Below are 55,727 nucleotides of genomic sequence, written 5' to 3' on the forward strand. Positions count from 1 at the left end.
CATCCGTTGCGGTCGACGGCAGCGGCCGGCCCGACACCAGGGCGGCGTAGATGTCGCGGACGAGCGGGTCGTGGCCGCTCGCCTCCTCCACCTCGGGGAGTGCCCAGGCCGCCGCGAGGTCGGGGTCGACGTGCGGCGCGGGCGTGATGCGCCAGTGCTCGTGGCCGTGTCCGTAGAGGTGGTCGACCGTCACGGTGGCGCGCTCGGTGTCGATGCGGATCGAGCTCGTCTCACGCGGCGAGAGGGCACTGGTGACGACGGATGCCACGGTGCCGCCGGCGAACGCGATGACCGCCGTCGAGACGTCCTCCATCTGCGTCTCGCGGGCGAGCCGCCAGAGCTGGCCCTGCACGCTCGCCCAGTCGCCGAGGAGCCAGGCGAGCAGGTCGATCTGGTGGATGCCCAGGCCGAGCGTCGGGCCGCCGCCCTCGGTCGCCCACTTGCCGCGCCACGGCACGGCGAAGTAGGCGGGGTCGCGGAACCACAGCGTCTGGCACGTCGCGACCAGGGGCCGTCCGAGCGCGCCGGAGTCGAGCAGCCCCCGCACGTGCGCGGCGGCCGACCCCGTGCGCTGCTGGAAGACGACGGCGAGTCGCCGATCGTTGCGCGCCGCGGCATCCGTCATCGCATCGAGCTCGTCGAGCGAGAGCGCGGCCGGCTTCTCGCAGACCACGTGCAGGCCGGCGTCGAGGGCGGCGATGGCCTGCTCGGCGTGCACGCCGGGTGGCGTGCAGACGTGCAGCACGTCGACGGTGCCGCTCGCGAGCAGGGCGTCGAGCGAGTCGAACGTCGCCGGGTCACCCCAGCGCTCGGCGAACGCACGGGCGAACGCGGGGTCTCGATCGACGACGGCGACCAGCTCGGCGTCGGGCGTGGCGGCGAGCGCCGCGGCGTGGGCGTTCGCGATGGCGCCCGTGCCGATGATCGCGGCGCGCAGCGGGGCGTGCTCAGGCATTGGTCTCCTTCGAGGGGGTCGTCGGGTAGCGGCGCAGGCGGCCGCACATGCCGAACGCGGCGACGGCGGGCGACCCGGCGACGCGGGCTGCGGCGAGTCCGGGGTCGCGACCGGCCTCGAGGGCGGCGAGCCGGTCCCCGGTGTCGATGGCGGCCGCCAGCGCGCCGGCCTCCCAGCGGGAGCGCCACTCGGACGCACGCGGGGCCACGAGCGCCACCGCGCGCTCGTGGAGCCGGGCGAGCCTGGCCGCATCGACGCGGCCGTCGTCGCCGAACAGGGCGAGGAAGCCCTGCACGGCGAGGTCGCGCCGGGCGAGCGCGGCCTCGAGTCGCTCGGCGTCGGGACGCTCGGCGCCGGGGAGCGTCGCGGCCGCCCGGTAGCGCTCGGCGTCGGCGAGCACGTCGTCGGGGAAGGTCATCACGGCATCGCCGGCCTCCGGCAGCCCGGCGTTCTGCATGATGACGCGCACCTCGAGGTCGCCGTCGTTGACGACGCGATGGATCACGCCGGGGTCGAACCACACGAGGGCCCCGGCGGCGAGCGGATGCTCCGCGAAGCCCGCCGCGTCGACGGTCTGCAGCCGCCCGTGGCCCGACACCACGAGGTACGCCTCGGCGGACACGATGTGCAGGTGCGGTGTGCCGCCGGCCAGGCCGTCGGGTGCGCGTCCGCCGTACACCTCGAGGGCGCTGACCGAGGTGGCGCCCGGGAAGACGGGTGGGGTCGGCGTGCTCATCGCGCGCCCAGCAGCCCGGGCAGTGCGGCACCGGCCGACGCGGCCAGGCCCGCCGCTCGATCGGGATCTCCCGCGCCGTCCGCGATCACGACGCCGTAGCGCAGCACGAGGGCGTCGCCGGGCGCGACCTCGTGCTCCTCGCTGAAGAAGGGGGCGGGGCAGAGGCACGCGAACTCCTCGCTGCGCGCGAACCACTGCGGCGGGTGCTGCAGGTTGCCGGGGTCGTCGACCATCACGATCGTCGAGGCGCCGCCGCTGCCGTCATGGCGGCCCGTGAAGCCCATCCAGGGCGCGCGCGTGCCGCGGAGCTCGTCGCCGCCCGCGACGCCCGGTGCGAGCACGTGCCCGCCGGTGAACGAGCGGGGTCCGCGCCAGAAGAGGCCGCCGTAGCCGGCGTTCCCACGGCCACGGGTCGTCGGCGAGCCGATGGGGATGTCGCGGTCGGCGGTGTTCGTCATGCGCGTCTCGAACGCGAGGAGCCAGGCGTCCTCACCGAGCGCGGATGCCGCGAGCACGCGCTCCTCGGCGAAGATCATCTCGCCGCCCTGCGTGACCCATTCGAGGCGCTCGACGGCGCGTTGGGTGCCAGACGCCGGCTCCGCGGCATCCGTCGCCTCGTCGGCCTCGAATGCGACATGCCGTTGCTCGCCGTTGTTCGCGAGCTGCACGTAGCCCTCGCCTCGGACGAAGGTGGGGCCGCCCCAGAAGTTCTCGTCGCCGACCACCGGCAGCGACCAGGCGATGCCCTTGTGCCAGACGTGGTCGTGCGGTCGATAGAGCGAGACCAGCTCGCCGCCGAGCGTGCGGACGGGGCTGACGTACGGCCGCGGCGATTCGAAGGTCGGATGGCCGGGCCGGAACACGTACTCGGCGAGGACGGCGTCGCCCAGTCGCATGAGGAGTCGATCGCCGGACTCGTCGAGGCGGATGCGGGTCATCGGTCTCCTTCGGTCGTCTTCGATCCATCGCGCTCGGTGGTTCGAGTGGGAAAGCGCTATCCCAGCGTACACGGTCACCCGCGTTCGAGTTCGATCGGACGCTCGCGCCCGTCCACCCGGATCGTCGGCCAGCGCGGGTCGACCGTCAGCACCTCGATGCCGCCGGCCCCGACGAGCATCGTGTCCTCGACCTTGGCGCCCGGCGCCGTGGGGTTCCACGCGAAGGCCTGGTCGACCTGCACGGGGTCCGTGACGGCGGGCGTGCCGCGCGGGTCGCGCCCCGCGTATCCGGCCGCGCCGCCCTGGTGATGCCGCCGCCACTCGCCGGGATCGAAGCCCGCCCGCCCGTAGGCGGCGATGCCCGCCGCGAAGGCCTCGCCGATGGTCGCGCCCACCCACGTGCCCGCGAGGAATGCGGCCTCGACATCGAGGATGCGCCGCGACGCATCCGCCTCCGACGGCGAGGCGCCCCAGCGCATCCACCGCGTCGCATTCGCGATGAGGCCGTTGCGCCGGCCGCACACCACGAGCATCGCGCGGTCGCCAATCGGCGACGCGGTGGGCAGGGGGTGCCGGTGGGCGAGTCGCGAGCGTCCGGCCACGAGCGTCACCAGGGGGTCGATGCCCCGCGCCACGAGGTCGGCCGCCAGCCGGGCGGCCACGTCGCGCTCGGCGTCGGTCGGACGAGCCGCGGCCGCGGCATCCGTGAGCGCCTCCGCGACCTCTCGACAGAGCGCGCGAAAGCGGGCGAGCTCCGCCGGCAGCAGGCTCGCCCGGGCGACGCGCAGGTCGGCCGCCGCGTCGGCCTCGTCGAGGTCGGCGGCGCCGCCGGGCACGAGCACGTCGTGCCACGGCACGCGCGTCACCGCCAGGTCGAGGGAGGGGCCGACCTCCTCGGCCGCCAGACGATCGGCCTCGTTGTCGAAGACCCGCAGCTCGTCGCCGTCGGGGCGCACGACGACCGCGACCACGGGGTCGCCGGCGAGGGACACGTGCGTGCGCGCGCCGTCGAGGTACCACGCGACGGCGGTGTGCGAGCGGAGCACGATCGACGCGGCGCCCCGCCGGTCGAGCAGGTCGAGCACGCGACGACGCTTCACGGCACGGTCGACGATCGAGGGGGCGGATGCCGCGACGGGCGCGCTCATCGCACGGGCCCCGTGCTCTCGCGCGCCTCGAGGCGCGGCCGGAACAGCACGGTGTGCTCGATGGGGCCGCCGGCGATGAGCGTGCGCAGTCGCGCCCAGACCTGCGCGCCGATCTCACCGCGCGGCACGGACATGCTCGTGAGCCGCGGCGTCGCGAAGCCCGCCATCGGCACGTCGTCGAAGCCCGCGATCGAGAGGTCGCCGGGCACGTCGACCCCGAGTTCGCGCAGGCGGGTCATCAGGCCGAGCGCGACGAGGTCGTTGAATGCGATCACCGCGGTGGCGCCGGCGTCACGAGCGGCCAGCACCGCGTCGGCAGCGGCGTAGCCGTCGTCGAGGCGGGATCCTCCCGGCACGACGTCGACGCGCACGTCGGGGTGGGCGCCGGTCGCCTCGGCGACCCCGCGCAGCCGCTCGGCGTTCGAGGCGCTCGACACCGGGCCGGTCACGTAGGCGATGGAGCGGTGCCCGAGCGCGTGCAGGTGGTCGACGAGATCACGGATGCCGCGCACGTAGTCGACCCCGACGATCGGCACGTCGGCATCGGGCAGCGGGCGGTTCACCACGACCACCGGCGCGACGCGCGACACCAGTCGTCGCAGGCGCTGCTCCGGCATGCGCGGCGCGCAGAGCACGAGCGCGTCGCACCGCTGCCGCGCCTCGACGGCGGTCGACTCCTCGTCGTCGACGCGCTCGGCCGTGTCGGCGACGAGCACCCGGTAGCCGTCGGATGCCGCGGCCAGGCTCAGCCCCTTGAGGATGCCTTGGAACAGCGGGTTCTCGAGGTCGGGCACGACCATCGCGATCGTGTCGTTGCGGCCGTGCACGAGGCTCCGGGCGGCCGGGCTCGGCGAGTACCCGAGCGCGGCGATCGACGCCTGCACGCGGTGCACGATGACCGGATCGACGGACTGCTTGCCGTTCAGCACGCGCGACACCGACGCCTGCGAGACGCCCGCGTGCGCGGCCACGTCCGCGATCGTCGACGCGCGGCTGCGCTCGCCCATGGCGCTCCCTTCGCTGGCCCGACTCGGTTCCGCCACGTCGCCGTCGTCGGGAAACCGGTTCCTCAGTGTAGCCGCAGAGTTGCCGCGCAGCCCAGTCATCGCCTAGGCTCTCGTCGAGAAAGCGGTTTCTCGATCACCTCTGGAGGCGTTGTGCACGTCGTCGTCACCGGTTCATCCGGACGCCTCGGTCGGAGCGTGTGCGCGGGGCTCGCGGCATCCGGCCACACGGTCGTCGGGGTCGACCGGGCACCGGCGCGACTCGACGGCGTCGACGAGCGCCCGATCGACCTCCGCGACGAGCCGGCGGCCCAGGAGCTGCTCGATCAGCTGCGGCCCGACGCCGTCGTGCACCTCGCCGGCATCGCGGTGCCGTTCAGCGCGCCCGAGCGCGAGATCCTCGTCACCAACACGACGCTGGCCCACACCGTGCTGGCCGCCGCGGCGCGAGCCGGCGCCGGCCGCGTGCTCGCCGCGAGCAGCCCCACGGTGATCGGCTACGGCGCGCCCGGGTGGCGCGCGGCATCCGTGCCCATCGACGAGACCCACCCCGCGCACCCGGCCAACGCCTACGCGCTGTCGAAGATCGTGATCGAGGAGACGGTGCGCATGTTCTCGCGCACCGCTGCCACCGCCTTCGGGTTCTTCCGCCCCTGCTACGTGATCTCGCCCGAGGAGTGGGCCGGCGCGCCGACGCAGCAGGGCCACACCATCGCCGAGCGACTCGCCGATCCCGCCCTCGCCGCGGTCAGCCTCTTCAACTACCTCGACGCGCGTGACGCGGCCGCCTTCGTCGACGCGTGGCTCTCCGCACCCGCCGAAGAGGTCGACGGTGAGGGGTACTTCGTGGGGGCCGGCGACGCACTCGCGACCCGGCCCGTCGCCGAGCTCTGGCGCGAGTACGCTCCCGCCCTCGGCGAGGCGGCCGACGCGCTCGAGGGCACGCGTCCCGTCTTCTCCATCGACAAGGCCGCCGAACGACTCGGCTGGCGACCCGAACGCGACTGGCGCGGCGAGCTCGCCGCGGCGTCCGCCGTGCCGACCGAATCGAGGGCATCATGACCGCACCCGCACCCGAGTTCGACGGGGTGCTGTTCTTCCCCGTCACCCCGTTCGACGCGGCCGGCCGGATCGAGCTCGACGTGCTCGCCGAACACGTCGACTCCCGGTTGCCCTTCGCTCCCGGCGGCGTGTTCCCCGCCTGCGGCACCGGCGAGTTCCATGCGCTGTCGGCCGGCGAGGCGATCGATGTGGTGCGCGCCACGGTCGGCGTGGTCGGCGGCCGCGTGCCGGTCATCGCCGGCGCGGGCGGCCCGCTCGGCCACGCGATCGAGATCGCCCGCGGGGCGGCCGACGCGGGCGCCGACGGGCTGCTCCTGCTGCCGCCGTACCTCGTCTCGGGCACCACCGACGGGCTCGTCGCGTGGGTCGAAGCCGTGGCCGCGGCATCCGACCTGCCCGTGATCGTCTACCACCGCGGCACCGCCCGATACACCGCGGAGGCGATCACCCGACTCGCCGCGAACCCCAAGGTCGTCGGCTTCAAGGACGGCACCGGCGATATCGGGCTGGCCCAGGAGATCGTGCTCGCCGCCGAGGCGACCGGCCGCGAGCTGCGGTTCTTCAACGGCCTGCTCACCGCCGAGCTCAGCCAGGGCGCCTACCGCGGCATCGGCATCCCGCTGTACTCCTCGGCCGCCTTCGCGATGATCCCCGAGCTCGCGGCGCTGCACTACCGCGCCTACACCGACGGCGACGAGTCGACCCGGATGACGCTGCTCCGGGAGTTCTACACGCCGCTCGTGCGGCTGCGCGACGAGACCCCCGGGTTCGGCGTCTCCCTCATCAAGGCGGGGCTGCGACTGCGCGGCCTCGACGTCGGCTCGGTGCGCCCCCCGCTCGTCGACCCGACGCCCGCGCAGGAGGCCCGCCTCGGCGCGATCCTCGACGACGGGCTCGCCCTCGCCGAGCGGCTCGACACGGCGGCGGTGCGGTGACCGCCTCCATCCGCCGCATCGCGACGCGCGCCATCCGCGTGCCGCTCTCGCGGCCGTGGGGACCCGACGTGCGCGACCTCTCCCTCGTCGAGGTCGTGGTCGAGGACTCGGCCGGCGACCGGGGATACGGCTTCTCGTGGACCCCGTCGATCGGCGCGGCGGCCGTGCGGGCGCACCTCGATCACGACATCACGGCGTTCGCCCTCGGGCGCGATGCCGACGCCGCCTCGCTGTGGGAGCCGCTCTGGCGGCACCTGCACGAGGGCGGCGGGGGCGGCATCACGACCATCGCCATGGCAGGCCTCGACCTCGCGCTCTGGGACCTCGCCGCACGCCGGGTCGGCCTCGGCGTCACCGACCTGGTCGGTCGGCGGCACGAGTCCGCGGAGGTCTACGGCAGCGGCGTGAACCTGCACTACCCGCTCGACGAGCTCGTGGCGCAGGCCGGCCGGTGGGTTGACGCGGGCTTCGACGCCGTGAAGGTCAAGGTCGGCAGCCCATCCCTCGCCGACGACGTCGAGCGCATCCGCGCGGTACGCGACGTGATCGGCCCCGGCCGCCGGCTCATGGTCGACGCCAACCAGCGCTGGACGCCCGACCAGGCGGAGCGCGCCATCAACGAGCTCGCCGCCTTCGACCTCGCGTGGATCGAGGAGCCGCTCCGCGCCGACGACCTGGCCGCGCACGTCGCGCTCAGCGAGCGCATCGAGGTGCCGGTCGCCCTCGGCGAGAACCTGTACACGCGCTACCGCTTCGCCGAGTTCATCGACGCGGGCGCCGTCGACGTCGTGCAGCCGAACATCGTGCGCGTCGGCGGCATCACGCCGTTCCTGGCGATCGCCGGCCTCGCCGCCGATCGCGGCGTCGAGCTCGCACCCCACCTGCTGCTCGAGCTCTCCGCCCAGCTCGCCCTCGCCCTGCCCGGCGATCACCTCGTCGAATCCGTCGAGGACGCCTCGTTCGAGACGCTCGGCGCGCTGGCCTCGCCATCGCCCGTCGCCCTCGCCGGGAACCGGGTGCGCACGACGGGGCAGACTGGACTCGGCATCCGCTTCACCGAACCCCGAGCGGATGCCGCGGCATCCGCCGACCGCACGGAGGAACCATGACGACCACTACCGCGACCACCGCCACCACCGCGGCCCGCCCGACGCTCGACGAGGTCGCCGGCGCGGCGCGCGCCGCCTTCGCGACCACCGTCGCCTCGACCGCCGCCGAACGGTCAGCCTGGCTCACCGCCGTGGCCGACGCGCTCGACGCGGCCGCCGACGAGCTCATCCCCCTGGCCCACGAGGAGTCGCACCTCGGCACCGCACGCCTCACCGGCGAGCTCGCGCGCACGACGGCGCAGTTGCGCCTGTTCGCGTCCGCGGTCGTGGAGGGGTCGTACCTCGAGGCGACGGTCGACCACCCCGACCCGTCGACCACGCCGCCGCGCCCCGACCTGCGACGGATGCTCCGACCGCTCGGCCCCGTCGCGGTGTTCAGCGCCTCGAACTTCCCGTTCGCGTTCTCGGTCGCCGGCGGCGACACCGCATCGGCCCTCGCGGCCGGATGCCCCGTGATCGTCAAGGGGCACTCGGCGCATCCGAGGCTCTCGCGGCGCACCGCCGAGATCGTGGCCGGGGCGCTCGCGACGGCCGGCGCACCCGACGGCGTCTTCGGCCATGTCGAGGGCCGCGAGACCGGTGTGGCGCTCGTGCGGCATCCCGAGGTCCGTGCCGTCGGCTTCACCGGTTCGCTGCACGGCGGCCGCGTGCTCTTCGATCTCGCGTCGTCGCGGCCCGACCCCATCCCGTTCTACGGCGAGCTCAGCGCCGTGAACCCGGTGCTCATCACGGCCGCGGCGGTCGATGCCCGCGCCGACGAGCTCGCGAGCGGCCTCGCCGGGTCGTTCACGCTCGGGGCCGGACAGTTCTGCACCAACCCAGGCGTCGTGTTCGTTCCCGCGGGCTCCGGCTTCGCCGAGCGCGTCGCGGCGGCGGTCGGGCAGTCCGCCCCGGTGCCGATGCTCACCGACGGGATCGCGGCGGCCTTCGCCGACGGGCTCGCCGGGCTCGCCGCCCACGACGGCGTCGACGTCGTCGCCGGGGCGACGGCGCAGCAGCCGGGCACCGGCTCGGCGGTGGTGCTCTCGACGACGACCGGGACCGTGCTCGCCGACCCCGGCGCACTCCTCGCGGAGTGCTTCGGCCCGTCCACCCTCGTCGTGGAGTACGACGACGTCGACGACGCCCTCGCAGCCATCCGCTCGGTGGGCGGCAGCCTCACCGCGACCGTGCACGCCGAGCCCGGCGAGGAGCTCGGCGACATCCTCGCCGTGCTCACCGAGCTCGCCGGGCGCGTGCTCTTCGCGGGTTGGCCGACCGGCGTCGCCGTGAGCTGGGCGCAGCAGCACGGCGGTCCGTGGCCGTCGACGACCTCGATCCACACCTCGGTCGGCGTGACGGCGATCCGCCGGTTCCTGCGTCCGGTGGCCTACCAGGATGCTCCGGATGCCGCGCTGCCCGCCGAGCTGCGCGAGTCGAACCCGCTCGGCATCCCGCGCCGCGTCGACGGCGTGCTCGTCGTGCCCGGGTCGCCGGCCGACTGAATGGGCGTCGCGGGCTATCTCACCGCGGCCACTCCGCCGCGCCTGGCTGTGGGCGGCATCATCGTGGCCCTGCCGGTGCTGGCGGTCGAGCAGCTCGGCGACGTGGGTGTCGGCGGCCTGCTCGTGGCCGCGGCCCTGGGGCCCAGCATCGTCGCCGCTCCGATCGTCGGCGCCGTGCTCGACCGAACCCGAAGACCGGGGGCGTTCGTGGCCGGTGCCGGCATCGTCACGGCTGCGGCGTTCACCGTCGCCGCCTTCCTCGGCGTCGTGCCCGCCGGTGTCGTCGCGCTCGCCCTCGTGGTGGCCGGCATCGCGACGCCGTTCGTGATGGGCGGACTGTCGAGCTTCGTCACCGAGGTCATCCCCGAGGAGCGCCGCGCCTACGCGATCGACGCGCTCGCCTACAACCTCGGAGCGGTCGCAGGACCCGCGGCGGTCGCCGTCGCCGCCTCATTCGGCTCGGCCCGGGTCGCCACGCTCCTCATGGCGGGCAGCGCGCTGCTCGGCGCGATCGGCACGATCCCGCTGCGGCTCCGCCCGGTCGCCGGCGAGCCGCACGCCTCGATGCTGCGCACCATCGCCGCCGGATTCCGGCACATCGCGACCCACCGCCCGCTCGCCGTGATCACCTCGAGCGGCACGCTGAGCCAGTTCGGCGCCGGCGGCCTCGCGATCGCCGCCGTCGCCCTGTCGGTCCAGCGCGGAGGCGACGCGGGCGGCGGCGCCCTCATCGTCACAGCGTTCGCGATCGGCGGCCTGCTCGGTGCGCTCTGGAACTCCGCGAGGCCGCCGCGCTTCCGGCCCGAAGTCACCATGGGCGTCGGCTTCGCCGCGACCGGCGCGTTCACCGTGCTGGCCGCCCTCGACATCGGCACGACGTGGACGATCGCCGCGATCGGCGTGTCGGGCCTGTTCACCGCGGCGAGCTCGGCCGCGATGCTGCTCATCCGCAAGCAGCAGAGCCCGCCCTCGCTGCGCTCGCAGGTGTTCACGGTCGGTGCCGGGCTCCGCGCGGCCGCGGCCGCCGCCGGCGCGGCGGTCGCGGGCCTGGCCGCAGGGTTGGGCGCCGAGGCGCTCATCGTCGCGATCGGGCTCGTGTGGATCGCCTCCGGTGCGATGCTCGTCGTGTATCCGCGACACGCGCCCGCCATCGACGGCACGGCGACCTGACCGAGGGCGACGGATGCCGCGGCAGCCGTCGCCCCGGTCGCCCGCCCGCTACCGCTCGCTCGTCCAGGTGACGTCCTCGTACGTGAACGACGGCGCGGTCTGCAACGTCAGCGACGCCGAGTCGGCGACGGACCACGCCTCCCGCCAGGTGAGCGACTCGCCGGGAAGGACCGCCGTCGTGGGCGGGATGCCGACCTGTCCGCCCTCGGCGCCGACGTCGAGGATCCGGGTGGCCTCGACGCCGTCGGACTCGAGCCGGGAGAAGACCACCGGCTGCACGTTCTCGGACGAGTCGTTCGTGATCGTCAACGTGAACACCACGTCCTCCGCCTGGTCGGCGCCCGCCGCGAGGTCCGACGGCGTGAACGGCTCCGGCCCGGACACGGTCATCGAGACGCCGTCGTCCCACGCCTGCGTGTCGCCGAAGGCGAGCGTCGCAGTCGCCGCCCCATCGGCATCCTCCGCTTCCTCGGTCGGCACCTGCGAGAACTCCTCCTCCAGCTGCTCCTCGATCTCGGGGATCACCTCGGAGTCGACGATCTGGCCGACGACGCCGACCGTCACCACGGCGAAGACGACGATGCCGGCGATCGCGCCGAGCACGGCGACGATGAGGCCGGCGATGGCGGGCCACTTCCCGCCCGGGAGGAACAGGGCGACGATCGCCAGCACGAGCGCGATCGGCAGCAGGACGAAGCCGGCGATCTGAACGAACGGGATGCAGGCGAGCACGAACCCGAGGGCGGCGAGCACCAGGGCGACCACGCCGAGCACGTTCACCTTGCCGGGTTCGGAGGTGCGGCTCGGGGCGCCCGGCATCGTCGTGGTGACTCCGGCCGGGGTCACCTCACCGGCTGCCGTGCCGGGGATGCTGCCGTAGGCAACCGTGTCGTAGGGCACGGTGGCGGCCTGATCGGCGGGCGACGCGACTGGCGCGAGCGGCGCGGTGTGCTCGGTCCACTGCGCGCCGTCCCAGTATCGCTGCCGGCCGCTGCCGTCGTCGTACCAGCCTGGGGGTGGTTTCGTCGGATCGGTCATGGTCGCGATCATCGCAGCCGTCACACGCGGCGAACGGGCCGAAGGGCCCACGGGACGACCAGCTCGTCACGCCCTTCACCCGCGGCGCGGCGCATCCGCGGACGCCGCAGCATCCGCTCGCCCGACCGGCCCCTAGACGCCGAGCTCGAGGTCGGCGATGCGCACGGGCTCGCCGGTGGCGAGCGACAGGTTGCCGGCGATGCCGACCGACACCGCCTTCACGCCGTCGGCGTAGCCGGCCACGCGGCCGAGCGGGGCGTCATCCGTCACCCGCTTGAAGAGGTGGTCGAGCAGGTACGCGTCGCCGCCCCCGTGGCTGCCGATTCCCTCGGGGATCGGCACGACGCGCGCGCCCTCCCAGTGCCGCTGCACCACGAGGCGTTCGGAGTCGGGGCGCACCGCGTCCTCGGGCGAGGCGTCGGGGTGCATGCTCGGATCGACGATCACGCGGCCGTCCTCGCCGATCAGCACGGCGCCGCGCTCGACGACCTCCAGCTCGGCGCGGCCCTCGGTGCCGTTGACCGTGACGCGGTACCCCTCCCACGGCGCGTGGGCGTTCAGCGAGTAGCTCATCGTCGCCCCGGTGTCGTAGTCGACGAGGGCCGCGAGGTTGTCCTCGATGGTGATGCCGACGTCGAACACGTCGCGGTCGCGCAGGTACCCGTCGTGATGCTCGTTGTCGAGGTAGAGCTCCTTCAGGTGCTCGTCGGCGGAGAGGTCGAGCGCGAACGGGTCGCCGGTGACCCCGGTGCCGCGCGACGGACGCTCGCCCAGGCCCCGCGCCACCGCGTTCTGGGCTCCGTAGAAGCGCAGGCCGCCGCTCGCGAACACGCGCACGGGGGTCGCGGCGATCCACCAGTTGACGAGGTCGAAGTGGTGCGAGGCCTTGTGGATGAAGAGCCCGCCCGAGTTCGCCTTCTGCCGGTGCCAGCGACGGAAGTAGTCGGCCCCGTGCACGGTGTCGAGCGCCCACTCGAAGTGCACCGAGGTCACGGCGCCGATCTCGCCGTCGGCGATGACCTGCCGCAGGGCGGAGTTGCGCGGGCTGTAACGGTAGTTGAACGTCGTGATCACCTCGCGCCCGGTGTCGGCGATCGCCTCGCCGATGCGCCGCACGCTCTCGGCGTCGATCGTCAGCGGCTTCTCGACGACGACGTCGGCGCCCGCGTGCAGTGCCCGCACCACGAAGTCGGCGTGCGTGAAGTCGGGAGTGGTGACGATCACGCGGTCGAGTCGCTCGTCGCGGACCATGCGCTCGACGTCGTCGGGCACGTACCGAGCCGGTACCGGATGCCCCGCAGCAACCACCTCGCGCTCGTAGACGTCGAGCCGACCGGGGTTGGCATCGCTCCAGGCGACGAGCCGGGCGATGCCGGGAACGTGCTCCGCGCCGAGCTGCGTGCCCGACATCGCCCGGATGTACATCCCCGCCCTGCTGCCCGTGCCGACGAGTCCGTACCGTTCCTGCTGCGCCATCGCGTGCTCCACTCGGGTCGACGTGCGAGAAAGCGCTTCCCCGGAGGCATCCGCGAATCGACGGATCGAGTGGGAATCAGGTGGGAAAGCGCTATCTCGGTTCGCTACCATTTCTATCAGCAAGTGCACGCTCGGCCAAGCCTCGGACCCGTCCGGGCGGCCGCGCGGTAGAGTCGAGGCGCCCGACCGGGGGCGGCACATCGCGGGAGGACTGATGGTCGAGGGCGGCATCCAGACGAGCCGAAGCGCACCGGCGACCCTTCACGACGTCGCGCGCGAGGCGGGCGTGTCGCTCGCCACCGCATCCCGCTCGCTCAACGGCAGCACCCGCAAGGTGAACGAGGAGTACCGCAAGCGCGTGCTCGAGGCCGCCGCGCGGCTCGACTACTCCCCCAACCTCTCCGCCCAGGCCGTGGCCCGCGGCACCACGACGACCGTCGCGCTGCTCGTCGCCGACATCGCCGACCCCTACTTCTCCTCCATCGCGGCGGGCGTGGTCGCCGAGGCCGACACCGCCCGCCTCATCGTCACGATGGCCGCGACCGAGCGCGACCCCGAGCGCGAGCTCGAGCTCGTTCGCACGCTGCGCGGGCAGCGGCCGCGGGTGATGATCCTCGCCGGTTCGCGGCCGACCACCGACCCCACCGAGGGTGCACTCGGCGAGGAGCTGCGCGCCTACGAGCGCTCGGGCGGCCTGGTCGTGCTGATCAGCCGCAACGAGCTCGACCTGCGCACCGTGCTCGTCGAGAACCTCTCCGGCGCCGAGGCCCTCGCCCGCGAGCTGGTGGGCATCGGCTACCGCCGGTTCGCGGTGATCACGGGCGGCGAGGGGCTGCGCACGGCGGCCGATCGCGTCGAGGGGTTCCGCGCGGGGCTCGCCGCGACGGGCGGCGAACTGCGCGACGGCGACGTGATCCGCGCCGCGTTCACGCGCGACGGCGGCTACGACGGCATGCGACGCCTCATCGAGCGCGGGCTCGGCGACATCGAGCTCGTGTTCGCCGCGAACGACGTGATGGCGGTCGGCGCGCTCTCCGCGGTCCGCGACGCGGGGCTCACGCCGGGCACGGATGTCGCGGTCGCCGGCTTCGACGACATCCCCACGGTGCGCGACGTCACGCCGGCGCTCACCACCGTGCGCGTGCCGCTCGAGGAGCTCGGGCGCCGTGCGCTCCGACTCGCACTCGGCGACGCGGATGCCGCCGACGAGGGCGCCGTGCGCACCGAGGTCGTGCTGCGCGAATCCACCCCGCGGCGCGACTAAGCGCGCGCCGCCGCCCGACGCGCCGCCACGCAGGCACCCGTCGTTCACGCCGCTGTTCGCGCCACCGCTGGCGGTGCACGCCCTCGCCGAGATGACGCGAACTGCCGCTTCGCACCTCGAAGAGCGACCGTTGGCGTCAACTCGCTCGGGTGAGGCATCCGCGCCAGCCGCGGCCGCCATTCCCCGCGACCCAAGCCACCGTCGCCCAGGCGCACGCCCGCCAGCCTCAGCGGCGCACGCGCGCCCGCCCGCCGGCGCACGCGCGCCCGCCTCAGCGCGCACCCGCGCCCGCCTCAGCGTCGCACGGGCGCGCGCCGAGATGACGCGAACTGCCGCTTCGCACCTCGAAGAGCGACCGATCGCGTCATCTCGCTTGGGTGAGGCATCCGCGACAGTCGCTGCGCAGACGCGACCACCCGGCCCCCGGAAGACGGGTGCCGCGCGAACCGGGTGTTGCGCGATCCGCCTGTCGTGTCCTACACTCGGGTAAACGCTTTCCCGCAGCGGCGCGGCGATCATCGCCACTCGCTCCCGGCTCGAACAGGACACACCGTGGCAGAGCAGACCACCCAGCACGACCAGCCCACCGTCGGCATCATCATGAACGGCGTCTCGGGCCGCATGGGCTATCGGCAGCACCTCGTGCGCTCGATCCTCGCGATCCGGGAGCAGGGCGGCGTACTCCTCGCCGACGGCGTGACCCGCGTGCAGGTCGAGCCGATCCTCGTCGGCCGCTCCGAGGCGAAGCTCGCCGAGCTCGCCGCGAAGCACGGCATCGAGCACTACACGACGAACCTCGACGAGGCGCTCGCCGACGACCGCTGGCAGATCTACGCCGACTTCCTCGTCACGAAGGCGCGCGCGAAGGCCATCAGGAAGGCCATCGCGGCCGGCAAGGCCATCTACACCGAGAAGCCCACCGCCGAGAGCTTCGAGGAGGCGCTCGAGCTCGCGCGGCTCGCCGAGGAAGCCGGCATCAAGAACGGCGTCGTGCACGACAAGCTCTACCTCCCGGGCCTCCAGAAGCTGAAGCGCCTCATCGACTCGGGCTTCTTCGGCCGCATCCTGAGCGTGCGCGGCGAGTTCGGATACTGGGTCTTCGAGGGCGACTGGCAGCCGGCGCAGCGCCCCAGCTGGAACTACCGCGCCGAGGACGGCGGCGGCATCATCGTCGACATGTTCCCGCACTGGAACTACGTGCTCGAGAACCTGTTCGGCCGCGTCGAGTCCGTGTACGCGAGGGCGGTCACCGAGATCCCCGAGCGCGTCGACGAGAAGGGCCACCCCTACGCCGCCACCGCCGACGACGCGGCCTACGCCATCTTCGAGCTCGAGGGCGGCGTGATCGCGCAGCTCAACTCGAGCTGGACCACCCGGGTGAACCGCGACGAGCTCGTCGAGTTCCAGGTCGACGGCACGCTCGGCTCGGCGGTCGTCGGGCTCTTCGGCTGCAAGATCCAGCCGCGCAACGCCACCCCGAAGCCGGTGTGGAACCCCGACCTCGCCGACGCGCACGACTACGACGGCGACTGGATCGAGGTGCCGACGAACGACGTGTTCGAGAACGGCTTCAAGACCCAGTGGGAGGAGTTCATCCGCCACGTCGTCGAGGACGCCCCCAACCACTACGACTTCCTCGCCGGCGCCCGCGGTGTGCTCCTCGCCGAGGAGGGCCTGCGGTCGTCTGCCGAGGGTCGCCGCATCGACCTCCCCGTCGTCACGCTCGAAGGAGGGTCGACGGATGCCGCGACCGCATCGGATGCCCCCGCGGCACCGGCCGCCGAGCTCACCGGGGCGCGCTGACCATGACCGCCATCACCCTCATCGACGGCAGCGGCGCCCTTCGCGCCGTGCCGCTCGCGGAGGCGCCCGCGTTCTCGAAGCCGCGGCATCCCCTCACGAGCCGGGTGGCCTATGCGGCCGCCCACGTGGTGCCGAAACCCTTCGCCGACAACACCCCCGGCGAGCCCGCCGAGATCGACTGGGACGCCACGCTCGCCTTCCGTCACCATGTGTGGTCGTGGGGGCTCGGCGTGGCCGACGCCATGGACACCGCGCAGCGCAACATGGGGCTCGACGCCCTCGCCACGCGCGAGCTGATCACCCGCAGTGCCGCCGAAGCGGCATCCGTGGGTGCCGACCTCGTCGTCGGCGTCAACACCGACCACGTCGGCGACGAGTCCATCTCGCTCGAGCAGGTGATCGACGCCTACAAGGAGCAGCTCCACCACGCGGAGGACGCCGGCGCCGGCGTCGTGCTGATGGCGAGCCGCCATCTCGCGCGCGCTGCGCAGACCGCCGACGACTACCGCCGCGTCTACCGCGAGGTGCTCGGCGCCGCCGCCGGCCCGGTCGTGTTGCACTGGCTCGGCACCGCCTTCGACCCGGCGCTCGCCGGCTACTTCGGCTCCGACGACACGGATGCCGCGGCGGCCACGCTGCTGCAGGTCATCGAGTACAACCGCGACAAGGTGTCGGGCGTGAAGATGAGCCTGCTCGACGCCGACGCCGAGATCGCCGTGCGCGAGCGGCTCCCCGAGTCGGCCCGCATGTTCACGGGCGACGACTTCCACTACGTCGGCCTCATCGAGGGCGACGAGCGCGGGCACTCCGACGCCCTGCTCGGCGCGTTCGCGGCGCTCGCGCCCAACGCGTCGGCGGCGATCCAGGCGCTCGATCGCGGCGACACGGCCGCGTACCGCGACATCCTCGGCCCCACCGAGGCCCTCTCGCAGCAGGTCTTCGCCGCACCGACGTACTACTACAAGACCGGCGTCGCGTTCCTCTCCTGGCTCAACGGCCACCAGGCGGCGTTCCAGATGGTCGGCGGCCTGCACGCCGCGCGCAGCCTCCCCCACCTCTCGCGCATCGTCGAGCTCGCGAACGCCTCCGGCGCCCTCGAGCGGCCCGAGCTCGCGGCGGCCCGCTGGCATTCGCTGCTCACGCTCAACGGCGTCGACGTGGCGATCGCGGCTCCGGCCGGTGACGCGGCAGCGACGGCCGACCACGAGACGACGGATGCCGCGGCGCCCGCCACCGGGAACGAGTCCGACACCGACATCGAGGTGCTCGCGTGAGCGCCCACCCGCGCCTGTCGATCAACCAGGCGACGATCAAGTACGCCACGCTCGACGAGGCCCTTGAGGCCACGGTCGCGGGCGGCGTGGAGGCGATCGGCCTCTGGCGCGAGCCCGTGCAGGCGGTCGGCCTCGACGAGGCGGCCCGCCGGCTCGCCGACTCCGGACTCCGGCTGTCGACGTACTGCCGAGGCGGATTCTTCACCATGCCCGAGGGCCCTGCCCGTCGCGCGTCGATCGACGACAACCGGCGCGGCATCGAGGAGACCGCGACCCTCGCCGGGGCCGGCGCGCCCGGCTCGACGTCGGTGTTCGTGCTCGTCGCCGGCGGCATCCCCGAGGGCTCGACCGATCTCATCGGCGCCCGCGCGCGCGTCGCCGACGCCCTCGCCGAGCTCGCGCCCGAGGCGCAGGCGGCGGGCGTGACCCTCGCGATCGAGCCGCTGCATCCGATGTACGCGTCCGACCGCGCCGTCGTCTCGACGCTGAAGCAGGCGCTCGACCTGGCCGCGCCGTTCGACCCGTCGGTCGTGGGCGTCACGGTCGACACCTTCCACGTCTGGTGGGACCCCGAGGTGCTGCCGCAGCTCGCCCGCGCCGGGAACGAGGGCCGCATCGCGACCTACCAGGTCTGCGACTGGAAGGCCCCGCTGCCGGCCGACGTGCTGCTCGGGCGCCACTATCCGGGCGACGGCGTGATCGACTTCGCCTCGCTCACCGAGGCCGTCGAGGCCACCGGCTACACGGGCGACATCGAGGTCGAGATCTTCAACAAGGAGATCTGGGACACGTCGTTCGGCGAGGCCATCGCGCGCACCGCGGCGGGGTTCGACGCCGCGGTCGTGCCGCACCTCGCGGCATCCGTCAGGGCCGCACGCTGAGACCGGCTCAGGACAGGCGGGTGATCGCCGGCATCGTGAAGGTGCCGTCGAACATCGCCGCACGCGGCTGGTAGACCCGGAGCATGGGGCGGAAGTCGCCCTCGGGCGTCGGCAGCCAGTTCGCCGCGGCCGTCTCGTCGTCGGGTCGGTCGCGCTGCATGCGGATCACGATGGATCCGTCGTCGCCGGTGACGACGCCGGGTGTCCGGTCGCCGATCGAGTACCGCCCGATCGGGTTGTCGACGAGGTAGAACTCCGGCGTCGAGTACATCGTGATCGACCAGAACGCGTCGGCCGGCGGCAGCTCCTGCAGGTGCAGCTCGTATGCGTGGGCGCCGTTCAGCTGCTCGCCCTCGGCGTCGACGAAGACCTCGGCGTAGTACGCCTCGTAGCCGTGGTTGCCCCACAGGCCGTTGCGGGCCGCCCTGGCCCGCGCGGCATAGCCCTCGTTGCGGTCGGCGATCTTCCATTCGGGCTCGTCGATCGTGCCGAGGCCGAGGAAGTCGATGTTGTAGTCGAACCCGTGCGGCCATCCGAGCCAGCCGTTCACCCCCGCCGACTGGTCGGGCCTCGACATCTCCTCCACGTCGCTCCGGCCCTCGGCGAACGCGTTCGCGAGGTGCTCCTCGAGGTCGCGCGCGACGATGCCGTACGGGTTGCGCGGGTCGGTGAGCCCGTAGTCCGAGTACCGGTGCAGGAAGTCCACGTCGGCACGAGCCGGCGGGAACGCCTGGCTCCAGACGCGCAGCAGTTCCCAGAACCGCAGGTGCTCCGGCATGTCGGCATGCGGTTGCGGGATGCCGCGGAGCGGCCCGTCGCCCTCGAGCGGCGCCAGGGTGAACTGCGGCTGCAGTGCGCGCACGCGCGGCATGTCGGCATCGCCGTCGACGGCGAGCCGCCCGACGATCACCGCAAGGTCGGTCGGCGACTCGATCACGGGCGCGCCGTCGGGCGCCGCTCCCGACCAGCCGGGCGGCGTGATGAGGAAGGTGCCCTCGGCAGTGCCCGTCGCGCGGCGGCCGACGTAGGCGAAGTTGTTCGTCCAGGCATCCACGAACTGCAGCACGTAGTAGGCGCCGTCGGTGTCGGGCACGTGCAGGAGCAGCGGGCCGCCCGAGAGGTCGAGCAGGCCGAGCGCGTAGACCGTGTCGTTGTTGACGCTCACGAACGCATCGGCGGGCGACGCCAGCCCGGTGGCGTGGGCGAACGTGTTGAACCTGGCGGGCGGCAGCGTGCCGAGGCCGTGCGCGGCGATGGCCTGCATGCTCGACACGTTGTACACCAGCGGATACCCGAAGACGTACGCGTCCAGCAGGTGACGCTCGGTCCAGTCCATCGATCCCCCGTTCCCGTCCGGCCGGGCGCCGGACGCACTCCTCACACGCTACGCGGGCGGCGGCGCTCGAGCGAGACGTAGAACACGACGTAGACGATCGCCGAGACGACGATGCCCACGACGAACATCCACGCGCTGGGCCGCGTCCATTCGAGGTCTCCGGACCGCACGGCGATCGCGAGCAGGATGCACGCGAGGCTCACGAGCTGCGCCTGGAACACGCGACGGAACGCCGACCACCGGTCGTCCCAGAGCATCCAGACGTTGACCATCCCGGGCAGCGTGAGCACGGCGCCGACGACGCGGGCGGTGAGCGGGGTGACCTCCCAGGCCCACGCATCGATGAGCAGCGACGGCACGAGGAAGAGCACGAACCCGGTGACGGATGCCGCGGCGCCGACGAGCGCGAGCACGTACCGCCACGGCGTGGGGATCGCGACGTCGTCGCCCTCGGGCATGCCGTCGTCCTCCCGCAGGTTCAGGAAGATCGCGATGAGCACGAGCACGGGCGTGGCCACGTAGAGCACCACCCACGTGATGAACGAGATATGCCCGAAGTGGAATCGATCCCAGTGCAGGAACGTGGAGATGGACAGGAGCGTGGCGAACACGAGCACGGCCGGGAAGCCGTGACGTACGCGGTGCCACTGCCGCTGCACCGCCACCTGCACGAAGAACCAGATGCCGCCCGCGTAGGCGGAGCCGAGCAGCATCGCCGTGATCGGCGGGTTGATGGTCCACGCGAAGTGCTGCTCCGTGGCGCCCGGGAGCACGAGGAGCAGGAACGCGGCGGCGACGAGGAAGGGGATGATCACGTAGGCCAGCACGCGCGTGTACGGCAGCACTCGGTCGGCCGGTCCGGCGCGGTGCCGCTCGGGCACCTGCGTCGCGGCGAGGTCGGGCGCGGCCGCTGCCGCGTCGCGGTCGGGTTCGACGTCGCTCATGCTCGGCTCCCTCGGTCTCGGATGTCGCCCGGCGCTGTCGCCGGGTCAGGATGGGGCCGCCGCGGCATCCGCGCCGTTCCGCTGCATGGCGAAGGCGACGGCGTCTTCGACGTGGAGGTGGCGTCCGCGTGCCCGCGCCGCCTCGAACGTGCCGGCTGCGGGGCTCGCGAGGATCCCGTCGACGTACTGCTGGTGGAACGAGAACGACGGTGCGTTGTAGAGCCCGGTGCGCTCGCGCACCACCTGGGCCGCACCGAGCAGGGTGCCCGCTCGCGCCACGTCGCCGGAGCCGGCGGCGACGGCGGTGAGCCCCTCCAGTGCGTAGGCGACGCCCTCGTCGTGGTGCAATCGGTCCGAGTTGGCGAGGCTCTCCTCGAAGCACTCCCGCGCGACGTCGAATCCGCCGAGGAGCACCTCGACCCATCCGCGATGGTGCAGGGCGATCGCCTCGCCGAGGTCGTCGTGCTGGCGCTTCGCGACGGCGAGGCTCTCGTCGAAGCGGGCGAGGGCCGCGTGCACGTCCTGCCTGAAGAGCGCGACGCGGCCGAGCGTGACGAGCGCCATCGCCTCGCCCCAGGTGTCGCCCGCCTCGCGGAAGAGGGACAGGCTCGCCTCGAGCGCCTCGTCGGCGCGTGCGGCGTCGGGTTCGCGTGAGCCCAGGAGGGCGAGGCCGAGCGAGATCAGCGCGAGGGCCTCGCCCGATCGCTCACCCTCGCGACGGAAGAGGGCGGCGCTCTCGCCGAGGCCGGGCACGAGCCACTCGTCGGGGTCGCGCCAGAACGCGATCGCCCGTGTGAAGTAGAGCGCCGTGGCCCGGGTGAGGTCGTCGAGCTCGTCGCCCGAGTCGACCACTTCGCGCATCCAGGCCTGCACTTCGCCGAGGTGCCCGTGGACCCACCAGTACACGTAGAGCGTCCACGCGAAGTGCGCAGCGGTCTTCCACTGGCGCGTGTCGAGCAGGTGCCGGGCCGTGGCGCGCAGGTTGTCGCCCTCCTCCGCCAGCCGGTTGATCCACTCGAGCTGGGTGGGGCCCTCGAGCTCGAATTCCGCCAGCTCGCCGAGTCGCACGAAGTAGTCCGCGTGCCGATCGCGGAGGGCGCGCGAATCGGGCCGCGGCTCGAGCTGGTCGAGGGCGTACTCGCGCACGGTCGAGAGCATCGAGAACACCGCCCGGTCGCCCCGGTCCTGCTGTCGCACGAGGCTCCCGTCGACCAGGGCGCCGAGGTCGTCGAGGATGTCGCCCTCGGGGATGCCCTCGCCGATCCACTCCGCGGCATCGAGCGTGAAGCCGCCGGCGAACAGCCCGAGCCGGGCGAGCAGCTCCTGCTCCGACGGGGTGAGCAGTTGCGTGCTCCACTCGATCGTGGAACGGATCGTGCGCTGCCGTTCGGGAAGGTCGCGGAGCCCGCCGCCGAGCACGAGCAGTCGCTCGTCGAGGCGCTCCAGCAGCTCGGCCGGCGTCAGCACGCGCCCCCGCGCCGCGGCCAGCTCGAGTGCGAGGGGCACGCCGTCGAGGGCGATGCAGATGCGTTCGACGTCCTCCACGTTGTCCTCGGTGAGCTCGAAGTCGGGCTTCGCGGCGCGGACCCGTTCGACGAACAGGCTCACCGACGGGGCGGCGAGCGCGCGGCCGACGCTCGCGCCGTGGCGCATGTCGGGGAGGGCGAGCGGGCCGAGCTCGATGCCGTGCTCGCCGGAGACCCGCAGCAGGATGCGGCTCGTCGCGAGCACGGTGAGGTGCGGGGCATCCGTGAGGAGCGACCGGATGGCGGGCGCGGCGTCGACGACCTGCTCGACGTTGTCGAGGAGCAGCAGCATGCGCCGGTCGCGCACGGCCATGCGGAGCTTCTCGTCCAGCGTGCCGTCGCCGATGTCGATGATGCCGAGCGCGCTGGCGATGGCGGCGGGCACCAGCGCGGGATCGGTCACGGACGAGAGGTCGACGAACGCGATGCCGCCCGGGAACCGCTCGTGCACGCGGTTCGCCGCGTCGATCGAGAGTCGGCTCTTGCCGATCCCCCCGGGGCCGGTCAGGGTCACGAGCCGCACGTCGTCGTCGGAGAGGAGTTCGACGACCGCCTCCACCTCGCGTTCGCGACCGATGAGCGAGGTGAGCGCCGCCGGGAGCTCGACGGTGCCGTCCATCGAGTCGACGGGCTCGTCGGCCGGCGACGATGCACGGGTGAACCGCTCGGCGAGGAGCGTCGCGAGATCGCCGCGCACGAGCTCGGCGAGCTGCTCGGGGTCGGCGTAGTACGCGTACGACGCCCGGTCGTCCCCCCGGATGCGCTCGAGGAGTTCGGCCAGCCGCGGCTCGCGCTCGCCGCCGTCCTTGACGTACACGAGCATCGGCATCCCGGGGCGGGCGAGGCGGTACTCGTCCTCCAGTCCCGAGATGTCCTCGCCGGGCGCGACCCAGCCGTAGCGCTCGCCGTAGAGTCCGACGAAGATGTCGCTCTGGGCGAGGTACGCGCGGTACAGGTCACGGGGCGGATGCGGGCGCGCACCGAGCTCGAACATCACCGGTGCGAGGTTGAGCTGCTCGATCGCCGCACGCACGGCCCGTCGCTCCGACCCGAGTTCGCGCAGCGTGGAGCTCACGAACACGCGCAGTCGCTGGTCGGGGGTGCGGATCGCCGGATCGGCCGGACTCATGGAATGAGTCTGTTCCTCGCGGCATCCGCGTGTAAATACCCATGACGGGGCGCGCGGGCGCCTGCGATGGCAGGGCGAGCCGACGCGGCGGTACACTCGCCGCGTGGCCGCCGCCACGTCGCGGCGGCGCTGCGAGGGGGTCGGATGGATGCTCGTGCACCGGCGGCGCTGCCGCCCGTGATCCTCGTCGTCTCGGCCGACGAGCAGGTCCTCGAGTCGTTGCTGGTTCCGCTGCGGCGGCGGTACGCCGAGGACTACCGCATCGTCGACGCCGACGGTCCGGCGAGCGCGGTCGCCGCGATCGAGGAGCTGGCCGCGGTCGACGGCAGCAGTCTCGCGCTCGTGCTCGCCGATGACGCGACACCGGTGGCCGAACACGACAGCGTGTTCGCGGCGGCGCGACGCAGCTTCCCCGACGTGCGACGGGGCCTCGTGATCGAGTGGGGGTCGTGGGCCGACCGGACCACCGCGGATGCGGTGCTCGAGCTCATGACGCGCGTGCAGATCGACTACTACGTGGTGCGTCCGGTGCACTCCCCCGACGAGTCGTTCCATCGCGCGGTGACCGACTTCCTGCGCGAGTGGGAGGCGTCGGCCGGCAAGCGCCACCGCGGCTTCACCGTGATCGGCGAGGAGGCCCAGCCGCGCACCCACGTGCTGCGGAGTCGCCTCGCGCGCGGCGGCGTGCCGAGCGACCACCTCGACCCGTCCTCGCCCGACGCGGTGTCGTTGCTCGCCGCCGTCGGCGTCGAGTACTCGGGCGTGCCGCTCGTGCGCACCGCCGACGGCCGGGTCCTCGTCGATCCCGACGATGCCGAGCTGGCCCGCGCGTACGGCCTCGAGACCGCCCTGCCCGAGACGGATGTCGAGCTCGCCGTCGTCGGGGCGGGGCCGGCCGGCCTGGCGGCGGCCGTGTACGCGGCCTCCGAGGGGCTTCGGACGCTCGTGCTCGAGGGCGAGTCGATCGGCGGGCAGGCGGGGTCGAGCTCGCTGATCCGCAACTACCTCGGGTTCTCGCGGGGCGTCTCGGGCGCCGAGCTCGCGCAGCGCGCCTACCAGCAGGCGTGGGTCTTCGGGGCGCGGTTCGCGCACACCCGCAGGGTCTCGGGCATGCGCATCGTCGAGGGCGGGTTCGAGCTCGACGTGGCCGGCGGCGACGTGGTACGGGCCCGCGCCGTGGTGCTCGCGTCGGGCGTCACCTACCGGCGACTCTCGGCGCCCGGGCTCCAGCCGTTCGTCGGCGCCTCGGTCTTCTACGGCGCCTCCTCGGTGGAGGCGCGCGCGCAGTCCGGGCGTGACGTGCTCGTCGTCGGCGGCGGCAACTCGGCCGGGCAGGCCGCGCTGCACCTCGCACGCTACGCGCGGTCGGTGTCGCTGGTGGTGCGCGGTCCGTCGCTCGCCGCGAGCATGTCGCGATACCTCATCGACCAGCTGGATGCCGCGGGCGTCGGCCTCGTCACCGGGGCCCGGGTGGTCGACGCGGGCGCCGCGGCCGAGCCCGACCGCCTCGACCACGTGGTGCTCGAGCGCACGGACTCGGGCGAGCGCACGACGATGCCCGCCGACGCCGTGTTCATCACCATCGGCGCCCGTCCGCACACGGAGTGGCTCGCACCCGAGGTGCTGCGCGACCAGTGGGGATCGGTCATCACCGGTCCCGACGTGCTCGCCGAGGGCGGCAAGCGCGCCTGGCTCGGCGGCGACGACGGCCCGACGGCGCTGGAGTCGTCGGTGCCGGGGTTCTACGCCGTCGGCGACGTGCGCCGGGGGTCGGTCAAGCGCGTGGCGTCGGCGGTGGGCGAGGGATCGGTGGTGATCTCGTCGGTGCACGCGCACCTCGGCGCGCACGCCGGCGGCTGACCGCGACGTGAGCCGCGGCATCCGCTCGGATCAGGCCGACTGAACCCGGTCGAGCTCGGCGTAGCGACCGCCGGCCGCGATCAGCTCGTCGTGCGACCCGACCTCCACGATGCGCCCGCGCTCGAGCACGACGATGCGGTCGGCGGAGCGGATCGTCGAGAGCCGGTGCGCGACCACGAGCGTCGTGCGACCCCGCATGAGGTGCTCGAGGGCGCCCTTGATCTTCGCCTCGGACTCGGGGTCCAGCGCGCTCGTCGCCTCGTCGAGGAGCAGCACGCGCGGGTCGCGCACGAGCGCGCGTGCGATCGAGAGCCGCTGGCGCTGGCCGCCCGACAGCCGGGCGCCGCGTTCGCCGACGACCGTGTCCCACCCCTGCGGCTGCGCCTCGACGATCTCGAGCGCGTTCGCGTCGCGCAGGGCGGCGAGCACGCGCTCGTCGCCCACGTCGCGGAGCCCGTAGACGATGTTCTCGCGGATCGTGCCCTCGAACAGCACCGACTCCTGCGGCACCACCGACACGAAGCGGCGGAAGGTGCGCAGGTCGAGCTCCTCCATGTCGACGCCGTCGAGCAGCACCCGGCCGCGCGTCGGCCGCAGGAACCCGAGCACGAGGTTGAGCAGCGTCGACTTGCCCGAGCCCGACGAGCCCACGAAGGCCACGGTCTCGCCGGGCCGGATCTCGAGCGAGACGTCGTCGAGCGCCGGCGGGATGCCGAGGTCGTAGCGGTAGTCGACGCGGTCGAGGCGCAGGCCTCCCGTGACGTCGGCGACGGCGCGCTTGCCGGCGTTCAACTCGAGGTCGGGCTCCTGCACGACCTCGGCGATCGAACGCACCGACTCCGTGCCGCGCGCGATGACGGGCAGCAGCATCAGCAGGTTCGTGGCGGCGCCGGTGAGCAGGGCGAAGTAGGAGCTGAGCAGCACGACCTGGCCGGGCGTGATCGGGATGAGTCCCGTGATGGAGACCCAGGCGGCGAGCACGAGGCATCCGACGCCGAGCAGTTGCAGGCTCACCCACGACAGCGACGCGAAGCGGCCGTTCAGCAGGTCGAGCTGGAAGCCGGCGCTGCGCACCCCCTCCGCACCGTGCGCGACCCGGCGGACGGCCGTCTGCTCGAGGCCGTGCGCCCTGGTGATGGGGATCAGGGTCGCCATCTCGCCGACGCGGGCCGAGAACTGCTCGACCTCGCGACGGAACATCTCGTTGCGGGCCGCGCTGCGACGGTTCAGGATGGCGCGCAGCAGCACGGCCAACGGGATGGCGAGCGCGTAGACGGGCAGGAACGCTGGCACGTTGATCGCGGTCATGACGATCGCGCCGATGAGCACCATCGTGGCCGAGAGCAGCGGATGCGTCGTCTGCTGCAGCATGACCTCGACGTTCTCGACGTCGCGCACGACCTTCGTCTGCACGATCGCCGAGTTGGCGCGCGAGTGGAAGCCGATGGAGAGCGACTGGAGGCGGGCGGCGAGCGCGTTGCGCAGGTCGGCGCCGATCGAGCGCACCGCGCCCATGAAGAACCGGGTGTAGAGCACGTGGTTCGGGTAGTTCTGCACGAGCGCGATGAACGCGATGCCGGCCCAGAGCGCGAGCGTCGAGAGGGGCCCGCCGGCGACCACGACGTCGATGATCTCGGCGGTGACGACCGGCAGCAGCCAGAGGGGCGTGTCCTTCAGCGCGAAGAAGCCGACGGCCGCCAGCACGCGGCGGCGATGCAGGTCGAGCAGGCGGAACACGGACCGCACCGGATGCCGCCCGTCGATGGCGCGCTCGATCTGGGAAAGCGTTTGCCCGGTCATCTCTCCATTGTGCCGTCGATCAGGCTCGCTCGCTACGCTGGGACGATGTCGTTCGATCCTCGCAGCACTCCGGTCGACCCCGCCGCAACCGCCGCACTGGCCCGACACGGACTCGAGTATCGACTCCTCGACCCCGCCGACCTCGAGGCGATGCACGCGTGGATCGAGGCCGAGAACCGCGGCTTCCACCACGGCCGGCCGCGCGACGTCGACCGGGCGCACGACCTGTCCGTCGCGTCGGAGCGGCGGGTGCACGGCGTGTACGACCCCACCGCGGTGGACCCGCACGTCCCGGTCGCCACGGTCGACGGGTGGCCGACGGGGCTGAGCGTCCCCGGCGGCCGCAGCGTCGACGCCTGGGCGGTGAGCGCCGTGACCGTCTCGCCCACCCATCGGCGGCGCGGCATCGCCCGGGCCCTCATGGAGGGCGAGCTCGCGAACGCCCGCAACACGGGCGCCGCGCTCGCCATGCTCACGGTGACCGAGGCGACGATCTACGGTCGCTACGGGTACGCGCCGGCCGCCAAGGCCGCGACGGTCACGGTCGACCGCCGACGGGTGCACTGGGTCGGTCCGGATGCCCCGGGGCGCGTGCAGTTCGTCACCGCCGCCGCCCTCCGCGAGGCCGCACCGGCGATCGCCCGTCGCGCCGTGTCGCGCACGCCGGGCGAGATCGACCGGTGGCCCGGCATCCTCGACCGAGCGCTCGGGCTGGTGGACGCCGACGGCGACGCCGCGCGCTCGATCCGCACCGTGCGCTACGACGACGAGCACGGCCAGCCCCAGGGCTTCGTCGCATACCGCATCACGCGCGAGCCCAACCAGCCCGGATTCCTCGAGTTCGACTTCCTCGTCGCCGCCACCGACGACGCCGAGCGCGCGTTGTGGCGGTTCCTCATCGAGCAGGACTTCGTGAGCGGCGTGCGCGGGCGCCTCCGCTCGATCGACGAACCCCTGCCGTGGCTCCTCGAGGACCCCAGGGCGGTCACCCTGTCGGACCTCGCCGATCACCTCTGGGTGCGAGTCCTCGATCCGGTCGAGGCGCTCGGCGCCCGCCGGTACGGCGCCGCGGGCGTGCTCGAGCTCGACGTCGCCGATTCGCTGGGCCATGCGCGCGGGCGCTTCCGGCTCACCGTCGACGACCGCGGTCGTGCCGAGGTCGAGCGGGTCGAGGCCACGGATGCCGCGGCGTCCGGCCAATCGCTCGCACTCGGCGTGCAGGAGCTGGGCGCGATCTACCTCGGCGGCGTGCGCCCGTCACTGCTCGGTCGCGCGGCGCGCATCACCGAGCGACGGCCCGGATCGCTCGTGCTCGCCGATCGGATGTTCGCAGCCGAACGCAGCCCGCACCTCAGCATCTGGTTCTGACCGCGGCGACCGGAGAGCGCTTCCCGCCGGTCGCCGCTCCACCCCAGTCCGGGGGGTGCCGTGAGAGCGCTCCCGCGCATGCCCCCGGAATCCGCCCGACGGCCGCTTACTGACCGGTCAGTGAGTTACGGAAGCGTTATCAACGGTTTTGTTCCGCGCGCCCACAATTGCGTCATCATGGCTGTGCCGCCGCCAAGGATGACGGCGGAACCCCCGAGGGGTCGACCTCAATCACAGAGAAGGGGAGAGCCATGAAGACACCTTCATTGGTCTCTACTGCAGCGCTCGTCGGTGTCTCGACGTTGCTGCTTGCAGGCTGTTCGACGGGCGGCGGTGGTGAAGAGACAGGCGGGGGCGACGCGGCAGCGACGCGCGCCTGCGTGATCCTCCCCGACGCCGCGTCGTCGCCGCGTTGGGAGAACAACGACCGTCCGTATCTCGAAGAGGGCCTGGAGGCTGCCGGGTTCGAGACCGACATCCAGAACGCCCAGGGCGACGTCAACAAGTACGCCACCATCGCCGACCAGCAGCTCAGCCAGGGCTGCGGCGTGATGCTCCTCGTCGACTACAACGGCGCGGGCGGTGCGGTCGCCGAGAAGGCCAAGGCCGAGGGCATCCCGGTCATCGCCTACGACCGACCGATCGAGGGTGCCGACTACTACGTCTCGTTCGACAACCTCGAGGTCGGGCGCCTCGAAGGCCAGTCGATCGTCGACGGCCTCGCGGCGGCGGGCAAGGACCCGGCCACGGCCAAGGTCGTGTACATGGGCGGCGACCCGGCCGACGGCAACGCCAAGATGTTCCACGACGGCGCCGTCGAGGTCATGGAGGCCGCGGGCATCAAGCCGGCGGCCGAGCCCCCGGGCGTGTGGGACGGCGAGAAGTCGGCGACGAACTTCGAGCAGGCGCTCACCTCGCTCGGCGGCCAGGTCGACGCGGTGTGGGTGGCGAACGACACGAACGCCGCGGGCGTGATCACGATCCTCGACAAGAACGGCCTCGTCGTTCCGGTCTCGGGTCAGGACGCGTCGATCGCCGGCCTGCAGAACGTGCTGCTCGGCAAGCAGACCGCCACGGTCTACAAGCCGATCAAGCTCGAGGCCGACGCCGCGGTCGAGCTCGCCGTCGCGCTCCTCGAGGGCGAGACGCCGACCGCCGACCAAGAGCTGGAGGACGGCACCCCGTACATCGCGGTGACGCCCGAGCTCGTCGGACCCGACCGGGTCGTCGAGGTCGTCGACGCCGGCGACGCCGACCCGGCCGAGCTCTGCCAGGGCGAGGTCCAGGCCAAGTGCGGCGAGTACGGCATCGAGTGATCGCACCATGATCGGGCCCCGGGCCCCGGCGGGACCGCCGGGGTTCGGGGCCTCATTCCCCCTCCCAGCGTCGGCCGCCGAGTGCCACACTGAGAGCCAGACAGCGTCGTCGAAAGGAAGCGGCATGAACACGAGCGTGGATGCGGCCGGCGCGGCCGCGCCGATCATCGAGCTCGAAGGGGTCGTCAAGAGCTTCGGTCCCGTGAGCGTGCTCAAGGGAGTCGCGCTCAAGGCCTATCCGGGCAAGGTCACCGCGCTCGTGGGCGACAACGGCGCCGGCAAGTCGACGCTGATCAAGGGGCTCGCAGGGGTCCAGCCCTACGACGCGGGCGTCGTTCGGTTCGACGGCGAGCCGGTCACCCTCCACACTCCCCGAGACGCCGCGCGGCACGGCATCGAGGTCGTGTACCAGGACCTCGCCCTGTGCGACAACCTCGACATCGTGCAGAACATGTTCCTCGGCCGCGAGGAGACGGACTACGGCACGTTCGACGAGGGCCGCATGGAGCGCGAGGCATCCGACACCCTCCGTTCCCTCTCGGTCCGCACCGTGAAGTCGGTCCGCCAGCGGGTCTCGAGCCTCTCCGGCGGCCAGCGGCAGACGGTCGCCATCGCCCGCGCCGTGCTCAAGAAGGCGCGCGTCGTCATCCTCGACGAGCCGACCGCGGCCCTGGGCGTCGCCCAGACCGAGCAGGTGCTGAACCTCGTGAAGCGACTCGCCGAGCAGGGCGTCGCCGTCATCATCATCAGCCACAACCTCGCGGACGTGTTCGCCGTGGCCGACCACATCAACGTGCTCTACCTCGGCCAGATGGTGGCGTCGCTCGACACGAGCGAGACGAGCAGCGACGACGTCGTGGGCTACATCACCGGTACCAAGACCCCGACGGGAGCCGGCGCATGAGCACGCAGAAGACGCCCTCCGGCACGATCGCAACCGAGACCTCGGCCACCGAGATCAGCGCCGACCTCATCGGCAGCGGCCAGGAGGGCACGATCGGCGACCAGGTGCGCGCGTACTTCCAGCGCGTGCGCAGCGGCGAGATGGGCGCACTGCCCGCGATCGGCGGATTCGTCGTCCTGACCATCCTGTTCAGCTTCCTCAGCCCGTTCTTCCTCACGGAACGGAACTTCGCCAACCTCCTGACCCAGGCGGCCACGCTCGTCATGCTGGGCATGGCGCTCGTGTTCGTGCTGCTGCTCGGCGAGATCGACCTGTCCGCCGGCGTGACGAGCGGCATGACGATGGCGCTGTTCATCGTGCTCGTCAACGTGCACGGCGTGCCCTGGATCATCGCCCTCGCCGCCGCGTTCGCAGTCGGCATCCTCACCGGCACGTTCATCGGGTTCTTCGTCGCGAGGGTGGGCATTCCATCCTTCGTCGTGACACTGGGCCTGTTCCTCGGGTACCAGGGCATCACGCTCATGATCATCGGAGCAGGCGGCCTGTACCGCGTGCAGATCCCCGAGATCAGGGCCATCCAGAACGCCAACATGCCCGTCTGGGCCGGCTGGGCGATGCTCGCGGTCATCCTCGCCGTGTCCGCCGCGACCTCGTTCTGGGATCGTGCGCGACGCCGGCGCGCTGGCGTGCCCAACCGCACCATCACGTTGGTCTGGATCAAGCTCGGCGTGATCGCCGTCGTCGGCGGCGCGGTGGTCGCCATCCTCAGCCGCAACCGCGGCCAGTCCGTCGGGGTCGTCGAGGGCGTGCCGATCGTCGTGCCGATCGTGCTCGTCATCCTCTGGATCGGCACGTTCGTGCTCGACCGCACCAGGTACGGCCGCTACCTCTACGCCATCGGCGGCAACGCCGAGGCGGCACGCCGCTCCGGCGTGAAGGTCATGCTGATCCGGTGGACCGCCTTCATCTGCTGCTCGAGCCTCGCCGTCGTCTCCGGGCTGTTCTCGATCAGCAAGGTCGGTGCGGTCGACGCGGCCGCGGGGCGCGAGATCGTGCTCTCCGGCGTCGCCGCCGCCGTCGTCGGCGGCGTGAGCCTCTTCGGTGGCCGCGGTCGCCTGCTGCACGCGGCGGTCGGCGCGCTCGTGATCGCCGTGATCACGAACGGCCTCGGCCTGCTCAACCTCCCCGCGGGCGTGAACCTCGTGGTGACGGGCGGCGTCCTCATCCTCGCGGCGACGGTGGACGCGGTGTCCCGGGTGCGCGCGGGCGGCTCGATCCTCCGCACCTGAGGCGGCGGAGCGAAGCGGATGCCGCGGGCGTGTCGCCGCGGCATCCGCCTCGTCATTCCCGGAGCGGGCGGCCCGGTCGCAGTCGGCGCGGCCGGGGACCCGCTAGCGGACGTCCTGGCGGGGGAAGACGACCTTCTCCACGATGATGATGAGCGAGGCGGCGACCGGGATCGCGACGAGCGCGCCGAGCACGCCGCCGAGCGTGCCGCCCGCGACGGCGGCGATCACCACGAGGGCGCCGGGCACCGCGACCGCGCGGTTCATGATGCGCGGGCTGAGCACGTAGGCCTCGACCTGCATGTAGATGAGGTAGTAGATCGCCGCGGCGAGTGCCGTCACCGGCGACGCCGCCAGGCACACGAGCGAGATGATGATGGCGCCCGTGAGCGTGCCGACGAGCGGCACGAGCGAGGCCAGGAACGCGATGAACGCCAGCAGGATGGGCGCCGGTGCGCCGATGATCGACAGGAAGATGAGGCTCAGGACGCCGTTGAGCGCGCCGAGCGACAGCTGGCCGATCACGTACCGGCCGACGGATCCGGTGATCTCCTCGGACACCGAGCGGAACCCCGAGCGCGAGCTGGCCGGCACGAACCGCCCCGCGTACCGCTTCATCGAGGCGAGCGAGGCGAGGAAGTAGAGCGTGAGGATCAGCACGATCGTCGCGCCCGTGAATCCCCCGGCGATCCCGGCTCCGACCGCGAGGATGCCGCCGGTCAGCGCACCGAGGTTGTCGGGGTCGGCGAGCCAGTCGCCGCCGGCGCTGATGGCCTGCTGGATCGCGTCCCCGCCCACGAGCGAGTTGAGCCATGCGACGAGGTCGCTGTTCTGGATGTTCTCGACGATCGAGTCCCAGTCCTCGATCAGGATCTTCGTCTGCTCGATGACGATGGGCACGAGGGTGGCGATCAGGCCGACGAACACCCCGATCACGACCACGAAGACGAGCAGGATCGCCAGCCATCGCGGGATGTCGCGTCGTTGCAGCCAGCTCACGACGGGGTCGAGGCCGAGCGCGAGGAAGAGCGCGAGGGCCACGTAGAGGATGACCGTGCCGAGCTGCCCGACGATTCCGCCGAGGAGTATCGCCAGCAGCACGCCCAGCGCACCGACGAACCCGATGCGGAACGCGTGGATCTTCACCTCGGGCCCGGCCGAGTCGGCGTTCGCGGTGACCTCGGCCGCGGGTGGGGGTTCGAGCGTGCTTGACCGATTCCGTCTCCACATGCTGGCGACGCTACGCCGCTCCCGCGCGGTGGCCACGCGCCGCGCCGACGCGGCGTCAGAGCGCGACGACACCCGCCACCGCCGTGACGACGAGCGCGACGGAGACCGCGACACCGCCGACCGCTGCGGACGCGATCGCGACCGTGCGGGCGGGCGATCCCGGCGATCCGGGCGAACGCGCCGGTCCGAACCGTCCGAACCGGCGGGGCGAGCCGGAAGCGCGGGACGAACCCGATGAGCCGGCGGTTCCCGGAGCCTGACGCCGCGTTGAACGCGGCCGACGCCATGTGCGGGCGGTGCGGCCCTCGTGCTTGCCCCGCCCGGTGATGATCATGCCGCGGATGACGTCGCGCATCGTCGCGGCGACGTCGTGCGCGGTGGGTCGGCGGGCCGGGTCGTCGTCGGTCATGGCCGAAAGGAGGGCCCGCCACTCGCCGGGAAGGTCTTCGGGAACGGCCGGCGGCCGATGCAGGCGCGCCAGCGCGGCCTCGATCGCGCTGCCGGGATACTCGCGCTCGCCGCGCAGCGACTCGAGGAGCACGAGGCCCAGGGAGTACACGTCGCTCGGCGTGCCGACCTCGTCGCCTCGCGCCTGCTCGGGCGAGATGTAGGCGGCCGTGCCCATGATGGCGCCGTCGCCCGTGAGCCGCGATCCGTCGGCGAACTGGGCGACGCCGAAGTCCGCGAGCTTGGCCATGAGGGTGTACCCGAGCGTCGGCACCTCGGCGACGAGGATGTTCTCGGGCTTGACGTCCCGGTGCACGATGCCGTGCCCGTGCACGTAGCTGAGCGCATCCGCCATCTGCGCCCCGATGTCGGCGACCTGGCGTGGCTTCATCGGACCCCGTGCGAGGCGGTGGGCGAGGGAGCGTCCCTCGACGTACTCCATGACGACGTAGCGGCGGGCGACGCCCTCGTCCATGAGGACGCCCGCATCGTGGATGCCGACGAGCCCGGGATGGTTGAGCCGGCTCAGCAGCCGGATCTCGCGCTCCCGGCGCTGCAGGTCGGCGACGGTGTCGTCGTCGGCACGGAACACCTTGACCGCGATGTCGCGGCCGAGTTCGGTGTCACGGGCGCGGTAGACGTCGGCCATCCCCCCGGAGCCGAGGTGCTCGCGGAAGTCGTACCGTTGTCGGTGGTGGTCGGGCGTGGGTATGTGGTCTGCGAGTCGCAGATCGCTCATGGTCAACTCCTGATGTCTGTACGTCTCGGGCTGTGGCGCACTCCGCATCGACTGACTCATGCGTGAACCGAGAATACCCAACGGCGCCCGTTCGTCCCGGGGGGCTTGCACGTGGCGCTCCGATGCCCTAAGCGGCCCTGATGAGCACCGATTCCTCGAGGTTCGACCGAACGGATGCCGCCGATCCGGGAATGCCGAGCGGACGCTCGCGTTGTCGTTGGGAGCGGGTGCGTTCCGTGCGCCGGCATCGAGGAGGAACGTGACCGAGCAGACTGCCGTCGGATTCCGCTCCGAACGCGGGCCGGTGCTGATCGCGCTCATGCTCTCGACGGGCCTCGTGGCCATCGAGGCGACGATCCTCGCCACGGCGGTGCCCTCGATCGTGGCCGACATCGGCGGGTTCTCGCAGTTCCCGTGGCTGTTCTCGATCTTCCTGCTCGCCCAGGCCGTCTCGGTGCCCGTGTACTCGAAGCTCGCCGACACGGTCGGGCGCAAGCCCGTCATCCTCTTCGGAATCGCCGCGTTCCTCGTGGGGTCGATCCTCTGCGGCGTCGCCTGGGACATGACCTCGCTCATCGTCTTCCGCGCGGTGCAGGGCCTCGGCGCCGGCGCGGTGCTCCCGGTCTCGATCACCATCACGGGCGACATCTACACCGTGCGCGAGCGCGCCAGGGTGCAGGGCTACATCGCGAGCGTGTGGGCCGCGTCATCCGTGATCGGGCCCTCGCTCGGCGGGCTGTTCGCCGAGTTCCTCTCGTGGCGGTGGATCTTCTTCGTCAACATCCCGTTGTGCTTCATCGCCGCGTGGATGCTCATCCGGGCCTATCACGAGACCGTCGAGCGCCAGAAGCACCGCATCGACGTCGCCGGCGCCGCCGTGCTGACCGTCGGCCTCACGCTCCTGATCCTCGCCGTGCTCGAGGGCGGGCAGGCCTGGGCGTGGTGGTCGTGGCAGAGCATCGGCGCATTCGCGCTCGCGGCGGTGCTCCTCACGGCGTTCGTCCTCATCGAGCGCCGCGCCGCCGAGCCCGTGCTGCCGTTGTGGCTGTTCTCCCGCCGGCTCATCGTCACGACGTCGCTCATCTCGTTCGGCGTCGGCGCCGCGCTGATCGGCCTGACCTCGTACGTGCCGACGTTCCTCGAGATCTCGGCGGGGGCGAGCCCGCTCGTGTCCGGCCTGGCCGTCGCCGCGCTCACGCTCGGGTGGCCGATCTCGGCCTCGCAGTCCGGCCGGCTCTTCCTGCGCATCGGGTTCCGCGCCACCGCGCTGATCGGCCTGGGCATCGCCGTGCTCGGCGCCGTGGGCCTCTTCGCCGCCTCGCTCGTGCCGAGCCCCTGGACCACCGCCATCGCGTGCTTCGTAGTCGGACTCGGGCTCGGGCTCGTCGCATCGCCGACCCTCATCGCGGCGCAGTCGTCGGTGGCGTGGACGGAACGCGGCGTCGTCACCGGCGCGAACATGTTCCTGCGGTCGATGGGCAGCGCGGTCGGCGTGGCGATCTTCGGCGCGGTCGCGAACGCCGTGATCGCGGGCTCGGGACTCGGCGAGCACTCCCCCGACGCGATCCAGGCGGCATCCGGAGCCGTGTTCATCGCCGTCGTCGTCGCGACCGCCGTGACGATCGCGGGAGCGCTCGCGATGCCGCGCGGCCACGTCGACGACATCGAGCACCGGCCCGCCGAGGCGGCCGACCTGAACGGACCGGCTCGGGAGCCGGCCGATGAGGAGGCCGCCGCGCCGCCCGGCGGCTGAACGCTCAGCCCGCTCGCATCCCGGCGGGTCCGATGACCTCGCGCTGGTACGTGCGGATCCAGCGCTGCCGCGTCTCGCGGAACTCCGCGTGGGTCGCGAACCGGTAGTGGTAGGCGTGCACGCGCACCCACGTCGGCGGCGCGCCGTCGAACGGGTCGGTGCGCAGCAGCGCGAGCGTCGGGGCATCCGCCTCGAGCAGGCGCAGCAGCAGCACCTCGAACCACGGCTCCCACATGCGGCCGAGCGGCAGGAACCACATCAGCCAGTCGAGCCGCAGGTGGTACGGCGCCCACTGCCGCGGCACGGCACGAAGGTCCCCGGGCTTGCCCTTGAAGCCGTACTCGCGCCACTCCGAGTCGTCGTCGGGCTCCTCGGCGAGCGTGCCCTCGACGACGATCTCGATGCGCCGCTTCGTCACGGTGCCGAACGCTCCGTAGGCGTTCACCAGCATCCACCGGTTGAAGCTCGCATTCATGAGCTGGCGCCGCGAGAGCAGGTTGCGGATCGGCCACCAGCTCAGCACGAGCAGCAGCGCGGATGCCGCGAGCACGACGATCGCCCACCAGATCGGCGTCGTCGCGGCATCCGTGCCCAGGTCGGCGGGGATGGCCGGGATCGCCCAGTGCCAGGCGGAGTCGGTGATGGCGGATGCCGCGAGCACGACCGTGATCCAGTTGAGCCAGGCGAAGTTGCCGGTGACGATCAGCCAGAGCTGGGTGAGGATGACGATCACCGCGGCGGTCGAGCCGACCGGTCCCGGCACGAAGAGGAGGAACGGCACCACGAGCTGGGCGAAGTGGTTGCCGAGCACCTCGCCGCGGTGGAACCACTTCGGCAGCAGGTGCGCCTGCCGGCTCAACGGGTTGGGCATCGGCTGCGTCTCGTGGTGGTACATGAGCGCGGTGAGGTCGCGCCACTCTCGGCCGCCGCGGATCTTGATCATGCCCGCGCCGAACTCGAGGCGGAAGACGAGCCACCAGATCGCGACGATGATCGTGACGGGCGGCGGCTGGTCGTTCGAGCCGAGGAACGCGACCGTGAAGAGCGCCTCGCAGAGCAGCATCTCCCAGCCGAATCCGTAGAAGGTCTGCCCGACGTTCACGATCGAGAGGTACAGGATCCAGAGGGCGAGGAAGACCAGCATCGGCACGAACGGCGGCCCGAGCTGCGGCAGCCCGACGACGACGGATGCCGCGAGCACCATGCCGGTGACCGCGACGGCGACGAGGCGACGATCGGTGTAGCCCCAGCGGAAGACGCTCGGCCCGCGCAGCCGCCGGGCGATCCGGAGGAGCTCGGGCACCGGGAGCAGCCCGTGCTCGCCGAGGAGGGGGCGGAACTGGTTGAGCGTGGAGAGGAAGGCGATGAACGCGAGGGCGCCCACGCCGCGCTGCAGCACCTGGCGGGCGATCTCGTAGTCGTGCGCGTCGAACCAGTCGAGCCAGTCCACGCCCTCACGCTACGCCCGGTGTCGCGACGGCCGGAAGCCGTTGACGCCCGGGTGGCGTCAGCCGATGTCGAACCGCTCCCGCAGCGCCAGCTTGGCGGCCCACCACCCGTTCATGCCGTGCACCGCCGGGCCCGGCGGCGTCGCGCTCGAGCAGAGGTAGACGCCCGGCACGGGCGTGCGCCACGGCGCGGTCGACACCACGGGCCGCTTCACGAACTGCGCGAGGGTGATCTCGCCCGAGTAGATGTCGCCGCCGATGTAGTTCGCGTTGTGGGCGGCGAGATCGGTGGCGGTGCGCTGCGCCGACGCGAGCACGAGGTCGCGGAAGCCCGGGGCGAACCGCTCGACCTCGCGGGTCACGAGCTCGGTGGCGTCGAGCGTCGATCCGGCGGGCACGTGCGTATAGGCCCAGAGCACGTGCTTGCCGGCGGGCGCCCGGCTCGGGTCGACGACGGTGGGCTGGGTCGCGAGCACGTACGGATGCCGCGGCGCCAGGTCGTCGACGCCCGGCTGGAGTCCGCGGCGCACCGCGTTCTCGGCCGCCGCGATCTGCTCCCGCGACCCGCCGAGGTGCACCGTGGGCGCGAGGCCCACCTCGGGATTCGTCCAGGGCACCGGTCCGTCGAGCGCGAAGTCGACCTTCGCCACGCCCGAGCCGTAGCGGTAGCGACGGATGGCGCGCCGGTACGCCGCGGGGAGGTCGGCCGTGAGCAGCAGCTCGGGCGACGTGTCGAGGAGCACCGCTCGGCTGCCGCGCACGTCGTCGAGCGAGCGCACCGGGGCATCCGTCACGATCTCGCCGCCCAGCCGGCGCAACTCGTTCGCGAGGGCATCGGCGATGACCTGCGAACCGCCCCTGGGGAAGCCCCAGCCCACGCCGTGGGCATGCATCGCGAGCAGCAGGCCGGCCCCGGCGGACGCGAGCGACGGCATGCCGCCGGCTGCATGCGCGACCACGCCGGTGAAGAGCGCCGGCGCCACGTCGCCCAGGAAGCGCACGTTCCAGGCGCCGGTGCCCTGTTCCAGCGACCGGAGCCCGAACCGCACCGCCGCGATCGGGTCGCGCGGCATGCGGAGCAGCTGCGAGCCGGTGAACGACACGACTCCGCGTTGCCGGGCGAGCAGCGGCGCGATGAGCCGTCGCCACGCGCGCCCGTCGGCGCCGCCGAGTGCCCTCGCCGTTCGGTCGAGGTCGCGCCACGCGATCCCGGCGCGGCCGCCGTCGAGCGGGTGGGCGTACGACGCCTCGGGCACGATCCACTCGATCCGGTCGAGGAGCCCGAGCTTGCGGAACACCGGCGACGCCAGCGCCGCCGGGTGCACGGCCGAGCACACGTCGTGCCGGAAGCCCGGCAGCGTGAGCCCGGCCGAGCGCACGCCGCCGCCGATGGAGGACTCGGCCTCGAGCAGCCGCACGGACAGTCCGGCGCGCGCGGCCACCACCGCGGCCACGAGCCCGTTCGGCCCGCTGCCGACTACCGTGACGTCGATCACCGGGTCAGAACCCGGCTCCCATGGTGTTGACGTAGATCCACGGCAGTCGGTCCATCACGAGCCGGTGCTGGTTGCCCTCGGCGTCGGGGCCCTCGTCGGCCACGGCCGGGTGATCCTCCTGGCGGTGGCGCTCCGCCTCGTACTCGTCGTCCTCCTGCCAGAGGATCGTGGTGCCGTCCTCGCTGAGCTTCGCCACGTAGGGCTTCACGTCGCCGCTGCGCAGCTCGGCGAGCGCCGCATCGACGGATGCCGCGTGCTGCAGCCCGTGCAGCGTCACCCAGGTCGGCGGCCACAGGGTCATCGAGCCGGCCGCGTGCCGGTCGAGCGCGTCGACGGGGCGCAGCCACTCGACCGCCATGACCTCGTCGGGCGCGGGTCGGATCTCGCCGTCGGGAACGCGCACGGCGAAGAACGTGGTGCGCAGCTGCTTCGGCGAGTTCTTCGGCGGGGTCCAGTGCGAGAACGGCACGAGGTCGTAGCGGTCGAGCTCCAGCCCGATCTCCTCCCGGGTCTCGCGCACGGCGGCACGCCGCGCGGCGTCCTCCGTGTCGATCGAGCCGCCCAATGCGTCGGCGTCGTCCACGGCTCCACCGGGGAACACCCAGGCGCCCGCGAACGATCCGCGATCGCGCGGTCGCTCGGCGAGGAGCACCTCGAGGCCGCGTTCGCCGTCGCGGAGGAGCACCACCGTCGCGGCCGCCCCGGCAACCTCGTCGTTGGTGAGGGATTCAAGGTCGCTGTCCATGTCCCCACATTAGGCCGGTCGGCGCGCGAGCGCATCGGTGTCGGCGGCAGGGTCCCCGCAGCCCTCGGCCGCCACGGATACACTGCGGAGCATGCACCTGCCACGACTGCGCGGCGCCGGCGAGGAGGCCGTGTCCCCCCAGGCGACACTCGTGCTCGCGCCGAACCCCGGCCCCATGACCCTCGACGGCACGAACTCCTACGTGCTCCGGGCGCCGGGTTCACCGGGGGTGGTCGTCGTCGACCCCGGGCCCTCGGATGCCGCCCACCTCGAGCGACTCGCCTCGTACGGCCCGGTCGAGCTCGTGCTGCTCACCCACCACCACGCCGACCACGTCGAGGCGTTCGCGGAGTTCGCCCGGCAGGCCGGCGCTCCGGCACGGGCGATGGATCCGGCCCACTGCATCGACGCGCCGCCGCTCGCCGACGGCGAGGTGATCCAGGTCGCCGGCCTCGAGCTCGAGGTGATGGCGACGCCCGGCCACACGTCCGACTCGGTCTGCTTCGTGCTGCCCGACGACGGCGACCACGGCTCGGTGCTCACGGGCGACACGGTGCTCGGGCGGGGCACCACGATCATCGCCGACCCCGACGGCGCGCTGGGCCCGTACCTCGACTCGCTCGCACGCCTGCAGGCGTTCGCCGCTTCGGCCGGCGGGGTGGTCACGGTGCTGCCGGGCCACGGTCCGGTGCTGCGCGACCTGGCATCGATCTGCGAGGACTACGTCGTCCACCGCGGCGAGCGACTCGCGCAGATCAGGGCGGCGCTCGAGCGTCTCGGCGCCGACGCATCGGTCGAGGCGGTGACCGACGTCGTGTACGCCGACACGGATGCCTCGGTGCGAGGTGCAGCCGAGGCATCCGTTCGTGCGCAGTTGCGGTACCTCAGGGGCACCGCCTGACGGCTACGCGACGAGCGCGACGCCGCCCGTCCAGCCGATCTTCTCCTGCACGGCGAGCGTGAGCTGGAGGAATCCGACCGCCTCGAGCTCGCGGGCGCGGGCGAGCGACCCGGCGTCGACCGCGGCCACGCCGCCGGCGCGGATGACGTCGGCGAGGGCGTCCTTCGCGGCCGCGTCGTCGCCGGCGATCAGCACGGTGGTGGGCTCGCTGCCGATGGTCTTGGCGGCGAGGGTCGCGGCGAAGTTGGTGTTGAAGGCCTTGAGCACGCGCGACTCGGGCAGTGCCAGGGCGAGTTCGCCGGCCTTCGAGCCGTCGGCGGGGGCCACGAGCGAGTCGAACGTCTCGAAGTCGAGCGGGTTCGTGATGTCCACCACGATCCGGCCGGCGAGCTCGGCGCCGCGCTTCGCGACGATCTCGGCGAGCGAGGGGTGCGGCACGGCGAGCACGACGATCTCCCCCGTGATGGCGTCGGACGTGTCGCGCCCGACGAACTCGACGGTGTTGCCTCCGGCTGCCACGATGGCGCCGATCGCACTGCCCATGTTGCCCGAACCGATGATGCTGACGGTGGTCATGTCGTCCTCTCCGCGCCTTCCGGCGCGATTACTTGTCGATACAACCAACATGCTAGCCCAGTTCAGTTGTTGCGTCAACCAATACGCTAGACTGGGGTCATGGACGAGACGAGATGGTTGAGCACTGAGGAGTCCGCGGCCTGGGTGCGACTCGTCGCGCTTGCGGAGCTGCTGCCCGGTGTCCTCGATGCGCAGCTGCTGCGCGACGCCGGCCTCACCCACTTCGAGTACGGCGTGCTCATGGCCCTCGGCGCCTCCCGTGAGCGCACCATGCGCATGACCGAGCTGGCCTCGCGAACCAACGCGACGCTGCCCCGCCTCTCCCACGTCGCGCGTCGCCTCGAGGAGCGCGGGCTCATCCGCCGCTTCCCCTGCCCCGAGGACCGCCGGGCGACGAACGCGACGGTCACCGACGCCGGCCTCGCGCTCATCGAGGCGGCCGCGCCCGGCCACGTCGACACGGTGCGCGCCAACGTGCTCGACGTGCTCTCCCCCGAACAGCTCCAGCAGCTCTACGAGATCGCCGGCCGCGTGCTCTCGAGGCTCGACCCCGACGAGCGCCTCACCGCGACGTCCTGCCAGTTCAGCGAGGGCCCGGCGCTCGCCCGCGCCGGCTGACCGCCTCCCCCACGCACGCCCCGTCGGCGCGCGCCCCGCGACGCCCTCGATCGGACGGGATTCGGCGGTGCGCGGGCCCCGGCACCGCCGGATCGCGTCCGATCGACGCCCGCGACGCGTCACGCCGCTCTGGGCAGCACTGCCGTGAGCGGCATCCGCCCCGCGCGCGCCGAGGCGCACGCAGGCTGGACGCATGAGCGAACACGAGACCCCACCGATCCAGCCGATCGACGCCGAGCTCACCCGGCGCCTGTTCCACGAGCGTGTCGTCGTGCTCGGCGACGAGCTCGACCAGGCGGGCGGCAACCGCCTGATCGCGCAGCTGCTCACCCTGTCCGCCGACGATCCGCGCCGTGACATCCGCTTCTGGATCAACTCGCCCGGCGGCTCGGTGCCGGCGATGCTCGCGATCATGGACGTGATGCGGGCGATCCCGAACGACGTCGCGACCATCGCGATGGGCTGGGCGGCGAGCGCGGGCCAGTTCCTGCTCACCGCGGGCACACCCGGCAAGCGGTTCGCCCTGCCGCACGCGCGCATCCTCATGCACCAGGGCTCCGCCGGCATCGGGGGCACGGCCGTCGACGTCGAGCTCCAGGCCGACGACCTGCGCTACACGCGCGACGTCGTGCTCGGCATCACCGCCGAACTCACGGGCCAGTCGCTCGAGCGCATCGCGCAGGACTCGCTGCGCGACCGCTGGTACACCGCCGAGCAGGCCGTGGAGTACGGCTTCGTCGACCGGATCGTCCACGGATCCGATGAGCTGCTCGGCGGCGGCGCCCGTCCGGTGACCGGACTGCGGGTGTCGGCATGAGCTCCTACACGATCCCCTACGTCGTCGAGAAGCGCGGCAACGCCGAGCGCACGATGGACGTCTACAGCCGGCTGCTCTCCGAGCGCATCGTCTACCTCGGCACCGAGATCGACGACGGCGTCGCCAACGTGCTCATCGCGCAGTTCCTGCACCTGGCCTCCGAGTCGAGCGAGACGCCGATCAGCCTCTACCTCAACTCGCCCGGCGGCTCGCCCGGCGCGGCGCTCGCGGTCTACGACACCATGCGGCACATCAGGCCGGATGTCGCGACGACGTGCGTCGGGCAGGCGGGCGGTCCGGCCGCGGTGCTCCTCGCCGGCGGCGCCAAGGGGATGCGAGCCATCCTCCCGCACGGCAAGGTGACGCTGCACCAGCCGTCGACGCAGGGCCGCGGCACGGTGCCCGACCTCATCATCCACGCCGACGAGGTCGTGCGGGTGCGCGCCGAGCTCGAGGCGGCGCTCGCCTCCGACACGGGCCGCGACGTGCTGACGCTGCGCCACGACACCGACCGCGACCTGATCCTGCCGGCGGCCGCCGCCGTCGCCTACGGCCTGGCCGACCATGTGCTCGAGGCGCAGGTCCCCGTGGGCCTGACGGAGGCCGCCGCCGCGCGTTAGGCGGCGAGGAGGAACGCGTCGGAGGGCGCTGCGACGGTCGCGCCGCCGCGCGCCATCGTGCCGGCGGCGTCCGCACCGGTGAGGTCGAGCGGATGCTGCAGCGCGGAGTCGGCGCGGAAGGCGAGCGACGCCTCGACGAGCAGGCGCTCTCGGCGCTCCGCCTCGCGGCGATCCTCGTCGCGGCGCGCGCCGAGCCGCTCGCCGACGCGGCGCACCACGTCGAACAGCTCGAGGCCGAGCGCGTCGGCCACCGACCCGAGGATCTCGGACGACGGCTCCTTGCGCCCGCGCTCGATCTCGGAGAGGTACTGCGGCGACACGCCCGCGGCGGCGGCCACCTCGGTGAGGATCCGCTCCTGGTCGAGGCGCTCCCGGCGGAGCACCTCGCCGAGCACGTGCCGCCAGAGCGGCTTCGGCGCGTGCGGGCCGAGCGCCCGCGAGAACTCGACGACCTTGCCCATGTGCCGAGGCTAATCGCGGAGGGTGCGCGTCGTCAGGCCGATCCGCTCAGGGCAGAATCGGATGCCGCGAACCCGCGCCGCGCGCGCTCAGCCCGTCGCCCGCTGCGCCGCCTCGCCGAGCCGCTCGGCCACCCGCTCGGTCGCCCGCGCCAGCACCTGCTTCTCCTCGGGATCGAGCGCGTCGAGGAACAGGCTCCGGATCGACGCGGCATGGTCGCGCAGCGAGTGCAGCAGCGTGCGCTTGCCCTCGCGCGTGAGCACGACCCACGAGCCTCGGCCGTCGGTGTCGCACTCGGCTCGCTCGACCAGGCCCCGAGCAGCCATGCGCGACAGCTGGTGCGACAGCCGGCTCTTCTCCCAGCCGAGCGCCTGCCCGAGCGCACCGGGGCGGAGCCGCCGTTCGGGCGCATCGAAGAGCGAGAGCAGCACGGAGTAGTCGGCCTGCGAGATGCCCGCATCGCGCTGCAGCCGGCCGTCGAGCTCGCGCATGAGGTCGCGGTGCATGGTGAGGAAACCGCGCCAGAGCGCCCACTCACCCTCGCCGATCTCTGACACCACGGACATGCCCACCATCCTATCCATATTTGGTTGACACGTCATCTATTAGGGTTATGATGACGCGTCAACTACTTCCCGGAAGGACTCCCCGAATGACCGCAGTCAGGATCGGCATCATCATCGGCAGCACGCGACCCGGTCGCGTCGGCGACCAGGTCGCCAGATGGGTGCTCGAGCACGCATCCGCCCGCAGCGACGCCGAGTTCGAGCTCGTCGACCTCGCCGACTTCGCGCTCCCGCACCTCGACGAGGCCGTGCCACCGAGCATGGGCCAGTACGCGCAGGCGCACACCAGGGCATGGGCCGAGAAGGTCGACTCGTTCGACGGCTACATCTTCGTGACGCCCGAGTACAACCACTCCACGTCGGGTGCGCTCAAGAACGCGCTCGACTTCGTCTACCGCGAATGGAACGACAAGGCCGCGGGTCTTGTCAGCTACGGTTCCGTGGGCGGCACGCGCGCCGCCGAGCACCTGCGCCTGATCCTGGGCGAGCTGCAGGTGGCCGACGTGCGCCAGCAGGTGTCGTTCTCGCTCATGACCGACTTCGAGCAGTACACGAACTTCACCCCGGCGGCCTACCACCAGGGCATGCTGGCGACCCAGCTCGACCAGCTGGTGCCGTGGACTACCGCCCTCAAGGGCGTGCGCGAGGCACGCACCGAACTCGACCGCGCGGCGTAGACCCCTCGCGACTGACCCCGGCTCCCGCCGCGCGGCGCGCCGCCGGAGTCAGCGCGTCGCGGTGCGCGGGCTCAGGCGGGCTCGTAGGTCAGGCAGTCGGCGTCGTCGGCGCCCGGCCCGATGCGCACGGATGCCGCGTGGCACTCCAGTGACGTGTTGTGGATGCACTCCGCACGCTGGCAGGCGCCGACGTGCGTCACCACCTTGTCGAGGCCGCCCTTGGTACCGAGCGGGATGAACGTGGCGCACTCGGCGTCGCCGATCGATCCGCCGATCGTGACGGCGGCCGCGTGGCAGTGGGAGTGGTCGTTGTAGGAGCATCCGGCCACCGAGCATTCGGCGACGGCGGGCAGATCGTCGAGCGTCATGCTCATGGGGACCTCCTGAAGCGGTTGCGACCCTTGCGTTACCGGCGATGGTAGTCCCGGACGCGGTCGCGCGCAGTACCCCGGGCGGTCTTTTTCGCAGATCAGCGGCCATTTCTTAGTTAGGTGAGCCTCGCCTACGCCGGGGCGTTGTCAGGGTCGACGGTCTCGATCGTCTCCTCCTCGACCGCGTTGTCGGCTTCGAGCTCGTTGGCGTCGGGGCCGACCTCGTCGCCGACGGCCACGACGTCGTCGGCGTCGTTGCGCGGCTCGCCCTCGGCCCGTCGCCCGCCGACGTCGGGCGTGTCACGGCCGGCGTCGTGTCGCTGTGCATGGTCTCGTGGATCGGTCATGGGGCCCTCCTCGTTCCGTTGCCTCCAGCGTCGGCCCGAGGCCGGGCGCCGTCAACGGCTTGACGCCGGACCTGCTCAGCCCACCGGCGGCAGCTCGTCGGCCGACGCGAACACGGCGGCGCCGCGAGCCCGCGCGATCTCGGCCATCTCGTCGGCCCCGGCCGACGCGCCGCCGACCCGGAGCACCGCGTCGCACCGCGCGACGAGCAGGCGCGCGTAGGGGTGGAACACCGATTCGAACGCCGCATCGCCGGTGGCCGTCGACCCGGCGAGCTCCGCGAGCGGCAGCGCGAGCGCTTCGCCGGTGAGCGGCACGTGCCCGCGGCGGAGCACCTCGTACGCGGCGCGGTTCATGAGGTCGACGTTGGCGGCGAGCTTCTCGGGATCATCGCCCGTGCCCGAGCGGTACGGGCCGGCGATGAGCACCAGGAAAGGTTCGGTCATGCGTCCATCATGCCGATTGGCACTAGAGGGCGTGCGCTCGCGCACGACAGAATGAGCGGAGACACCTGGAGGTGCGCGATGTCCATCGAAACCGTGCTCTGGTCGATCCTCGGCCTGATCGGCGCCGTCGGCGGCGTCCTGCTCCTCGCGGCCCTCTGGTCGATCATCCGCGCACCGCGCTCCTGACGTCGCGACGTGAACTGACCGCATGACGAGCGCCGCCACCACCACGGCACCGTTGGTCCGCCATGCCGTCAAGAAGGGCGGCACGTCCGACCGACTGTCGGCGCTCCTGCTGCTCACCTTCACGCTCATCGCGATCGTGTGGGCCAACTCACCGTGGGGCGCGACCTACGACGAGTTCTGGGACACCGAGGTGGAGGTCATCGTCGGCGAATTCGCCGCGCACCTCACACTGCACCAGCTCGTGAACGACGGGTTGATGGCGTTCTTCTTCTTCACGGTCGGCCTCGAGGTGAAGCGCGAGTTCACGATCGGCGAGCTCACCGACCGCAAGCGGGCTGCGGTCCCCGTGATCGCCGCGGTCGCCGGACTCGCGCTTCCCGCCGCGATCTTCCTGCTCCTGAACGCGAACACCGGCCAGGCGCACGCATGGGGCGTCGTGATCTCGACCGACACCGCGTTCCTGCTCGGCGCGCTCGCGATCATCGGGCCGAAATTCCCGGCGCGGCTGCGCACGTTCCTGCTGACCCTTGCCGTCGTCGACGACATCGGAGCGCTCGTGGCGATCGCCGTGTTCTACAACGAGGGACTGCGGGCCCTGCCCCTCGGGATCGTGGCGGTGCTGCTCGTGGCGCTCGCCCTCGTGCGGTTCCTGCCGGTGGGCCGTGGCCCGGCGTACGCCGTGCTGGGCTTCGGACTCTGGCTCGCCGTCGCGGCGGCGGGCGTGCACCCCACCCTCGCGGGCGTCGCCGTGGCGCTGCTCATCCCGGTGTTCCCGCCGCGGCGCATGGACGTCGAGCGCGCCGCCGAGCTCACCCGTGCGTTCCGCGAGTCGCCGAACACCACCTATGCGCGAGCGGCCACCCGCAGCCTGCGCGACTCGCTCTCGATCAACGAGCGCCTGCAGGCGGCGTGGTCGCCCTACATCGCGTTCATCGTTCTGCCGATCTTCGCGCTCGCGAACGCGGGCGTGCGGCTCGATCCGGCGACCCTCGCCGCGGCCGTGGTCTCGCCCCTCACGTGGGGCGTGATCGCCGGCCTCGTCGTGGGCAAGTTCGTCGGCATCACCGGGGCGACGGCACTGGTGCGGATGCTCCGCATCGGCCGCCTCGCGCCGGGCCTCACGATGCCCCGCATCGCGGGCGGCGCGGCGCTGTCGGGCATCGGCTTCACGATCGCCCTGTTCATCGTGGGACTCGCGATCGAGGACCCCGAGATGCAGGACCTCGCGCGCGTGGGCGTGCTCACGGCATCCGTCATCGCATTCGTGCTCGGCTGGGCGATCTTCGTGGTGGGCGACCGCCTCCGTCCGCCGATGGCCGTCGGCGCGAAACTCGCCCGGCCGTTCGACCCCGAGCGCGACCACTACCGCGGTCGCCCCGACGCCCCGTACCAGATCGTCGAGTACGGGGACTTCGAATGCCCGTTCTGCAGTCGAGCGACCGGCTCGATCGACGCGGTCATCGAGCACTTCGGCGACGACGTGCGGTGGGTGTGGCGGCACCTTCCGCTCGAGGCGGTGCATCCGCACGCGAAGGAGGCGGCGCAGGCGGCCGAGGCCGCAGCGCTGCAGGGGCGATTCCTCGACATGGCGCGCACGATGTTCGCGCACCAGGATCGGCTCACGACCGACGACCTGTGCCGGCATGCCCGCGAGCTCGGCCTCGACATGGATCGCTTCGCGGAGGACCTCAGATCGCCCGCCGTGGTGCGGCGGGTGGAGGACGACATGCTCGACGCCGAGCTGATGGACCTGCACTCGACGCCGACGTTCTTCATCGGCGAGCGCCGGCACAAGCGGCCGTACGACTCCGGCACGCTGATCGCGGCCCTCGAGGCCGAACGCGAGCGGGCCGAGCAGGAGGCGGCGCGGGAGGCACGGGGCGCCCGCTCGGACGGCACCGGCTGACGGCGCGCGACCGGTCGCGGACACCCCCGTCGACGACCGGCACGCGCGAGGCTCGCCCGCAAGCCCGTGGTGGATGCCGAGCCGCTTCCATACGGTGTCACCCATGGGACGAGACGACGACGGCATGCGTGGCGACCCGGGCACGCTCTCGATCGTGGTCCCGGTGCGGAACGACCGCGACCGGCTCGAGCGGCTCCTGCGCTCGATCGCCGCGCAGTCGCGGGCGCCCGACGAGGTGATCGTGGTGGACAACGGCGGCAACGGCGACCTCGACGCCCTCGCCCGACGCTACGGATTCCGCATCGTGACCGAGCCCGTCGTCGGCATCCCAGCGGCCACTGCCCGTGGTCTCGACGCGGCGTCGTCCGACGTGCTCGCCCGCGTGGACGCTGATTCCGTGCTTCCCCGCGATTGGGTGGCCGCGGCGCATGACCGCTTCGCCGACCCGGCGGTCGGCGCCGTGACGGGGTGGGCCTGGCTCCCGCGCGCGCCCCGCGGCGCCTCGCGCGTGCTCGTACTGGGCTACCTCGGCGGCTACACGCTGCTCGCCGGCATCGGCCTCGGCCATCGTCCGCTCTGGGGCTCATCGGCCCTCGTGCGCAGTTCGCTGTGGCGAGTCGTGCGCGACGACTTCTGTCGCGACGACCAGCGGGTGCACGACGACCTCGACCTGAGCATCCACCTTCCACCGGGCACCCGGGTACTGCGCGACCGGCGGCTGTCGGTGGGCGTCTCGACCCGCCCCTTCCGGGATCCGCAGAAGCTCTGGCGCGACGCGGCCATGGGCGTGCACACGTTCGTGCGGCACTGGCCCCACGAGTTCCCGCCGTTCCGCTGGGCGCGCATCGTGCGCGCACGGGCGACCGGCGGGGCGGCCCGGGCACCGCAGGGCGTGGCCGCGTCGGGTCAGCCCCGCTCGGGCGGCAGCACGTCGTCCCAGCCGGCCTGAGGCGTCTCGCACGTCTCGCGGTACACGTACTGCGACGGACGCTTGCGCTCGTGGCTCACCCAGTCGATCGCCGGCCGCCGTTGCTCCTCCGGCACGTAGCCGAGGCGGTAGACCGCCATCAGCTCGAGGTCGTCGGGCACCCTCAGGAGGCGCACGACCTCGTCCCACCGACCCGGCACCTCCATCGGGAACGAGATGAACTGGATGCCCATGCCGAGCTCGACGGTGGTGAGCCACACGTTCTCCATGGCGGCGCCCATGCTGAACACCGAGTAGAACGAGGAGAGCTGCCCGGGCCGGTACTCCGACCGGTCGAGCATCACCCCGAGCAGCAGGGGCGACCCTGCGACGAGCTTGCGGTTCTCCTCGCCGAGCGTCTTCGGCACCCCGAACGCGTTCATGAGCTTCTGCCCGCGCGTGGTGAAGACCTGGCTCGTGAACGGGCGGAGCGCCGCCGGGAGCCGGTCGAACAGCATGCCGCTGCGCTGCTGCTCCATCTCGGCCTGGCTGAAGCGGAAGTACGGCTTGTACCGCTCGAAGAAGGTGCCGTTGGACATGGCCTCGGTCATGCTCTCACTCGAGATGCGCGCGATCCGCTCGATCGTCTCCCGGTTCTCGACGACCACGAAACGCCAGGGCTGGCTGTTGAGCTGCGACGGGGCCCGTCCGGCCGCCTCCAGGAGGGTCCGCTGGTGCTCCTCCGAGACTGGATCGGGCAGGAACGGTCCGTTCGTCGTCTTGCGGCGGCGGATGGCGTCGAGCAGCTCCATGCGGGTGCTACCTCCTCGTCTCGGGCGCCAGCGAGCGGATCAGCGCGGCCGCGAAGAACGGCGCCGCCGACAGGGCGATGAGCGGATGCCGCCGGGTGCGCGTGCCGGCGTACGGGATCAGCGCCAGCGGCACCGCGGAGGGCGCGAGCAACGCCGCCGCCTCGCGGCTGACGCGGCGCGGACGCCCCCACGCCGCCGAGCTCATCGCCCCGGCGGCGAGCGCGGAGGTGGCGACGTACAGGGCGTGGTGCACCCACCTGGCGTTCCGCGTGTCGACCAGCCGCAGGGCGACGGATGCCCCGAGCGCGCAGGTCGCCGCGAAGCTCACGGCGGCCGCGGTGAACATCGGGGCGGAGCGCGCACGTCCGTCGGTCACGATCAGGCGACCGGGGTCCCGCCGGCAGTGCCCGCGGGAAGCTCCTCGGGATGCGACGTGGCGTCGGAATGCGATCGTCGGCGGCGCCGGAGGGACTTGCGTTCATCGATCGATGGATCCGGTCCATCCCAGACCTTGATGATCGCCCAGCCCACGGCGGTGAGCGGAACCGCCAGCACGGCGCCGATGATGCCCGCCAGGATCGTCCCGGCAGTCAGCGCGATGAGGATGACGAGCGGATGGAGCTTCAGCGACTGCGCCATCACGACGGGCTGCAGCAGGTCGCCCTCGAGCTGGTTCACGACGATGACGATCGCGATGACGATGAGGGCGACCACGGGCCCGTTCGCCACGAGAGCGACCAGGGCGGCGAGGATGCCGGCGACCGTCGCACCGACGAGCGGGATGAACGCCGTGAGGAACACGATGACCGAGAGCGGCAGGGCGAGCGGCACCTGCAGCACGACGAGCCCGATGCCGATCGCCACGGCGTCGACGAGGGCGACGATCGCCGTGCCCCGGACGTACCCGCCGAGCACCTTCACGCTCGTCACGCCCACGCGACGCCCGCGCTCCAGGCGCTCGCCGCGGAAGGGCCGCATGAAGAACGCCCAGATCCGGTCGCCGTCCTTGAGGAAGAAGAACAGCACCACGAGCATCAGCAGGAGGCCGGCGACGAACTCCGTCGCCCGTGAGACGCCGGTGAGCGCCGTCTGTCCGAACTCGGCGCTGGTCAGGAAGTCCACGATCGAGTTGCGCGCGTCCTCGACCTGCTGCTCGTCGATCGGGAACGGCAGCGTCTGCACCCAGCCGAGCAGGTCGTCGAAGCCGTCGGTCGCCGCGGTGGAGAGCTCATCCCACTGGTTGCGCACGGCGAACACGATGGCGGTGATGATGCCGCCGAGCACGAGGATGCCGCCGAGGAGGGTCACCCACGCCGCGAGGATCGGCGCGAGCCCGATGCGGCGGAGCCAGCCCACGAGCGGGCTCGCCGCGGCCGCGAGGATGAGCGCGATGAGCACGGGGATGACGAGGAGCTTGACCTGCACGAGCGCCCAGACGGCGACGGCGCCGAGCACGAGCACGAGCAGGACCTGGAGGCTGCGGATCGCCCAGCGGCCCAGGCGGTCGTTCCAGATCGGCCCCCCGGCTCCGCGACGGGCGGTGTCGCCGTGGGATGCCGAGGGTTCGCCGGGTTCGCCGGGCTTCCGCGGGCCGCCGGGCTCGCCGGCGGCGACGGTCTGGCGCGCGCGTCGGAAGATCATGCGACGACCTTAGGGCCGGCACGGCCCGCGCCCCATGCCTTGACGCGGAGCGGCGCACATGCAACGACGGTCGGGGCGGGTCTCGCGATCGCCTGGTCCAGGGCGAAGATGGCGTGGACGACGGGTCCGGCAGTGACGTCCGGGCCGTGGGGCCGAACGGCTCGAGGTGGATTCCCCGATGCCGCCGCGGCCGAACCGGAGATACACTCACCGTCCATGGACATGCTGAAGGGCGAACAGATCGCCGCGGCCAATCTGACCGACTGGCGCAAGCTGGCCCAGGGACTGCATGCCCGGTACCTGGTCGACGACTTCGGCACCGGCGCACGGTTCGTCGTCGCAGTGGGCGAGGCGGGCGACGCGCTCGGCCACCACCCGCGCGTGTCGATCGGCGATGGGCACGTCGATCTCGAGTTGGTCAGCGACGACGCCGTCTACCGCGACGACGAGGGCACCGAACACGTCGTCGAGTGGGTGACCCGGCAGGATGTCGACCTCGCTCGGCGGATCACCGAGATCGCGGCCGACCACGGGGTCGCCGCCGACCCGGCCTCGGTCGGCGAGATCGAGCTCGGCCTCGACACGGCCCACTCCGCGACCATCGCCCCGGTGTGGGCCGCCCTCCTGACCGGGAGCGCCGAGTCCCAGGGCCGCGGGTCCCCGAGCGACGAGATCCGGGACGCCACGGGACGGGTACCGAACCTGTGGTTCGGGGACGCCGAGGAGCACGACACCCCCCGTCAACGGTTCCACATCGAGGTCTACGTGGCGCCCGAGGTCGTCGACCAGCGGATCGCCGCCGCCCTCGCCGCGGGCGGCACCGTCGTCGACGACAGCGACGCGCCCTCGCTCACGGTGATCGCCGACCAGGACGGCAACACGGGAGTCGTCTGCGTCGACGTGTCCGCTGCGCAGAAGGAGTGATCCGCCGACTCGGGTGATGATCGCCCACCGTGCCGGAGCGACCTTCACGCCATCATCGCGTGGACCGGACGAGCGCGAGACACGCCCTAGGCCGAGCCGCTCCACGGCGCCGGGACGAGGACCCAGCACACCTCCGCGCCCGCGTCGTCCTCCGCGTGCCAGCTGTGGGGCTCGCGCCCCGGGAAGGTCAGGGCGTCGCCGGTCTCGAGGCGCACCGAGCGATCGGCGAAGCGCACGGTCACGGCGCCCGAGACCACGTGCATCACCTCGACGTCGGCGTTGACCGTGTAGAGCTCGTGGCCGCCGTGGGCGCCGGGCACGAGCGAGGACCGGATGAGCTGCACGCGCGACTCACCACGCGGTGACATGAGCAGCTCCGTCACCCCGACGCCGCCCAGGTTGATGTTCGGTGCGTCGGCTCGCGTGATGCGCTGGATCTCGGGCTCGGCGAAGAGCGCGCCGACGGGCAGCGAGAGCACCTGGCACAGCTGCACGAGCGTCGCGACGCTCGGCGACGTCTCGTCGCGCTCGACCCGGCTGAGGAAGCCCTTGCTGAGCCCGCTCGACTCCGCGACCTGCGCGAGCGTGAGGTTCTGCGCGATGCGCGTGCTGCGCAGCTTGGCGCCGATCGGCGTGCCCACCGCGTCGGCCGACGGATGGATCGGGCGCATGCGCACTCCTCCCTTGACGGCGGTGGCAACGGCGTCGTACAGTTGCCGCAAGTTTTCTCAACAGTACCAAAGGTTTCGTAATATGCAACTCACTCCCGACGAATCGAGCAGCGGCATCCGCGGCCCCGTCGATGCGAGCGTCGTGCCGCGCTTCGCCGGCATCGCCACGTTCGCGCGACTCCCGCGCCTCGACGAGGTCGATCGCGCCGACGTCGCGATCGCCGGGGTGCCGTTCGACAGCGGGGTGAGCTACCGCCCGGGCGCCCGCTTCGGTCCAGCGCACGTGCGAGAGGCCTCGCGCCTCCTCCGCCCCTACAACCCCGCTCAAGACGTGTTCCCGTTCGGTGCGCAGCAGGTCGCGGATGCCGGCGACATCGTCGCCAACCCGTTCGACATCGCCGAGGCGGTGCGCCAGGTCGAGGCCGGCGCGAGGGAGCTCGCCGAGCGCGCGGGCCGGCTCGTGGTGATCGGCGGCGACCACACCATCGCGCTTCCGCTCCTGCGGGCGGTGCACGCGCAGCACGGTCCCGTCGCGGTGCTGCACTTCGACGCGCACCTCGACACGTGGGACACCTACTTCGGGGCGCCCATGACCCATGGCACGCCATTCCGCCGCGCATCCGAGGAGGGGCTCATCGACCTCACCGCGAGCATGCACGTCGGCATCCGCGGCCCGCTCTACGCGAAGGGCGACCTCGAGGACGACGAGCGCCTCGGCTTCTCGATCATCACCAGCGAATACCTCGAGGAGCACGGGCCGGCGGCGGCGATCGATCGCATGCGCGCCCGCATCGGCGACGCACCGCTCTACATCTCGATCGACATCGACGTGCTCGACCCTGCTCACGCGCCGGGCACGGGCACACCCGAGGCCGGCGGCCTGACGAGCCGGGAGCTCCTGCGCATGATCCGGGCGCTGTCCGACCGCCGCATCGTGGGCGCCGACATCGTCGAGGTCGCGCCCGCCTACGACCACGCGCAACTCACCGCCGTCGCGGCGAGCCACGTGGCCTACGAGCTCATCAGCGCGATGGCGCCGCGCGGCGCCCGGCCCTCCGCGGGCTGACGGCCGCCCCCAACGCAGCCCGCGCACCCAACCCGCAACCCCGAGGCGAAGGAGCCCCACCGATGACCGAGCAGACCCAACCGACTCGAGAGGCGGTGCTGGCCGCGGCATCCGAGATCGTGCAGGCCTTCGCCGACACCGACGGCGAACGGTACTTCGCGACGTTCGCCCCCGAGGCGACGTTCGTGTTCCACACCGAGCACGAGCGGCTCGCCGACCGGGCGACGTACGAACGGCTCTGGGCGAGCTGGGTCGACGGCGGATGGCATGTCGTGTCGTGCACGTCGAGCGACCAGCTCGTGCAGTCGTTCCCGGGCGGAGCGGTGTTCTCGCACTCCGTCGACACCACGGTCGAGACGGGCCAGGGCACCGAGTCGTATCGCGAACGGGAGACCATCGTCTTCCGTGCCGACCCGGCGACGGATGGCACGGCGCCGCGTCTCGTCGCCGTGCACGAGCACCTCTCCCCCATGCCCGACGCCGCCTGATCCACCCCCGTCACCCCGACACCCCACTCACCGAGGAGACCTGCAATGTCGCTCTACTCCCGCCTCGAGCAGTACCTCGAGGAACACTCCGATGACGCCGGCCCCGTGCGCGGCACCCTGTCCCTCCCCCGCATCGGCATGATCTGGCTCGCCGCGAACCTCGTGGTCACGACGCTGCTCACGGGCACGCTCTTCGTGCCGGGCGTCGACTACGGCCTCGTGATCGTGCTCATCATCGTCGGCACCCTCGTCGGTGCGGCGGTGCTGGTGACGGTTGGCAACATCGGCACCCGCACCGGACTGCCCACCATGGCCCTCACCCGCGGACCGTTCGGCACGCGCGGCAGCCTGCTGCCGGTCGCCGCGAACGTCATCATCCTCATGGGCTGGAGCTGGGTGCAGGCGATGCTCGCCGGCATCGCACTCGACTTCCTGGTGGCCTCCGTCACCGGGTTCTCGAGCCCCGTCATGTTCGCGGTGCTCTGCCAGACCCTCGTCGTGATCCTCGCGATCTTCGGGCACACCGGCATCGCGCGCGTGGAACCCTGGCTCGCCGTGCTGATCCTCGGCATCATGGCGTACATCTTCGTGGTCGCCTTCACGACCTACGCGCCGTCGGAGTACCTCGGCATCCCGGCCGACCCGTCGCTCGGCTACACGCCCATCCTCGTGCTCGACGTGGTGATCGCCACCGCGATCTCGTGGACCGTGCTGTCGGCCGACTTCAACCGCTTCGCGAAGTCGAGCCGCGCGGGCATGATCGGCTCGGGCATCGGCTACACCCTCTCGACGGTCATCTCGATGGCGATCGGCGCGACCGCGATCGGATACGTCGTGCTGTCAGGCGGCGAGGCGATCCCCTTCGACCCGGTGACGATCGTCGAGCCGTTCGGAGCCCCGCTCGCCGTCGTGATCTTCCTCTCGGTCATGGCCACCAACACGATGGTCGTCTACGGAATGGTCACCACGATCGTGAACGCGGTGCCCGGGCGCGCGAAGCTGAAGTTCCTGCCGACGGCGCTCATCGTCGGGATCATCTCGATCATCGGCTCGACCTGGTTCGGCCTGCTCAACCAGTTCACGACGTTCCTCGTGACGATCGGCGCCCTGTTCGCGCCGGTGTTCG

The 55,727-nt window shown here is 72.3% G+C and carries 52 protein-coding genes (2 of these 52 only partly in view); 26 read left to right on the plus strand and 26 right to left on the minus strand.

The genetic code is table 11. The features are described 5' to 3' along the window. The 5 genes from EV187_RS02810 to EV187_RS02830 all read right to left on the minus strand — a co-directional run. Positions 1-955: the 5' portion of a Gfo/Idh/MocA family protein gene (locus EV187_RS02810; protein WP_130351501.1), read on the minus strand. The gene continues 140 nt to the left of window position 1, outside the view; 955 of the gene's 1,095 nt are visible here — the first part of the coding sequence; it begins with the start codon at positions 953-955; its stop codon lies off the left edge, out of view. After that, positions 948-1,691, minus strand: a complete 744-nt coding sequence (locus EV187_RS02815; RefSeq protein ID WP_130351502.1) for a cupin domain-containing protein — start codon at positions 1,689-1,691, stop codon at positions 948-950. The genes EV187_RS02810 and EV187_RS02815 overlap by 8 nt, the downstream gene beginning before the upstream one ends. After that, on the minus strand, positions 1,688-2,629 hold the full coding sequence (locus EV187_RS02820; protein WP_130351503.1) for a DUF6807 domain-containing protein: 942 nt from the start codon (positions 2,627-2,629) through the stop codon (positions 1,688-1,690). The genes EV187_RS02815 and EV187_RS02820 overlap by 4 nt, the downstream gene beginning before the upstream one ends. Before the next feature lie 74 nt (positions 2,630-2,703). After that, positions 2,704-3,777 carry a M24 family metallopeptidase gene (locus tag EV187_RS02825; RefSeq protein WP_242609397.1) on the minus strand — a complete coding sequence of 358 codons (1,074 nt, stop codon included), beginning with the start codon at positions 3,775-3,777 and terminating at the stop codon, positions 2,704-2,706. Continuing rightward, positions 3,774-4,784, minus strand: coding sequence for a LacI family DNA-binding transcriptional regulator (locus EV187_RS02830; RefSeq protein WP_130351504.1), 1,011 nt, complete (start codon positions 4,782-4,784; stop codon positions 3,774-3,776). The genes EV187_RS02825 and EV187_RS02830 overlap by 4 nt, the downstream gene beginning before the upstream one ends. Positions 4,785-4,934: 150 nt before the next feature. Here EV187_RS02830 and EV187_RS02835 point away from each other — a divergent pair, with 150 nt between their 5' ends. The 5 genes from EV187_RS02835 to EV187_RS02855 are packed head-to-tail and all read left to right on the plus strand — an operon-like array spanning position 4,935 to position 10,541. Further along, on the plus strand, positions 4,935-5,843 hold the full coding sequence (locus tag EV187_RS02835) for an NAD-dependent epimerase/dehydratase family protein (protein ID WP_130351505.1): 909 nt from the start codon (positions 4,935-4,937) through the stop codon (positions 5,841-5,843). After that, complete coding sequence (locus EV187_RS02840; RefSeq protein ID WP_130351506.1) at positions 5,840-6,778, plus strand: 5-dehydro-4-deoxyglucarate dehydratase; 939 nt, start codon at positions 5,840-5,842, stop codon at positions 6,776-6,778. The genes EV187_RS02835 and EV187_RS02840 overlap by 4 nt, the downstream gene beginning before the upstream one ends. Then, the gene (locus EV187_RS02845; RefSeq protein WP_242609399.1) at positions 6,775-7,887 is read left to right on the plus strand and encodes a mandelate racemase/muconate lactonizing enzyme family protein; all 1,113 of its coding nucleotides are present in this window, start codon (positions 6,775-6,777) and stop codon (positions 7,885-7,887) included. The genes EV187_RS02840 and EV187_RS02845 overlap by 4 nt, the downstream gene beginning before the upstream one ends. Beyond that, positions 7,884-9,371, plus strand: a complete 1,488-nt coding sequence (locus EV187_RS02850; RefSeq protein WP_130351507.1) for an aldehyde dehydrogenase (NADP(+)) — start codon at positions 7,884-7,886, stop codon at positions 9,369-9,371. Before EV187_RS02845 ends, EV187_RS02850 begins: the two co-directional genes overlap by 4 nt. After that, positions 9,372-10,541: an MFS transporter gene (locus EV187_RS02855; protein WP_130351508.1), complete on the plus strand. Its 1,170-nt coding sequence runs from the start codon at positions 9,372-9,374 to the stop codon at positions 10,539-10,541. Positions 10,542-10,589: 48 nt separating this feature from the next. Here EV187_RS02855 and EV187_RS18490 read toward each other — a convergent pair whose 3' ends face one another. Both EV187_RS18490 and EV187_RS02865 read right to left on the minus strand, forming a co-directional pair. Beyond that, positions 10,590-11,579 (minus strand): DUF2510 domain-containing protein, encoded by a 990-nt coding sequence (locus tag EV187_RS18490; protein ID WP_207221712.1) that lies wholly within the window; start codon positions 11,577-11,579, stop codon positions 10,590-10,592. Positions 11,580-11,711: 132 nt separating this feature from the next. Next, positions 11,712-13,055 carry a Gfo/Idh/MocA family protein gene (locus tag EV187_RS02865; RefSeq protein WP_130351509.1) on the minus strand — a complete coding sequence of 448 codons (1,344 nt, stop codon included), beginning with the start codon at positions 13,053-13,055 and terminating at the stop codon, positions 11,712-11,714. A gap of 214 nt (positions 13,056-13,269) precedes the next feature. Here EV187_RS02865 and EV187_RS02870 point away from each other — a divergent pair, with 214 nt between their 5' ends. From EV187_RS02870 to EV187_RS02885, 4 genes are all read left to right on the plus strand, one after another. Then, positions 13,270-14,319 carry a LacI family DNA-binding transcriptional regulator gene (locus EV187_RS02870; RefSeq protein ID WP_130351510.1) on the plus strand — a complete coding sequence of 350 codons (1,050 nt, stop codon included), beginning with the start codon at positions 13,270-13,272 and terminating at the stop codon, positions 14,317-14,319. A gap of 600 nt (positions 14,320-14,919) precedes the next feature. Then, positions 14,920-16,122: a Gfo/Idh/MocA family protein gene (locus EV187_RS02875; RefSeq protein WP_130352202.1), complete on the plus strand. Its 1,203-nt coding sequence runs from the start codon at positions 14,920-14,922 to the stop codon at positions 16,120-16,122. A 2-nt stretch (positions 16,123-16,124) separates the two neighbouring features. Next, positions 16,125-17,396 (plus strand): dihydrodipicolinate synthase family protein, encoded by a 1,272-nt coding sequence (locus EV187_RS02880; protein ID WP_130351511.1) that lies wholly within the window; start codon positions 16,125-16,127, stop codon positions 17,394-17,396. After that, a complete protein-coding gene (locus EV187_RS02885) occupies positions 17,393-18,277 on the plus strand; it encodes a sugar phosphate isomerase/epimerase family protein (RefSeq protein WP_130351512.1) in 885 nt (294 codons plus the stop codon). The genes EV187_RS02880 and EV187_RS02885 overlap by 4 nt, the downstream gene beginning before the upstream one ends. 7 nt (positions 18,278-18,284) lie before the next feature. Here EV187_RS02885 and EV187_RS02890 read toward each other — a convergent pair whose 3' ends face one another. The 3 genes from EV187_RS02890 to EV187_RS02900 are packed head-to-tail and all read right to left on the minus strand — an operon-like array spanning position 18,285 to position 23,212. Next, entirely contained in the window at positions 18,285-19,613 is a 1,329-nt protein-coding gene (locus EV187_RS02890) for a DUF1254 domain-containing protein (RefSeq protein WP_130351513.1), read from the minus strand. 41 nt (positions 19,614-19,654) lie between these two features. After that, positions 19,655-20,557: a hypothetical protein gene (locus EV187_RS02895; protein ID WP_242609400.1), complete on the minus strand. Its 903-nt coding sequence runs from the start codon at positions 20,555-20,557 to the stop codon at positions 19,655-19,657. A gap of 45 nt (positions 20,558-20,602) precedes the next feature. Beyond that, entirely contained in the window at positions 20,603-23,212 is a 2,610-nt protein-coding gene (locus EV187_RS02900) for an ATP-binding protein (RefSeq protein WP_165391082.1), read from the minus strand. Positions 23,213-23,356: 144 nt separating this feature from the next. Between EV187_RS02900 and EV187_RS02905 the strand changes: the two genes are divergently transcribed. Next, positions 23,357-25,072, plus strand: a complete 1,716-nt coding sequence (locus EV187_RS02905; protein WP_165391083.1) for an NAD(P)/FAD-dependent oxidoreductase — start codon at positions 23,357-23,359, stop codon at positions 25,070-25,072. A gap of 30 nt (positions 25,073-25,102) precedes the next feature. Here the strand turns inward: EV187_RS02905 and EV187_RS02910 are convergent, their stop codons facing one another. Continuing rightward, positions 25,103-26,872: an ABC transporter ATP-binding protein gene (locus EV187_RS02910; RefSeq protein WP_130351516.1), complete on the minus strand. Its 1,770-nt coding sequence runs from the start codon at positions 26,870-26,872 to the stop codon at positions 25,103-25,105. 45 nt (positions 26,873-26,917) lie between these two features. Here EV187_RS02910 and EV187_RS02915 point away from each other — a divergent pair, with 45 nt between their 5' ends. The 4 genes from EV187_RS02915 to EV187_RS02930 all read left to right on the plus strand — a co-directional run bounded on the left by EV187_RS02915 (position 26,918) and on the right by EV187_RS02930 (position 31,749). Then, positions 26,918-28,240: a GNAT family N-acetyltransferase gene (locus tag EV187_RS02915; protein ID WP_165391084.1), complete on the plus strand. Its 1,323-nt coding sequence runs from the start codon at positions 26,918-26,920 to the stop codon at positions 28,238-28,240. Positions 28,241-28,620: 380 nt separating this feature from the next. Next, positions 28,621-29,556, plus strand: coding sequence for a sugar ABC transporter substrate-binding protein (locus tag EV187_RS02920; RefSeq protein ID WP_242609401.1), 936 nt, complete (start codon positions 28,621-28,623; stop codon positions 29,554-29,556). 124 nt (positions 29,557-29,680) lie between these two features. Then, positions 29,681-30,460 carry an ATP-binding cassette domain-containing protein gene (locus EV187_RS02925; protein WP_130351519.1) on the plus strand — a complete coding sequence of 260 codons (780 nt, stop codon included), beginning with the start codon at positions 29,681-29,683 and terminating at the stop codon, positions 30,458-30,460. After that, entirely contained in the window at positions 30,457-31,749 is a 1,293-nt protein-coding gene (locus tag EV187_RS02930; protein ID WP_130351520.1) for a sugar ABC transporter permease, read from the plus strand. Before EV187_RS02925 ends, EV187_RS02930 begins: the two co-directional genes overlap by 4 nt. A 102-nt stretch (positions 31,750-31,851) precedes the next feature. Here the strand turns inward: EV187_RS02930 and EV187_RS02935 are convergent, their stop codons facing one another. Beyond that, complete coding sequence (locus EV187_RS02935; protein WP_207221713.1) at positions 31,852-32,976, minus strand: AI-2E family transporter; 1,125 nt, start codon at positions 32,974-32,976, stop codon at positions 31,852-31,854. Positions 32,977-33,031: 55 nt separating this feature from the next. Then, on the minus strand, positions 33,032-34,162 hold the full coding sequence (locus EV187_RS02940; protein ID WP_165391085.1) for a serine/threonine-protein kinase: 1,131 nt from the start codon (positions 34,160-34,162) through the stop codon (positions 33,032-33,034). A gap of 319 nt (positions 34,163-34,481) precedes the next feature. Between EV187_RS02940 and EV187_RS02945 the strand changes: the two genes are divergently transcribed. Further along, the gene (locus tag EV187_RS02945; RefSeq protein WP_130352205.1) at positions 34,482-35,915 is read left to right on the plus strand and encodes an MDR family MFS transporter; all 1,434 of its coding nucleotides are present in this window, start codon (positions 34,482-34,484) and stop codon (positions 35,913-35,915) included. Positions 35,916-35,919: 4 nt separating this feature from the next. On the opposite strand, the gene EV187_RS02950 is transcribed toward EV187_RS02945, so the two are convergent. From EV187_RS02950 to EV187_RS02960, 3 genes are read right to left on the minus strand one after another with little or no spacing between them, the layout of a single operon-like run. After that, positions 35,920-37,365, minus strand: coding sequence for a lipase maturation factor family protein (locus tag EV187_RS02950; protein ID WP_130351522.1), 1,446 nt, complete (start codon positions 37,363-37,365; stop codon positions 35,920-35,922). 57 nt (positions 37,366-37,422) lie between these two features. Continuing rightward, positions 37,423-38,859 (minus strand): phytoene desaturase family protein, encoded by a 1,437-nt coding sequence (locus EV187_RS02955; protein ID WP_130351523.1) that lies wholly within the window; start codon positions 38,857-38,859, stop codon positions 37,423-37,425. Between the two features lie 4 nt (positions 38,860-38,863). Next, entirely contained in the window at positions 38,864-39,604 is a 741-nt protein-coding gene (locus tag EV187_RS02960) for an NUDIX hydrolase (RefSeq protein ID WP_130351524.1), read from the minus strand. 91 nt (positions 39,605-39,695) lie between these two features. Between EV187_RS02960 and EV187_RS02965 the strand changes: the two genes are divergently transcribed. Further along, entirely contained in the window at positions 39,696-40,505 is an 810-nt protein-coding gene (locus EV187_RS02965; protein WP_130351525.1) for an MBL fold metallo-hydrolase, read from the plus strand. 3 nt (positions 40,506-40,508) lie between these two features. Here EV187_RS02965 and EV187_RS02970 read toward each other — a convergent pair whose 3' ends face one another. Beyond that, on the minus strand, positions 40,509-41,081 hold the full coding sequence (locus EV187_RS02970; protein WP_130351526.1) for an NADPH-dependent F420 reductase: 573 nt from the start codon (positions 41,079-41,081) through the stop codon (positions 40,509-40,511). 99 nt (positions 41,082-41,180) lie between these two features. On the opposite strand from EV187_RS02970, the gene EV187_RS02975 reads away from it, so the two are divergent. The 3 genes from EV187_RS02975 to EV187_RS02985 all read left to right on the plus strand — a co-directional run bounded on the left by EV187_RS02975 (position 41,181) and on the right by EV187_RS02985 (position 43,136). Continuing rightward, complete coding sequence (locus EV187_RS02975) at positions 41,181-41,699, plus strand: MarR family winged helix-turn-helix transcriptional regulator (protein ID WP_130351527.1); 519 nt, start codon at positions 41,181-41,183, stop codon at positions 41,697-41,699. A 193-nt stretch (positions 41,700-41,892) separates the two neighbouring features. After that, a complete protein-coding gene (locus EV187_RS02980; protein WP_130351528.1) occupies positions 41,893-42,516 on the plus strand; it encodes a ClpP family protease in 624 nt (207 codons plus the stop codon). Continuing rightward, positions 42,513-43,136: a ClpP family protease gene (locus EV187_RS02985; protein ID WP_130351529.1), complete on the plus strand. Its 624-nt coding sequence runs from the start codon at positions 42,513-42,515 to the stop codon at positions 43,134-43,136. The genes EV187_RS02980 and EV187_RS02985 overlap by 4 nt, the downstream gene beginning before the upstream one ends. On the opposite strand, the gene EV187_RS18495 is transcribed toward EV187_RS02985, so the two are convergent. Continuing rightward, positions 43,133-43,597 (minus strand): helix-turn-helix domain-containing protein, encoded by a 465-nt coding sequence (locus EV187_RS18495; RefSeq protein ID WP_207221714.1) that lies wholly within the window; start codon positions 43,595-43,597, stop codon positions 43,133-43,135. The two genes, EV187_RS02985 and EV187_RS18495, sit on opposite strands and share 4 nt — an antisense overlap. Positions 43,598-43,684: 87 nt before the next feature. Further along, positions 43,685-44,161, minus strand: coding sequence for a MarR family winged helix-turn-helix transcriptional regulator (locus tag EV187_RS02995; protein ID WP_165391086.1), 477 nt, complete (start codon positions 44,159-44,161; stop codon positions 43,685-43,687). Between the two features lie 86 nt (positions 44,162-44,247). On the opposite strand from EV187_RS02995, the gene EV187_RS03000 reads away from it, so the two are divergent. Next, positions 44,248-44,838, plus strand: coding sequence for an NADPH-dependent FMN reductase (locus EV187_RS03000; RefSeq protein ID WP_130351531.1), 591 nt, complete (start codon positions 44,248-44,250; stop codon positions 44,836-44,838). 71 nt (positions 44,839-44,909) lie between these two features. Here the strand turns inward: EV187_RS03000 and EV187_RS03005 are convergent, their stop codons facing one another. The 3 genes from EV187_RS03005 to EV187_RS03015 all read right to left on the minus strand — a co-directional run bounded on the left by EV187_RS03005 (position 44,910) and on the right by EV187_RS03015 (position 46,000). Continuing rightward, the gene (locus EV187_RS03005; RefSeq protein WP_130351532.1) at positions 44,910-45,212 is read right to left on the minus strand and encodes a DUF1540 domain-containing protein; all 303 of its coding nucleotides are present in this window, start codon (positions 45,210-45,212) and stop codon (positions 44,910-44,912) included. Between the two features lie 128 nt (positions 45,213-45,340). Continuing rightward, a complete protein-coding gene (locus tag EV187_RS03010; RefSeq protein ID WP_130351533.1) occupies positions 45,341-45,556 on the minus strand; it encodes a hypothetical protein in 216 nt (71 codons plus the stop codon). A 75-nt stretch (positions 45,557-45,631) separates the two neighbouring features. Then, on the minus strand, positions 45,632-46,000 hold the full coding sequence (locus EV187_RS03015; protein ID WP_130351534.1) for a DUF4406 domain-containing protein: 369 nt from the start codon (positions 45,998-46,000) through the stop codon (positions 45,632-45,634). A gap of 208 nt (positions 46,001-46,208) precedes the next feature. Between EV187_RS03015 and nhaA the strand changes: the two genes are divergently transcribed. Together nhaA and EV187_RS03025 are read left to right on the plus strand one after the other, a co-directional pair. Then, positions 46,209-48,092, plus strand: coding sequence for a Na+/H+ antiporter NhaA (gene nhaA / locus EV187_RS03020; RefSeq protein ID WP_130351535.1), 1,884 nt, complete (start codon positions 46,209-46,211; stop codon positions 48,090-48,092). 103 nt (positions 48,093-48,195) lie between these two features. Next, positions 48,196-49,041 carry a glycosyltransferase family 2 protein gene (locus tag EV187_RS03025; protein ID WP_165391087.1) on the plus strand — a complete coding sequence of 282 codons (846 nt, stop codon included), beginning with the start codon at positions 48,196-48,198 and terminating at the stop codon, positions 49,039-49,041. Here EV187_RS03025 and EV187_RS03030 read toward each other — a convergent pair. Genes EV187_RS03030 through EV187_RS03040 form a run of 3 tightly spaced genes read right to left on the minus strand, consistent with a single transcriptional unit; the run spans position 48,999 to position 51,452 of the window. Further along, on the minus strand, positions 48,999-49,811 hold the full coding sequence (locus tag EV187_RS03030) for a nitroreductase family protein (RefSeq protein ID WP_130351537.1): 813 nt from the start codon (positions 49,809-49,811) through the stop codon (positions 48,999-49,001). The genes EV187_RS03025 and EV187_RS03030 overlap by 43 nt on opposite strands. Positions 49,812-49,818: 7 nt before the next feature. Continuing rightward, positions 49,819-50,187 carry a hypothetical protein gene (locus tag EV187_RS03035; RefSeq protein ID WP_242609402.1) on the minus strand — a complete coding sequence of 123 codons (369 nt, stop codon included), beginning with the start codon at positions 50,185-50,187 and terminating at the stop codon, positions 49,819-49,821. Positions 50,188-50,189: 2 nt separating this feature from the next. Further along, positions 50,190-51,452 carry an AI-2E family transporter gene (locus EV187_RS03040; RefSeq protein ID WP_130351538.1) on the minus strand — a complete coding sequence of 421 codons (1,263 nt, stop codon included), beginning with the start codon at positions 51,450-51,452 and terminating at the stop codon, positions 50,190-50,192. A 216-nt stretch (positions 51,453-51,668) separates the two neighbouring features. Here EV187_RS03040 and EV187_RS03045 point away from each other — a divergent pair, with 216 nt between their 5' ends. Then, entirely contained in the window at positions 51,669-52,376 is a 708-nt protein-coding gene (locus tag EV187_RS03045) for a VOC family protein (protein ID WP_130351539.1), read from the plus strand. An 86-nt stretch (positions 52,377-52,462) separates the two neighbouring features. Here EV187_RS03045 and EV187_RS03050 read toward each other — a convergent pair whose 3' ends face one another. Next, positions 52,463-53,047 (minus strand): helix-turn-helix domain-containing protein, encoded by a 585-nt coding sequence (locus EV187_RS03050; RefSeq protein WP_130351540.1) that lies wholly within the window; start codon positions 53,045-53,047, stop codon positions 52,463-52,465. A gap of 82 nt (positions 53,048-53,129) precedes the next feature. Between EV187_RS03050 and speB the strand changes: the two genes are divergently transcribed. The 3 genes from speB to EV187_RS03065 all read left to right on the plus strand — a co-directional run. Then, on the plus strand, positions 53,130-54,113 hold the full coding sequence (speB, locus tag EV187_RS03055; RefSeq protein ID WP_130351541.1) for an agmatinase: 984 nt from the start codon (positions 53,130-53,132) through the stop codon (positions 54,111-54,113). Between the two features lie 62 nt (positions 54,114-54,175). Next, the gene (locus tag EV187_RS03060) at positions 54,176-54,601 is read left to right on the plus strand and encodes a nuclear transport factor 2 family protein (protein ID WP_130351542.1); all 426 of its coding nucleotides are present in this window, start codon (positions 54,176-54,178) and stop codon (positions 54,599-54,601) included. Positions 54,602-54,646: 45 nt separating this feature from the next. Then, positions 54,647-55,727, plus strand: the 5' portion of a protein-coding gene (locus EV187_RS03065; protein WP_130351543.1) for a purine-cytosine permease family protein. It continues 311 nt past the right edge of the window; 1,081 of the gene's 1,392 nt are visible here — the first part of the coding sequence; the start codon lies at positions 54,647-54,649; its stop codon lies off the right edge, out of view.

Origin of the sequence: Agromyces ramosus (genome assembly GCF_004216665.1) — a bacterium.
GTDB classification, from domain to species: domain Bacteria; phylum Actinomycetota; class Actinomycetes; order Actinomycetales; family Microbacteriaceae; genus Agromyces; species Agromyces ramosus.

What these genes read in the sequence shown, in the direction of transcription:
- EV187_RS02865 (WP_130351509.1), bottom strand. Translation starts at nt 13,055, where the DNA reads ATGGCGCAGCAGGAACGGTACGGACTCGTCGGCACGGGCAGCAGGGCG.
- EV187_RS03060 (WP_130351542.1), top strand. Translation starts at nt 54,176, where the DNA reads ATGACCGAGCAGACCCAACCGACTCGAGAGGCGGTGCTGGCCGCGGCA.
- EV187_RS02840 (WP_130351506.1), top strand. Translation starts at nt 5,840, where the DNA reads ATGACCGCACCCGCACCCGAGTTCGACGGGGTGCTGTTCTTCCCCGTC.
- EV187_RS02815 (WP_130351502.1), bottom strand. Translation starts at nt 1,691, where the DNA reads ATGAGCACGCCGACCCCACCCGTCTTCCCGGGCGCCACCTCGGTCAGC.
- EV187_RS02925 (WP_130351519.1), top strand. Translation starts at nt 29,681, where the DNA reads ATGAACACGAGCGTGGATGCGGCCGGCGCGGCCGCGCCGATCATCGAG.
- EV187_RS18490 (WP_207221712.1), bottom strand. Translation starts at nt 11,579, where the DNA reads ATGACCGATCCGACGAAACCACCCCCAGGCTGGTACGACGACGGCAGC.
- EV187_RS03030 (WP_130351537.1), bottom strand. Translation starts at nt 49,811, where the DNA reads ATGGAGCTGCTCGACGCCATCCGCCGCCGCAAGACGACGAACGGACCG.
- EV187_RS02985 (WP_130351529.1), top strand. Translation starts at nt 42,513, where the DNA reads ATGAGCTCCTACACGATCCCCTACGTCGTCGAGAAGCGCGGCAACGCC.
- EV187_RS02855 (WP_130351508.1), top strand. Translation starts at nt 9,372, where the DNA reads ATGGGCGTCGCGGGCTATCTCACCGCGGCCACTCCGCCGCGCCTGGCT.
- EV187_RS02890 (WP_130351513.1), bottom strand. Translation starts at nt 19,613, where the DNA reads ATGGACTGGACCGAGCGTCACCTGCTGGACGCGTACGTCTTCGGGTAT.
- EV187_RS02960 (WP_130351524.1), bottom strand. Translation starts at nt 39,604, where the DNA reads ATGGACAGCGACCTTGAATCCCTCACCAACGACGAGGTTGCCGGGGCG.
- EV187_RS02915 (WP_165391084.1), top strand. Translation starts at nt 26,918, where the DNA reads ATGTCGTTCGATCCTCGCAGCACTCCGGTCGACCCCGCCGCAACCGCC.
- EV187_RS03045 (WP_130351539.1), top strand. Translation starts at nt 51,669, where the DNA reads ATGGACATGCTGAAGGGCGAACAGATCGCCGCGGCCAATCTGACCGAC.
- EV187_RS02980 (WP_130351528.1), top strand. Translation starts at nt 41,893, where the DNA reads ATGAGCGAACACGAGACCCCACCGATCCAGCCGATCGACGCCGAGCTC.
- EV187_RS02975 (WP_130351527.1), top strand. Translation starts at nt 41,181, where the DNA reads ATGGACGAGACGAGATGGTTGAGCACTGAGGAGTCCGCGGCCTGGGTG.
- EV187_RS02850 (WP_130351507.1), top strand. Translation starts at nt 7,884, where the DNA reads ATGACGACCACTACCGCGACCACCGCCACCACCGCGGCCCGCCCGACG.
- EV187_RS02910 (WP_130351516.1), bottom strand. Translation starts at nt 26,872, where the DNA reads ATGACCGGGCAAACGCTTTCCCAGATCGAGCGCGCCATCGACGGGCGG.
- EV187_RS03050 (WP_130351540.1), bottom strand. Translation starts at nt 53,047, where the DNA reads ATGCGCCCGATCCATCCGTCGGCCGACGCGGTGGGCACGCCGATCGGC.
- EV187_RS03000 (WP_130351531.1), top strand. Translation starts at nt 44,248, where the DNA reads ATGACCGCAGTCAGGATCGGCATCATCATCGGCAGCACGCGACCCGGT.
- EV187_RS02875 (WP_130352202.1), top strand. Translation starts at nt 14,920, where the DNA reads ATGAACGGCGTCTCGGGCCGCATGGGCTATCGGCAGCACCTCGTGCGC.
- EV187_RS02970 (WP_130351526.1), bottom strand. Translation starts at nt 41,081, where the DNA reads ATGACCACCGTCAGCATCATCGGTTCGGGCAACATGGGCAGTGCGATC.
- EV187_RS02930 (WP_130351520.1), top strand. Translation starts at nt 30,457, where the DNA reads ATGAGCACGCAGAAGACGCCCTCCGGCACGATCGCAACCGAGACCTCG.
- EV187_RS02880 (WP_130351511.1), top strand. Translation starts at nt 16,125, where the DNA reads ATGACCGCCATCACCCTCATCGACGGCAGCGGCGCCCTTCGCGCCGTG.
- EV187_RS02940 (WP_165391085.1), bottom strand. Translation starts at nt 34,162, where the DNA reads ATGAGCGATCTGCGACTCGCAGACCACATACCCACGCCCGACCACCAC.
- EV187_RS02995 (WP_165391086.1), bottom strand. Translation starts at nt 44,161, where the DNA reads ATGTCCGTGGTGTCAGAGATCGGCGAGGGTGAGTGGGCGCTCTGGCGC.
- EV187_RS02965 (WP_130351525.1), top strand. Translation starts at nt 39,696, where the DNA reads ATGCACCTGCCACGACTGCGCGGCGCCGGCGAGGAGGCCGTGTCCCCC.
- EV187_RS03005 (WP_130351532.1), bottom strand. Translation starts at nt 45,212, where the DNA reads ATGAGCATGACGCTCGACGATCTGCCCGCCGTCGCCGAATGCTCGGTG.
- EV187_RS03040 (WP_130351538.1), bottom strand. Translation starts at nt 51,452, where the DNA reads ATGATCTTCCGACGCGCGCGCCAGACCGTCGCCGCCGGCGAGCCCGGC.
- EV187_RS03015 (WP_130351534.1), bottom strand. Translation starts at nt 46,000, where the DNA reads ATGACCGAACCTTTCCTGGTGCTCATCGCCGGCCCGTACCGCTCGGGC.
- EV187_RS02935 (WP_207221713.1), bottom strand. Translation starts at nt 32,976, where the DNA reads ATGTGGAGACGGAATCGGTCAAGCACGCTCGAACCCCCACCCGCGGCC.
- EV187_RS02945 (WP_130352205.1), top strand. Translation starts at nt 34,482, where the DNA reads ATGCTCTCGACGGGCCTCGTGGCCATCGAGGCGACGATCCTCGCCACG.
- EV187_RS03025 (WP_165391087.1), top strand. Translation starts at nt 48,196, where the DNA reads ATGGGACGAGACGACGACGGCATGCGTGGCGACCCGGGCACGCTCTCG.
- EV187_RS02825 (WP_242609397.1), bottom strand. Translation starts at nt 3,777, where the DNA reads ATGAGCGCGCCCGTCGCGGCATCCGCCCCCTCGATCGTCGACCGTGCC.
- EV187_RS02830 (WP_130351504.1), bottom strand. Translation starts at nt 4,784, where the DNA reads ATGGGCGAGCGCAGCCGCGCGTCGACGATCGCGGACGTGGCCGCGCAC.
- EV187_RS02820 (WP_130351503.1), bottom strand. Translation starts at nt 2,629, where the DNA reads ATGACCCGCATCCGCCTCGACGAGTCCGGCGATCGACTCCTCATGCGA.
- speB (WP_130351541.1), top strand. Translation starts at nt 53,130, where the DNA reads ATGCAACTCACTCCCGACGAATCGAGCAGCGGCATCCGCGGCCCCGTC.
- EV187_RS02900 (WP_165391082.1), bottom strand. Translation starts at nt 23,212, where the DNA reads ATGAGTCCGGCCGATCCGGCGATCCGCACCCCCGACCAGCGACTGCGC.
- EV187_RS02870 (WP_130351510.1), top strand. Translation starts at nt 13,270, where the DNA reads ATGGTCGAGGGCGGCATCCAGACGAGCCGAAGCGCACCGGCGACCCTT.
- EV187_RS02895 (WP_242609400.1), bottom strand. Translation starts at nt 20,557, where the DNA reads ATGAGCGACGTCGAACCCGACCGCGACGCGGCAGCGGCCGCGCCCGAC.
- nhaA (WP_130351535.1), top strand. Translation starts at nt 46,209, where the DNA reads ATGACGAGCGCCGCCACCACCACGGCACCGTTGGTCCGCCATGCCGTC.
- EV187_RS03010 (WP_130351533.1), bottom strand. Translation starts at nt 45,556, where the DNA reads ATGACCGATCCACGAGACCATGCACAGCGACACGACGCCGGCCGTGAC.
- EV187_RS18495 (WP_207221714.1), bottom strand. Translation starts at nt 43,597, where the DNA reads ATGGGCAAGGTCGTCGAGTTCTCGCGGGCGCTCGGCCCGCACGCGCCG.
- EV187_RS02905 (WP_165391083.1), top strand. Translation starts at nt 23,357, where the DNA reads ATGGATGCTCGTGCACCGGCGGCGCTGCCGCCCGTGATCCTCGTCGTC.